At 69.0% G+C, this 54550-nt stretch carries 56 protein-coding genes (2 of these 56 cut by a window edge); 17 read left to right on the forward strand and 39 right to left on the reverse strand.

The features are described 5' to 3' along the window. The 13 genes from ACO07H_RS14815 to ACO07H_RS14875 form a co-directional block, all read right to left on the reverse strand. Positions 1–120 carry the 5' portion of an HAD-IIIC family phosphatase gene (locus ACO07H_RS14815; protein ID WP_422015423.1) on the reverse strand. It extends 1659 nt beyond the left edge of the window, so only the first 120 of its 1779 coding nucleotides appear in the window; its start codon is at positions 118–120; its stop codon lies off the left edge, out of view. Beyond that, positions 117–1313, reverse strand: a complete 1197-nt coding sequence (locus tag ACO07H_RS14820; protein ID WP_422015425.1) for an SDR family oxidoreductase — start codon at positions 1311–1313, stop codon at positions 117–119. The genes ACO07H_RS14815 and ACO07H_RS14820 overlap by 4 nt, the downstream gene beginning before the upstream one ends. A 246-nt stretch (positions 1314–1559) precedes the next feature. After that, positions 1560–2600, reverse strand: a complete 1041-nt coding sequence (locus ACO07H_RS14825; protein WP_422015427.1) for a 3-oxoacyl-ACP synthase III family protein — start codon at positions 2598–2600, stop codon at positions 1560–1562. Further along, a complete protein-coding gene (locus tag ACO07H_RS14830; RefSeq protein ID WP_422015429.1) occupies positions 2597–3283 on the reverse strand; it encodes an MBL fold metallo-hydrolase in 687 nt (228 codons plus the stop codon). Before ACO07H_RS14830 ends, ACO07H_RS14825 begins: the two co-directional genes overlap by 4 nt. A gap of 1 nt (position 3284) precedes the next feature. Further along, a complete protein-coding gene (locus tag ACO07H_RS14835; protein WP_422015431.1) occupies positions 3285–3995 on the reverse strand; it encodes an SDR family NAD(P)-dependent oxidoreductase in 711 nt (236 codons plus the stop codon). Next, entirely contained in the window at positions 3995–4294 is a 300-nt protein-coding gene (locus ACO07H_RS14840) for a hypothetical protein (protein ID WP_422015433.1), read from the reverse strand. The genes ACO07H_RS14835 and ACO07H_RS14840 overlap by 1 nt, the downstream gene beginning before the upstream one ends. A gap of 4 nt (positions 4295–4298) precedes the next feature. After that, positions 4299–4895 carry a GNAT family N-acetyltransferase gene (locus ACO07H_RS14845; RefSeq protein ID WP_422015435.1) on the reverse strand — a complete coding sequence of 199 codons (597 nt, stop codon included), beginning with the start codon at positions 4893–4895 and terminating at the stop codon, positions 4299–4301. A gap of 1 nt (position 4896) precedes the next feature. Beyond that, on the reverse strand, positions 4897–5811 hold the full coding sequence (locus tag ACO07H_RS14850) for a class I SAM-dependent methyltransferase (RefSeq protein ID WP_422015437.1): 915 nt from the start codon (positions 5809–5811) through the stop codon (positions 4897–4899). Between the two features lie 46 nt (positions 5812–5857). Next, entirely contained in the window at positions 5858–7267 is a 1410-nt protein-coding gene (locus ACO07H_RS14855; RefSeq protein ID WP_422015439.1) for a TolC family protein, read from the reverse strand. A gap of 66 nt (positions 7268–7333) precedes the next feature. After that, on the reverse strand, positions 7334–8548 hold the full coding sequence (locus ACO07H_RS14860; protein ID WP_422015441.1) for an HlyD family type I secretion periplasmic adaptor subunit: 1215 nt from the start codon (positions 8546–8548) through the stop codon (positions 7334–7336). Between the two features lie 6 nt (positions 8549–8554). Further along, positions 8555–10897 (reverse strand): type I secretion system permease/ATPase, encoded by a 2343-nt coding sequence (locus tag ACO07H_RS14865; RefSeq protein WP_422015443.1) that lies wholly within the window; start codon positions 10895–10897, stop codon positions 8555–8557. Continuing rightward, a complete protein-coding gene (locus ACO07H_RS14870; protein WP_422015445.1) occupies positions 10898–12748 on the reverse strand; it encodes an acetylglucosamine transferase in 1851 nt (616 codons plus the stop codon). A gap of 129 nt (positions 12749–12877) precedes the next feature. Then, positions 12878–13387 carry a DUF1993 domain-containing protein gene (locus tag ACO07H_RS14875; RefSeq protein WP_422015447.1) on the reverse strand — a complete coding sequence of 170 codons (510 nt, stop codon included), beginning with the start codon at positions 13385–13387 and terminating at the stop codon, positions 12878–12880. A gap of 81 nt (positions 13388–13468) precedes the next feature. Here ACO07H_RS14875 and ACO07H_RS14880 point away from each other — a divergent pair, with 81 nt between their 5' ends. Genes ACO07H_RS14880 through ACO07H_RS14890 form a run of 3 tightly spaced genes read left to right on the forward strand, consistent with a single transcriptional unit; the run spans position 13469 to position 15566 of the window. Further along, complete coding sequence (locus ACO07H_RS14880; RefSeq protein ID WP_422015449.1) at positions 13469–14476, forward strand: D-2-hydroxyacid dehydrogenase family protein; 1008 nt, start codon at positions 13469–13471, stop codon at positions 14474–14476. Then, positions 14473–15027: a chromate transporter gene (locus ACO07H_RS14885; protein ID WP_422015451.1), complete on the forward strand. Its 555-nt coding sequence runs from the start codon at positions 14473–14475 to the stop codon at positions 15025–15027. The genes ACO07H_RS14880 and ACO07H_RS14885 overlap by 4 nt, the downstream gene beginning before the upstream one ends. Beyond that, on the forward strand, positions 15024–15566 hold the full coding sequence (locus tag ACO07H_RS14890) for a chromate transporter (RefSeq protein ID WP_422015453.1): 543 nt from the start codon (positions 15024–15026) through the stop codon (positions 15564–15566). The genes ACO07H_RS14885 and ACO07H_RS14890 overlap by 4 nt, the downstream gene beginning before the upstream one ends. A 156-nt stretch (positions 15567–15722) precedes the next feature. Here ACO07H_RS14890 and upp read toward each other — a convergent pair whose 3' ends face one another. The 5 genes from upp to ACO07H_RS14915 are packed head-to-tail and all read right to left on the reverse strand — an operon-like array spanning position 15723 to position 19323. Beyond that, on the reverse strand, positions 15723–16349 hold the full coding sequence (gene upp, locus ACO07H_RS14895) for a uracil phosphoribosyltransferase (protein ID WP_422015455.1): 627 nt from the start codon (positions 16347–16349) through the stop codon (positions 15723–15725). A gap of 32 nt (positions 16350–16381) precedes the next feature. Then, positions 16382–17134: a 23S rRNA (guanosine(2251)-2'-O)-methyltransferase RlmB gene (gene rlmB / locus ACO07H_RS14900; protein WP_422015457.1), complete on the reverse strand. Its 753-nt coding sequence runs from the start codon at positions 17132–17134 to the stop codon at positions 16382–16384. A 22-nt stretch (positions 17135–17156) separates the two neighbouring features. Then, positions 17157–17945: a polysaccharide deacetylase family protein gene (locus ACO07H_RS14905; protein ID WP_422015459.1), complete on the reverse strand. Its 789-nt coding sequence runs from the start codon at positions 17943–17945 to the stop codon at positions 17157–17159. Positions 17946–17954: 9 nt separating this feature from the next. Further along, a complete protein-coding gene (locus ACO07H_RS14910) occupies positions 17955–18668 on the reverse strand; it encodes a DUF1624 domain-containing protein (RefSeq protein ID WP_422015461.1) in 714 nt (237 codons plus the stop codon). Positions 18669–18684: 16 nt separating this feature from the next. Beyond that, a complete protein-coding gene (locus ACO07H_RS14915; RefSeq protein WP_422015463.1) occupies positions 18685–19323 on the reverse strand; it encodes a hypothetical protein in 639 nt (212 codons plus the stop codon). A gap of 84 nt (positions 19324–19407) precedes the next feature. Here ACO07H_RS14915 and ACO07H_RS14920 point away from each other — a divergent pair, with 84 nt between their 5' ends. Beyond that, positions 19408–20544, forward strand: a complete 1137-nt coding sequence (locus ACO07H_RS14920; RefSeq protein WP_422015465.1) for a S1C family serine protease — start codon at positions 19408–19410, stop codon at positions 20542–20544. Between the two features lie 97 nt (positions 20545–20641). After that, on the forward strand, positions 20642–21355 hold the full coding sequence (locus ACO07H_RS14925) for a YebC/PmpR family DNA-binding transcriptional regulator (RefSeq protein WP_422015467.1): 714 nt from the start codon (positions 20642–20644) through the stop codon (positions 21353–21355). Here ACO07H_RS14925 and gcvA read toward each other — a convergent pair. After that, the gene (gene gcvA / locus ACO07H_RS14930; protein ID WP_422015469.1) at positions 21352–22281 is read right to left on the reverse strand and encodes a transcriptional regulator GcvA; all 930 of its coding nucleotides are present in this window, start codon (positions 22279–22281) and stop codon (positions 21352–21354) included. The two genes, ACO07H_RS14925 and gcvA, sit on opposite strands and share 4 nt — an antisense overlap. Before the next feature lie 138 nt (positions 22282–22419). Here gcvA and ACO07H_RS14935 point away from each other — a divergent pair, with 138 nt between their 5' ends. The 4 genes from ACO07H_RS14935 to ACO07H_RS14950 are packed head-to-tail and all read left to right on the forward strand — an operon-like array spanning position 22420 to position 25165. Then, positions 22420–22683 (forward strand): DUF2917 domain-containing protein, encoded by a 264-nt coding sequence (locus tag ACO07H_RS14935; RefSeq protein WP_422015471.1) that lies wholly within the window; start codon positions 22420–22422, stop codon positions 22681–22683. Beyond that, the gene (locus tag ACO07H_RS14940; RefSeq protein ID WP_422015473.1) at positions 22680–23243 is read left to right on the forward strand and encodes a GNAT family N-acetyltransferase; all 564 of its coding nucleotides are present in this window, start codon (positions 22680–22682) and stop codon (positions 23241–23243) included. Before ACO07H_RS14935 ends, ACO07H_RS14940 begins: the two co-directional genes overlap by 4 nt. 27 nt (positions 23244–23270) lie before the next feature. Further along, the gene (locus ACO07H_RS14945) at positions 23271–24143 is read left to right on the forward strand and encodes an alpha/beta hydrolase (protein ID WP_422015475.1); all 873 of its coding nucleotides are present in this window, start codon (positions 23271–23273) and stop codon (positions 24141–24143) included. Positions 24144–24184: 41 nt separating this feature from the next. Next, positions 24185–25165, forward strand: coding sequence for an LLM class flavin-dependent oxidoreductase (locus tag ACO07H_RS14950; protein ID WP_422018644.1), 981 nt, complete (start codon positions 24185–24187; stop codon positions 25163–25165). A gap of 85 nt (positions 25166–25250) precedes the next feature. Here ACO07H_RS14950 and ACO07H_RS14955 read toward each other — a convergent pair whose 3' ends face one another. From ACO07H_RS14955 to cyoA, 9 genes are all read right to left on the reverse strand, one after another. Next, a complete protein-coding gene (locus ACO07H_RS14955; protein ID WP_422015477.1) occupies positions 25251–25925 on the reverse strand; it encodes a hypothetical protein in 675 nt (224 codons plus the stop codon). A gap of 211 nt (positions 25926–26136) precedes the next feature. Next, positions 26137–26505 (reverse strand): DUF1428 domain-containing protein, encoded by a 369-nt coding sequence (locus tag ACO07H_RS14960; RefSeq protein WP_422015479.1) that lies wholly within the window; start codon positions 26503–26505, stop codon positions 26137–26139. A gap of 245 nt (positions 26506–26750) precedes the next feature. After that, entirely contained in the window at positions 26751–27314 is a 564-nt protein-coding gene (locus tag ACO07H_RS14965; protein WP_422015481.1) for a response regulator transcription factor, read from the reverse strand. Continuing rightward, positions 27298–28635, reverse strand: a complete 1338-nt coding sequence (locus ACO07H_RS14970; RefSeq protein WP_422015483.1) for an ATP-binding protein — start codon at positions 28633–28635, stop codon at positions 27298–27300. Before ACO07H_RS14970 ends, ACO07H_RS14965 begins: the two co-directional genes overlap by 17 nt. Continuing rightward, positions 28632–29345 (reverse strand): SURF1 family protein, encoded by a 714-nt coding sequence (locus ACO07H_RS14975; RefSeq protein WP_422015485.1) that lies wholly within the window; start codon positions 29343–29345, stop codon positions 28632–28634. The genes ACO07H_RS14970 and ACO07H_RS14975 overlap by 4 nt, the downstream gene beginning before the upstream one ends. Before the next feature lie 10 nt (positions 29346–29355). After that, positions 29356–29748 carry a cytochrome o ubiquinol oxidase subunit IV gene (cyoD, locus tag ACO07H_RS14980; RefSeq protein ID WP_422015487.1) on the reverse strand — a complete coding sequence of 131 codons (393 nt, stop codon included), beginning with the start codon at positions 29746–29748 and terminating at the stop codon, positions 29356–29358. Next, positions 29748–30371: a cytochrome o ubiquinol oxidase subunit III gene (cyoC, locus tag ACO07H_RS14985; RefSeq protein WP_422015489.1), complete on the reverse strand. Its 624-nt coding sequence runs from the start codon at positions 30369–30371 to the stop codon at positions 29748–29750. The genes cyoD and cyoC overlap by 1 nt, the downstream gene beginning before the upstream one ends. Before the next feature lie 15 nt (positions 30372–30386). Further along, positions 30387–32429: a cytochrome o ubiquinol oxidase subunit I gene (gene cyoB / locus ACO07H_RS14990; protein WP_422015491.1), complete on the reverse strand. Its 2043-nt coding sequence runs from the start codon at positions 32427–32429 to the stop codon at positions 30387–30389. Between the two features lie 9 nt (positions 32430–32438). Next, complete coding sequence (cyoA, locus tag ACO07H_RS14995; protein ID WP_422015493.1) at positions 32439–33527, reverse strand: ubiquinol oxidase subunit II; 1089 nt, start codon at positions 33525–33527, stop codon at positions 32439–32441. Positions 33528–33650: 123 nt separating this feature from the next. Here cyoA and ACO07H_RS15000 point away from each other — a divergent pair, with 123 nt between their 5' ends. After that, positions 33651–34982 carry an MFS transporter gene (locus tag ACO07H_RS15000; protein ID WP_422015495.1) on the forward strand — a complete coding sequence of 444 codons (1332 nt, stop codon included), beginning with the start codon at positions 33651–33653 and terminating at the stop codon, positions 34980–34982. A 60-nt stretch (positions 34983–35042) separates the two neighbouring features. Here the strand turns inward: ACO07H_RS15000 and purL are convergent, their stop codons facing one another. The 10 genes from purL to ACO07H_RS15050 all read right to left on the reverse strand — a co-directional run bounded on the left by purL (position 35043) and on the right by ACO07H_RS15050 (position 47295). After that, positions 35043–39020 (reverse strand): phosphoribosylformylglycinamidine synthase, encoded by a 3978-nt coding sequence (gene purL / locus ACO07H_RS15005; RefSeq protein WP_422015497.1) that lies wholly within the window; start codon positions 39018–39020, stop codon positions 35043–35045. A gap of 98 nt (positions 39021–39118) precedes the next feature. Further along, the gene (locus ACO07H_RS15010) at positions 39119–40432 is read right to left on the reverse strand and encodes a TRZ/ATZ family hydrolase (protein WP_422015499.1); all 1314 of its coding nucleotides are present in this window, start codon (positions 40430–40432) and stop codon (positions 39119–39121) included. A gap of 19 nt (positions 40433–40451) precedes the next feature. After that, positions 40452–41381 (reverse strand): ribokinase, encoded by a 930-nt coding sequence (locus ACO07H_RS15015; protein ID WP_422015501.1) that lies wholly within the window; start codon positions 41379–41381, stop codon positions 40452–40454. A gap of 79 nt (positions 41382–41460) precedes the next feature. Next, a complete protein-coding gene (gltA, locus tag ACO07H_RS15020; protein WP_422015503.1) occupies positions 41461–42771 on the reverse strand; it encodes a citrate synthase in 1311 nt (436 codons plus the stop codon). A 29-nt stretch (positions 42772–42800) separates the two neighbouring features. Next, a complete protein-coding gene (locus ACO07H_RS15025) occupies positions 42801–43076 on the reverse strand; it encodes a succinate dehydrogenase assembly factor 2 (RefSeq protein ID WP_422015505.1) in 276 nt (91 codons plus the stop codon). Positions 43077–43087: 11 nt separating this feature from the next. Next, complete coding sequence (locus ACO07H_RS15030) at positions 43088–43789, reverse strand: succinate dehydrogenase iron-sulfur subunit (protein ID WP_422015507.1); 702 nt, start codon at positions 43787–43789, stop codon at positions 43088–43090. A gap of 68 nt (positions 43790–43857) precedes the next feature. Continuing rightward, positions 43858–45651 (reverse strand): succinate dehydrogenase flavoprotein subunit, encoded by a 1794-nt coding sequence (sdhA, locus tag ACO07H_RS15035; protein ID WP_422015509.1) that lies wholly within the window; start codon positions 45649–45651, stop codon positions 43858–43860. Continuing rightward, positions 45651–46010 (reverse strand): succinate dehydrogenase, hydrophobic membrane anchor protein, encoded by a 360-nt coding sequence (sdhD, locus tag ACO07H_RS15040; RefSeq protein ID WP_422015511.1) that lies wholly within the window; start codon positions 46008–46010, stop codon positions 45651–45653. Before sdhD ends, sdhA begins: the two co-directional genes overlap by 1 nt. A gap of 34 nt (positions 46011–46044) precedes the next feature. Then, positions 46045–46473 carry a succinate dehydrogenase, cytochrome b556 subunit gene (gene sdhC / locus ACO07H_RS15045; RefSeq protein WP_422015513.1) on the reverse strand — a complete coding sequence of 143 codons (429 nt, stop codon included), beginning with the start codon at positions 46471–46473 and terminating at the stop codon, positions 46045–46047. A 93-nt stretch (positions 46474–46566) separates the two neighbouring features. After that, a complete protein-coding gene (locus ACO07H_RS15050) occupies positions 46567–47295 on the reverse strand; it encodes a GntR family transcriptional regulator (protein WP_422015515.1) in 729 nt (242 codons plus the stop codon). A 104-nt stretch (positions 47296–47399) separates the two neighbouring features. Between ACO07H_RS15050 and ACO07H_RS15055 the strand changes: the two genes are divergently transcribed. The 7 genes from ACO07H_RS15055 (at position 47400) to acnB (ending at position 54322) form a co-directional block, all read left to right on the forward strand. After that, positions 47400–48386, forward strand: a complete 987-nt coding sequence (locus ACO07H_RS15055; RefSeq protein WP_422015517.1) for a malate dehydrogenase — start codon at positions 47400–47402, stop codon at positions 48384–48386. 21 nt (positions 48387–48407) lie between these two features. Then, positions 48408–49178, forward strand: a complete 771-nt coding sequence (gene tam, locus ACO07H_RS15060) for a trans-aconitate 2-methyltransferase (RefSeq protein WP_422015519.1) — start codon at positions 48408–48410, stop codon at positions 49176–49178. Further along, a complete protein-coding gene (locus tag ACO07H_RS15065) occupies positions 49175–50185 on the forward strand; it encodes an HpcH/HpaI aldolase/citrate lyase family protein (protein WP_422015522.1) in 1011 nt (336 codons plus the stop codon). Before tam ends, ACO07H_RS15065 begins: the two co-directional genes overlap by 4 nt. 127 nt (positions 50186–50312) lie before the next feature. After that, positions 50313–50876 (forward strand): hypothetical protein, encoded by a 564-nt coding sequence (locus tag ACO07H_RS15070; protein WP_422015524.1) that lies wholly within the window; start codon positions 50313–50315, stop codon positions 50874–50876. Between the two features lie 120 nt (positions 50877–50996). Then, positions 50997–51257, forward strand: a complete 261-nt coding sequence (locus tag ACO07H_RS15075) for an AbrB/MazE/SpoVT family DNA-binding domain-containing protein (protein ID WP_422015526.1) — start codon at positions 50997–50999, stop codon at positions 51255–51257. Beyond that, positions 51254–51673, forward strand: coding sequence for a type II toxin-antitoxin system VapC family toxin (locus ACO07H_RS15080; protein ID WP_422015528.1), 420 nt, complete (start codon positions 51254–51256; stop codon positions 51671–51673). Before ACO07H_RS15075 ends, ACO07H_RS15080 begins: the two co-directional genes overlap by 4 nt. A 33-nt stretch (positions 51674–51706) precedes the next feature. Further along, positions 51707–54322 (forward strand): bifunctional aconitate hydratase 2/2-methylisocitrate dehydratase, encoded by a 2616-nt coding sequence (acnB, locus tag ACO07H_RS15085; RefSeq protein ID WP_422015530.1) that lies wholly within the window; start codon positions 51707–51709, stop codon positions 54320–54322. Positions 54323–54434: 112 nt separating this feature from the next. Here the strand turns inward: acnB and ACO07H_RS15090 are convergent, their stop codons facing one another. Next, positions 54435–54550, reverse strand: partial view of a flagellar basal body rod protein gene (locus ACO07H_RS15090; RefSeq protein ID WP_422015532.1) — the 3' portion only. It continues 157 nt past the right edge of the window; the window shows 116 of its 273 coding nt (coding positions 158–273); its start codon lies off the right edge, out of view; its stop codon occupies positions 54435–54437.

Genomic DNA, 54550 nt, shown 5'->3' on the forward strand with positions numbered 1-54550 from the left:
GCCGACCTTCAGCGTGCGGAACTCGGCCGTGCTGGCGTCCAGGCGTTTGAGCGCCTGCAGCACCTCCACCATCGGCGCATCGGCGCGGCCCAGGGTGGCGAGCGCGTCGGTGTCGCTCACCATGCCATCGAGCCCCCGCCGTTGACGCGCAGGTTCTGGCCGGTGATGTAGGCCGCCTGCGGCGACGCCAGGAAGGCCACCGCGCCGGCCGTGTCCTCGGGCTCGGCCAGGCGGCGCAGCGGCGTCTGGCGTGCGGCCATCAGTTGCTGCTTCTCGGACACGTTGGAAATGAAGGCGGTGTTGGTCATGCCCGGCGACACCAGGTTGACCGTGATGCCCTGCGGGCCCAGCTCGGCGGCCAGGTAGCGCGTCAGCGTGGACAGCGCGCCCTTGGCCAGCGCGTAGGCCGTCCAGCCGGACACCGGCACGCCGTCCCACGACTGCGAACCGATGGAGATGACGCGGCCGCCGCCGGCCGCGACCATGGCGGGCTTGCAGGCCTGGATCATCAGCAGCGCGCTCTTGAGCTGCACGTCCATCTGCTGCTGCACCTCGCTCCACGCGAGGTCGTCGACGCTGCGCGCGACGATGCGCGGCGACGCGGCGTTGACCAGCACCGTCACGCCGCCGAATCGCTTCTGCGCCTCGGCCACCAGCTTCGCGGCACCGGCCTCGTCGGACACGTCGGCCTGCACGGCCACCGCACGGCCGCCGGCCTCGGTGATGCGCGCCACCAGCGCCTGCGCCCGCTCGGCGCTGGCGTGGTAGTTGACGACGACGGCATGGCCATCGGCCGCCAGCGTCTCGCAGATGACGCGGCCGATGCCGCCAGCGCCGCCGGTGACGATGGCCACCTTCAATGCGGCCTGCGGCGCCTCGACCTTGGGCTTGGGCGGCTCCAGCAGCTTGACCTTGCCGCCGCCCGACAGCACGACCTGGCCATGCTGGTTGGTGATGCGCGTGTCCAGCTCCAGCAGGCGGTCGCGAGGGTGCTTCTTCAGCACCGTGCAGGTGACGGTGAGCGTGTCGCCCAGCCGCACCGGCAGGTTGAAGTCCATCGCCTGCGACACCCACAGCGCGCCGGGGCCGGGCAGCTTGGTGCCGATGACCGTCGAGATGAAGGACGCCCCCAGCATGCCGTGGACGACGATTTCCTTGAACGAGGTCTCGGCCGCGTAGTCGGCATCGACGTGCAGCGGGTTGTCGTCGCCCGTCAGCTCGACGAAGCGGCGGATGTCGGCCTCGGTGATGGTCTTGGTCAGCGACTCGGCATCGCCTTCCTTGACCGCGTCGAAATCGGCGAACACGCTCATCGTGCGGCTCCTAGTCCAGCGAAGCGGAGAAATCGGTGGTGCGCAGGGGGTTGGCCGGGCTGGCGGCTAGGCGCAGAGCGCAGCCAAGGCTGGACGCCTTGGCAAGCGCTGCAACGACGCAGCCGGCCCGGCCAACCCCCTGCCCGAAGGGTGAGCCCCTGGCCGACCCTCCCTTTGCGTTGCAAATGCTCGCCGGGTGTCCAACCCGGCTCCGCCTTGCGCCTTGATGGCGTATCGGCCAGGGACTCACGCACCATCGATTTCTCCGCTTCGCTGGACTAGCGTCCAGCGCCACACGCTGGCGGCAAAGTTGAAGCCGGCGCCCACACCGGCCAGCGCGACGAGGTCGCCGTTCCTGATCAGGCCCTGGCCCACCGCCTCGCTGAGCGCGATGGCCAGCGACGCCGAGCCGCTGTTGCCCACGGTCGCGACATTGGTGTAGGTCTTGTCCAGCCCCAGGCCCATCTTGCGCACGAGGTACTCGATGAGGCGCAGGTTGGCCTGGTGGAAGACCATGAAGTCCAGCGCCTTCACATCCACGCCGGACTTCTCGCAGGCGCGGCGGATGGTGGGCGGCAGGTGCGTGATGGCCTGCTTCCAGGTGGCGATGCCGTTCATCTCCATCAGGTCCACCGCGGCGTCGAAGGCGCGGCCGTTGTTGGCGTGGGCCGCACCGCCGCCGCGCAGGCGCACGGCCTCGTAGTTGGACGGGTCCGTGTGGAAGGCCGAGGCCTGGATGCCCTGCCCGGCGTCCACCGGCCCCAGCACCGCGGCACCGGCGCCGTCGCTGAGGTAGATGGCCGTGTTGGCATCGGTGCGGTCGATGTAGCGGCTGCAGAACTCCACGCCGATGACCAGCGCATAGCCCACCGTCGGGTCCACGCGCATGCGGTCCGACGCGGCGGTCAGCCCGGCGACGAAGCCCGAGCAGTTGGCCTGCAGGTCGTAGATCTGCGCGCTCCTGGCGCCGAGCTGCTGGGCGACCTTGGCCGACAGCGGCGGGAACTGGTAGTCGCCCGAGAACGTGCAGCAGATGATGAGGCCGACCTGCTCGGGCGTGACGCCAGCCATCTCCAGCGCCTGGCGCGCGGCGTTCACCGAGTAGCCCCAGGCCGTGTCGTCGGGCGCGGCGATGTAGCGGCGCTCGATGCCCGTCTTCTCGACGATCCACTCGGGCGTCACGTCGAGGTTGCGACACAGGCTCTCGTTGTCCTCGAACCGGGCCGGCAGGTGGTGGCCGACGCCGATGATGGAGACGGCAGGCAGGTGGGGATTCAGCATGGTCATGCGGGAACAGTCGCGGACATGAAGGCGCGAAGCTCTTCGTTGCCGGCGTGGATCTCGTCGATGGTGGCCGTACCGCCGTGCCCCGGCAGCACCAACGTGTCGCCCGGGATCCAGGCGAACAGGGCCTTCAGCGAGGCGCGCAGTTGGTCGTGGTCTTCGCCCGGCAGCTTGGACAGCGCCGTGCGGCGGGCATACAACGAATCGCCGGAGAACAGCAGGCCGTCGACGAGGATGCCCGCGCCGCCCGGCGTGTGGCCCGGCAGCGCGTGGAAGGTGAAATGGCGGCCAGCCAGCTCCAGGCTCGCGCCGTCGTCGGCCAGCAGCGTGAATTCCGGCAGCGTGATGCGCGCCTTGATCTTGAACGCGGCCATCAGGAAGTTGGACAGCTTGGCGGTCTTCTGGTCCTGGGCGCGCAGGTAGACCGGAACGCCGTAGCGCTGCTGCAGCCAGGCCGTGCCGCCGACATGGTCGAAGTGACCGTGCGTGCACAGCACGGCCACCGGCGTCCAGCCGCTGTCGGCGATCGCCCCTTCGACGCGCTCGCGGTCCAGCCCGGGATCGACGACGACGCAGGTGCCGGCCTGCTGCGGGTCGGCCAGCAGGTAGGTGTTCGAGTGCAGCTCGTGGTTGGTGATGCGACGCAGCGCACCACCCAGCAGGCTCTCGACCGCCGCCTTCGTCATGTCAATTCACTCCGCCCAGGAACACGGTCTGCGCGGTGACGTAGCCGCTTTGCTCGCTGGCGAAGAAGTCCACCACGTTGAAGATGTCGTCCGCCGTCGCGTAGCGCGGCAGCGGCAGTCCGGCGATGACGGCATCGACCTTGTCGCGCGGCAACTGGCCCAGCATGTCGGTCGCTATGGCGGTGATGCCCAGCGTGTTGCAGGTGATGTTCAGCGGCGCGAATTCCTTGGCCATCACGTTGGCCAGCGTCGCCACCGCCGCCTTGGTGGCGGCGTAGATGGAATCGCCGATGGGCTCCAGGCTGGCGGCCATGGAGCCGATGTTGATGATGCGGCCCCACTTGCCCTTGCGCATCAGCTTGGCCGCCTCGCGCGACACCAGGAAGGTGCCGAACAGGTTGGTCTCCAGCATGCCGCGGGCGGCGGCGGGCGGCATGATCATCGAGTACTGCGAGGTCAGCACCGCCGCGTTGTTGACGACGATGTCCACCCGGCCGAACGTCTTGCGCACCTGCTCGAAGCCGCGCGCGACCGACTCGGCGTCGCCCACGTCCACCGCGATGGCCGTGTAGCCCTCGGCCACGAGGTCGTCGTCGGCATGGCGGCTGAAGCCGATGACCCGGGCGCCTTCCTTCAGGAAATGCCCGGCCAGCAGCCGCCCCACGCCACGGCGCGCGCCGGTCACGAGGACGATCTTGCCGGCGTAGCGCATCAGGCGAGCAATTCCAGGATGTAGGTCTTCAGCGCCGTCACGTCGGTGAAGGGCACCGGGTCGCGGCTCATGGCCTTGTCGTCGGTCAGGCTGATGGGCTTGCCGAACTGGTCGGACACGGCGGTCTCCAGGTCGACGATGACGGACACCAGCGACAGCGAATCCAGCGCCGAGCCCTCGCCAAACAGGCAGGTGTCGGGGCCGATGGCGATCTGCTCGTCGGCGCCGCGCTCTTCGTTGAGCGTGCGCAGCGCCTGGTAGATCGCGTCCAGCACGGCGGCTTCTTGGGAGGCAGTCATCTCGTCAGTCCTTGGGTTTCAGCGCCGCGGCTCGGCGGCCGGCGGCAATCAGCGAATTCATGCGCGGCAGCGCCTGCGTGCGGTACTCGTCGGCCAGCATGCCCAGCCACACGGCATCCTGGAAATGGCCGTTGATGAAGTAATGGCGGCGCATGCGCCCCTCCTCCTTCATGCCCAGGAACTTCTGCCACTTGATCATCAGCACATTGTCGGCCGCCACGGTGCCGAAGATGCGCTGCAGGCCCAGCCGGTCGAACACCAGCTCGTAGACCAGCTTCATCGCCTCAACGGCGGCCGGGATGCCGCGCACCGCGGCCTCGTCGCCGATGAGGAAGCGCCCCGGCTCGCAGTGGCTGTGCTCCGTGTCGATGCCGGTGACCGACACCATGCCCACCTCGCGGCCGTCCTTGAGCCGGATGACGAAGTTGTACTCGGCCTCGGGCCGCCGGGCGATCCACGCCGCCTGCTGCTCGACGGTGGCCGCACCGCGGTTCAGGTTGGCAGCGCGCTGGCTCTGGCGCCAGCCGAAGGTCAACGCGGCATGAGCCGGCGTCAGCGGCACCAGATCGACGAACTCGCCGGTCAGCGTCAGCGCGGGCATGTCAGCGCTTGACCGTCAGCACCATCGCCAGCGCGCCGGGCACGGGCAGCCCCGGCTTGGCCGGCGCGTAGGCGTTGGCGAAGAAGCTGTGCTCCAGGTGCAGGCCGGCGGCCTCGACCTGGGCCACGACCTCCTCCGGCTTGCCGTAGAGGTAGATGTGGTCGGCATGCGCGGCGTTCAGCGCTGCAGTGACGAACAGGCGGCCGCCCGGCGCCGTGAGCTTCTTCAGGCCGACGAGGAAGGCGACCGGGTCTTCCAGGTGCTCCAGCACCTCCACGCAGACGACGGCGCGGTACTGCTGCGGGCTGCCTTCTTCCAGGATGTCCTGGCGGCGCAGCGTGTAGCGCGGGCCGAAACCGAAGCTGCCGACGTGGGCGCCGGTGAACTCCAGCGACAGCGGGCTGATGTCCAGCCCCGTGCCGCGCAGGTGGGGCAGCGCCTGCAGCGCCAGGCGCGAGTAGATGCCGGTGCCCACGCCCACCTCGGCGAACTCCTCCACGCCCTGGCGCTGCAGCCACGGCAGAAAGAAGCCCTTGAAGTATTCGATCTGCTGGTAGTGGTGCGTCCACAGGTAGTGGGACAGCAGCAGGCCGGGCAGGTACTGGCGACGCATGTAGTCGTCGTTGTAGTAGACCTCGGCGGCGGCTTCGGCGTAGGTCTTGGCCGGGTAGCTCAGTTCCTGCTCGAAGCGCTTCTGGCGCCGCATCGAGTCCATCACGAAGGCGGCATAGCCCTTCACCGCATCCTGCAGCGCGGCGTCGTCACCGTAGAAGTTGGCGAGCATGGCCGAGAAATCGGCGGCCCACACCGGTCCGAACTCGGCCTCGGCGCGACGGACGCTGTCGCGCGCGAAACGCGCCGAGCTCTCCATCATCGTCAGGAGCTTGGCAATCGGCGCCGGGGCTGTCGGGAACATTCGTGTCCTTTGCAGGGGGTGACCGGGTGCGAAGTATCGGGCCGGCTCAGCGCAGCGGCGTGATGACGCCGCGGCCCATGGACCACATCATCGCGACGACCTGCTGCGCGTCGAACAGCGCGTTCACGTGGGCGATGCGCATCGAGTAGTAGTCGCTCTCCGCGCCCATCACGTCGAACAGCGAACGGCGGCCGAGCTGCTGCCACTGCTGCAGCGTCGACGCGCGCACGCGGTCGCTGTTGCGCAGGATCTCGACGACGCGCCGTGCGCGGTCCAGCGATGAGTTGGCCGTTTCGTACATCTCCAGCAGCCGGTAGCGCTTGGCGTCGATGGTCTCGTCGCGTTGCAGTGCCGCGGCCTGCGAGCGGCGCGCCGCCGCGGTCAGCGAGGCGTCGGCGCCAGGCTGGTACAGCGGGATGTTGATGGCCACGCCGCCGATCCACTCCGTCGCCTTGCCCGTGCCGATGGTGGACGCGCCGTTCATCAGCAGGCTCACCGACGGCTTCTGGCCCGCCAGCACCGACTCCGCGTAGCTGCGCTGCGCCTTGGCCTGCGCCGTGGCCTGCGACACGTCGGCGGCCAGCAGGATGTCGGTCTGCATCTGCTCCAGCTCCGGCACCTGGGCCAGCACGGCGCTCATGCCGGCGCTGGGCGGCAGCGTGTCGCCCACCAGGCGGCGCAGGCGCACCTCGGTCTGGCGCAGCGCGCTCAGCGTCTGCTCGTAGGCCAGGTCGGCCTGCTGCAGGCTCTTCTGCGCCTGCACCAGCTCGCTGGAACGGCCGCGGTCGGACTTGGTGATGATCTCCAGCGCATCGACCAGGCAGGCCATCTTGCGCACGTACTGGGTGTAGACCTGGGCCTGCAGCACGTAGCGGCTGCGGTCCAGCGCCAGCGACACGGTCTGCAGCGCGAGCTGCTCCTCGGCGCTGCTCTGGCCGAACTTGGCGGCATCGGCCAGCTGGCTGCGCCATTCGGTCAGCTTGGTGATGCGGCCGGCGTCGTAGATCGGCGCGGTGACGTTGAGGCTGGCGCGGCCCTGCATGCCACGCGGCTGGTCGACGCCGGCCACGATGCTGCCGGCATAGCCGGCCGTCGTGGACAGCGACACCTGCGGCAGCCGCGAGGCCTGTGTCTCCTCCAGGTCGGCCTGTGCCGCCTGGGCCAACAGCCGGGCCACGCCGATGGGGCGGCTGCGCTGCAGTGCCATCTGCACCAGCTCCTGCAGCTGCGCGCGGGGATCGGCGCTGCTGCTCTCGATCATGCTGGCGTCGCGGCCCGTGCGCGACGGGCCGGCGTCTTCCTCCTGGCAGCGGCCCTGCGAGGGCGGCGGCTCGGCGACCGGCACGGCGGGGGCCACGGCCTTGGACGGGCGCGCCTGCGCCGGCGCGGCGGGACCCGGAAGCACCAGGGTGGCCGCGAGGCCGCAGATGAGGAGATGGCGGAACGGGTACGGCATGGCCCCGTCACTAGACCATCCCACCCCGGCCGGCAAAGGCCGGAAAAGCGGTGTGCCGGGACGGTATTAGCGTTCGCGCAGCGCTTCGCGTGACTTCATCATCGGCCGCAGCAGGTAGCTCAGCACCGAGCGGTCGCCGGTGCGGATCTCGACGGTGGCCTGCATGCCGGGGATCACCGGCAGCGGCTTGCCCTTGAAGCTCGTGTTGTTGCGGTCGGCCGAGACGACAGCGCGGTAATACGTGCTGTCGTTGTTCTTCTCGTTCTCGCCCATCGCGTCGGGGCTGATGTATTCGATCTTGCCCTCCAGGCCGCCATGCACGTTGAAGTCGTAGCCGGTCAGCTTGATCTCGGCCGTCTGGCCGACGCGGATGAAGCCGATGTCCTTCGGCTTGATCCGCGCCTCCACCAGCACGCGCGGGCCGATGGGCGAGATCTCCATGATGGGCGCACCCGTCGTGATGACGCCGCCCACGGTGTTGACGCGGATGTTCTTGACGACGCCGTGCACGGGCGACTTCAGCACCGTGCGCTGCATCGCGTCCTGGCGCACCACCATCTGCTCGTCGAGCTGGGCCATCTCGGTCTGGATGCGCACCAGCTCGCTGCTGGCCTCCTGGCGAAAGCGGCTGACGCGCTCCGTGCGCTGCTGCTGCAGCTCGTTGACCTGGCGGTTCAGCCGCATGACCTCGACATCGGACATCAGGCCCTTGGCCGCCATGTCCTGGGCGATGCGCTGCTCGCGCGCCAGCAGGCCGGCGCTGCGGCCGATGGCGCTGACGGCCTCGTCGAGCAGGCGGCGGCGCGCCTCGAAGGACTCGGTCTCGGCCTCGGCGATGCGTGGCACGGCCAGGACCTCGGGCGGGAACTTCAGCGCCCGGCCGTTGGCCTCGGCCTGCAGCCGGGCCACCTGGGCCTTCAGCGCCAGGCGCTTGGCCTGGCCCTCGTTCTGCGAGGCCTCGACACGGGTGGGGTCGAGCTGCGCCAGGTCCTGGCCGACCTGCACCTCCTGGCCTTCGTGCACATGCAGCTCGCGCAGGATGCCGCTGTCCAGGCTGGCGATCACCTGCTCGCGGCCATCGGGCACGACGCGCCCGTCGCTGCGCGTGACCTCATCGACATGCGCCAGCGACGACCAGGCGATGGCGGCCACGACGGCGGCCAGCAGCAGGTACAGCACCCACGTCGCCCGCGGCAGCGGCTCGTCCAGCTTGGCGCTGTCCAGGCCGGTGACGAACAGGCTCTCCTGCCGGCTCAGCGCCATCTTGTCGTTGCTGGCCATGGCGGCTTACACGGAAGCGGAACGCTGCACCGGCTGGGCCGACGGGTGCATGTGCAGGTTGCCGTTGCCCTCGGCGGCGGCCGCAGCGGCGGCAGCCTGCGGGTGCGCGGGGCGCACGCCCGACAAGGCGGCCAGCACCTGGTCGCGCGGGCCGTCCAGCACCATGCGGCCGCTGTCGACGACGATGATGCGCGACACGAGTTCCAGCACGGCCGGCCGGTGCGTGACGACGACCAGCGTGCAGCTGCCCGCCGCGTCGCGCAGCTGGCGCAGGAAGGCGGTCTCGCTCTGCGCGTCCATGGAGCTGGTCGGCTCGTCCATCAGCAGGATCTGCGGCTTGGTGACCAGGCTGCGCGCCAGCGCGACGAGCTGGCGCTGGCCGCCGGACAGCAGCGCGCCCATCTCACCCACCGGCAGGTCCCAGCCCTGCGGGTGGCCGGCGATGACGCGGTCCAGGCCGGTCAGCCGGGCGACCTCGACGAGCCGTGCCGCATCGATGTGCGCACGGCCCATCAGCACGTTGTCGCGCAGCGTGCCGTGGAACAGCCGCGGCTCCTGCGACACGAAGCCGATGTGGGCGCGGAACTCCGCCGGGTCGAGCTGGCGCAGGTCGATGCCGTCGACATCCACCATGCCTTCGCTCGGGAGGTACAGGCCTGCCAGCAGTCGCAGGATGGTCGACTTGCCGCTGCCGATGCGGCCCAGGATGGCGACACGCTCGCCCGGCTCCAGCTTCAGGCTGACGTTCTTCAGCACCTTGGGCGCGGCGGCGTCGCCAACGCCGGGGTAGCTGAAGCCCACGTCGTGCAGGCCCAGGCGGCCGCTGAACTGGTTCAGCGGCACGTAGTTGCGGCTGCTGTCGCGCTCGGTCGGCGCCTGCATCATGCGGTCCAGCGACAGCATGGCGGCGCGCGCGCCCTGGTAGCGCGTGGCCAGGCTGACGAGGCTGCCCAGCGGCATCAGCGCGCGGCTGGCGAACATGACGGAGCCGATCAGCGCGCCGGCCGTGATGAGGCCATCCTGGATCAGGTAGACGCCCCACACCAGCATGACGAGGTTGATGCTCTGCTGCATCGTCATCGAGATGTTGGAACTCCAGCTCGACATGTTGCGGGCCTTCAGCGCCGACTCGGCGGCGATGGCCGTGCTGGTCTCGTAGCGGCGCAGGAAGCGGCCTTCGGCGCCCGAGGTCTTCAGGTCTTCCAGGCCCTCGATGGCCTCGACCAGCGTGCCCTGCAGGTCGGCCATCTCGGTCATGTTGGTGCGCATGGCGCGGCGCAGATAGCCCTGGATGGCATACGTCATCACCAGGATGAACGGGATGGCGATGACCAGCACCCAGCCCAGCGGCCCGCCGATGATGAAGGTCATGCCGACGAACAGCAGCACGAAGGGCAGGTCCGTCAGCACCGACATGGTGGCCGACGCGAAGAACTCGCGCACGATCTCGATCTGCGCCAGGTGGTGGGCATAGGAGCCGGCCGATCCCGGCTTGTGCTCCATGCGCACGCCCAGCGTCTGGCGGAACAGCTTGGCGCCGATGATCATGTCGGCCTTGCGGCCAGCCAGGTCGATCAGGTGGGCACGCAGCTGGCGCGAGAACAGGTCGAACAGCAGCGCGATGCCGGCGCCGATGGCCAGCGCCCACAGCGTGACCAGCGCCTGGTGCGGGATGACCTTGTCGTAGATGACCGATGTGACCACGCCGGACACCAGCATCAGCACGTTGCTGAGCAGCGCCGCGATCATGGCCGAGCGGTAGTAGGGCACGAAGCGCTTGAGCGTGCCCCACAGCCAATGCTCGCCGGGCGGGCGCAGGATCTGCCCGTCCGCCGGGTTGCGGGTGTGCGCCTGGGACTGCTGCAGCGGCGACACGGCCAGCATGAAGCCGCTGTACTCGGGCTCCAGCTCGGCCGCCGCCGCCGGCACGGCCGCCGCCTCGGGGCCGGGGAAGACGACCTCGTAGCGCCCGTCACCCAGGCGGCGCACCAGCACGCAGGCGTCGCCGCCATGCAGCAGCAGCACCGCCGGCAGCAGCAGGTCGTTGATGTCGTCGATGGACTTGCGCAGCAGGCCGGCGTTGTAGCCCGCCTCGCGCATGATGCGGATGGCACCGTCCGGCGCCAGCGGCCCTTCGACCGGCGCGCCCGCGCGCAGCGACTCGGGCGAGCGCGGCTTGCCGTGGTGGCGCGTCAGCCAGGCCAGCGCCTGCAGCAGCGGGTCGCCCACCGGCTGGCTGGTGAGGTTCTCCAACGGGTCTGGCGCGGGCGGCGGCTCGCCGTTCGCGGCCAGGCGCAACCCCGGCGCCTGCGGCTGGCCGTCGAAGAAGGGGTCGTGCTGACGCGGCATTTAGGCCTTCTGCCTCGCATCGAGCGCCAACCGCTCGAATGCATGCTCTATATCGCGCACCGTGGCCGGGATGTCAAACAGCGGCGAGCTGTGTCCGTGCTCGGCCAGGTAGCGCTTGTAGGACGCGGCCCGGGCCGGCTGGTTGCCGATCTGCACCGCACGCTGCTCGTACTCCTCGAGGGTCGTCGTGATGAGGTCGGGCAGGCCAACCGCCGTCAGCAGGCTGCCGGCCATGCGGGAGATGTAGGTGCGGCCCGCGCGCGTCAGGATGGGCGTGCCCATCCACAGGCAGTCGCTGGCGGTCGTGCCGGCGTTGTAGGGGAAGGTGTCCAGGAACAGGTCGGCCAGCTGGAAGCGGGCCAGGTAGTCCGCCGGCTGGGCACGCGGCGCGAAGACCAGGCGCTCGGCGCTGATGCCCTCTTCCGCGGCCACGCGGGTCAGGTTGGCCTGCGCGAACGGGTTGTCCGCCAGCAGCCACAGCACGCTGCCAGGCACTTGGCGAAGGATGCGCATCCAGCAGCGCCAGACGGCCTCGCTCATCTTGTGATTGTTGTTGAACGCGCAGAAGACGAAACCGCCCTCCGGCAGGCCGGCCTCGGTGCGCGTGGGTGCCGCGTTGGCGGCCCGGCGGCGGTCGCTGACCTGGTAGCTGTTGGGCAGGTAGATGGGCTTTTCGGTGTGGTACGGCAGCACGTCGGGCGTCATCACGAAACGGTCCGCGATGATCCAGTCCACGCCCGGCAGCGCCGACGTGGCGGGCAGCCCCAGGTAGCTGACCTGCACCGGCGCCGGGCGCCGGGCCAGGATGCCGGGGCGCGCACCGCTGGTGAGGCCTTGCAGGTCCACCAGCACGTCGATGCCGGCCGCGGCGATCAGCTCGGCGGCCTGGGCGTCCGGCACGCCGGCCAGCGGCGTGAAGTGGTCCATCGCGGCCTTGATGCGCGCGCGCAGCGGCGTGCCGTCCTCGCGGCTCCAGCAGAAGGCGTGGACCTCGAACTTCTCCCGGTCGTGCAGTTCGTACAGCTCGGCCGTCAGCAGGCCCACGGCGTGCATGCACAGGTCGCCGGACAGGTAGCCGATCTTGATCTTGCCGTCGCGCACGCGGCCCCGGTGCAGCGGCGCCGCCGTGACCTTGGGCACCTTCTCGTGCACGAAGCGCTGCGCGGTCAGCAACTGCAGCGCGGGGTCGTCGCTCTCGTCCAGCATGCCCAGCAGCGATGTGCTCATCAGCAAGTGGTTGTGCGTGACGTCGGCAAAGGTCTCGTACACCGGCCAGGCGCACTGCTTCTGGCGGATGTGCACATAGTGCTGGGCGACATCGCTCTGGCGCGGGCTCAGCGCCAGCGAGCGGCGCATCAGTGCCTCCGACTCGTCGTAGCGCTTGAGCGACTCCAGCAGCCGCGCCGCGTTGTTGAGGGCGTGCAGCCGCAGGCTGAGCGGATCGGCGCCGAGGCTGGCGGGCGCTTCGTCCTCATAGACGGCGCGCCAGTGCTCCAGCGCCTCGCCAACACGCCCCTGGTGCTCGACCTGGTGCCCCAGGTTCAGCCGCGCTTGCGCGAAGTTGGGCGCCAGCGCCAGCGCCAGGCGGTAGGCCGTTTCGGCTTCAGCGTGACGGGTCAGGTCGCCCAGGATGGCGCCCCAGTTGAAGCAGGCCACGTGCCGAAACGGCGACGGCGTGGCGGCCACCCAGTTCTGGTACAGCAGCGCGGCGGCGGTCGCCACACCGGCCTGCTGAAGGCGCCCTGCGGCGTCCAGCAGCTCCGGCAGCGCCATCTGGCCGCTGCGCGCCGACGCAAGCCACTGCTCGACCTGGGCAAGGCCTTGGGACTGGGCAGGGGTGGGTGTGGACATGTCCATACGGCGTACGGCGGCAGAAAGCGGATCGTCGGCCGATTTTCAGGCCATGCCCACCCGGGAGGCCGGCCGAAAAGACTGCAGTTTGCGCAGCATTTCCCGACCGGGGGGCTTCAGCCGGCGCGTTCAGCCGCCCAGATAGTCGCTTTTGCCCAGCGGCACGCCCGCATGGCGCAGCAGCGCATAGGTCGTCGCGGCGTGGAAATAGAAGTTCGGCGTCGCGAAATGGCTGAGGTAGGTCAGGCCGTCGAAAGCCAGCGGATCGCCCGAGCGGCGCGGGATGCTGATCGCACGGCCCTCGCTGCCCTCGAACGCGGCGGCCGGGACGGACAGCACGTAGTCGCGCGTCTTCCTGATGCGCTCGGCCAGGTCGTCCAGCGTCGCCTCGTTGTCCTCGTACTTCGGGATCTCCTGGCCCGCCAGGCGCGCCACGCAACCCTTGGCGGCATCGCTGGCGATCTGGATCTGCTTCGGGAAGGGCAGCATGTCGGGCGCCAGCCGCAGCGTCAGGTAGACGTCGGGCGAGAACTTCTTCGCCTCGGCGTGGGCCTTGGCGGCGTCAATCCAGTTCAGCATGTTGCCCAGCATCCTGGCAAACACAGGGGCGCTGGCCGCGTGCATTGAAATCGTCGTCATCGGGTGGTCTCCTTGAGGGAAACCGATGGTAGCGATCCCGGCCGTCGCGCCACGGCGACCGGGGCACAATCCCCTCCGCCTATGAACGTGATCATTCTGGACGACTACCAAGATGCCGTGCGCAAACTGCGCTGTGCGTCCAAGCTGGAGCCGCTGAACGCCAAGGTGTTCACCAACACGGTCAAGGGCATCGGCCAGCTGTCGGTGCGGCTGCGCGACGCCGAGGTGCTGGTGCTGATCCGCGAACGCACCGCCTTCCCGCGGCAACTGCTCGAAAAGCTGCCCAAGCTCAAGCTCATCTCGCAGACCGGGCGCGTCGGCAGCCACATCGACGTCGAGGCCTGCACGCGGCTGGGCATTGCGGTGGCGGAGGGCGTGGGCAGCCCGGTCGCGCCGGCCGAGCTGACCTGGGCGCTCATCATGGCCTCGATGCGCCGTCTGCCGCAGTACATCGGCAACCTCAAGCATGGTGCCTGGCAGCAGGCCGGGCTGAAGGCCGCGTCCATGCCGGCCAACTTCGGTGTCGGCATGACGCTGCGCGGCAAGACGCTGGGCATCTGGGGCTACGGCAAGATCGGCCAGCTCGTGGCCGGCTACGGCCACGCCTTCGGCATGCAGGTCACGGTGTGGGGCAGCGAGGCCTCGCGGCTGCGGGCCGAGGCCGATGGCTACCAGGCCTCGCCCAGCCGCGAGCGCTTCTTTGCCGAGGCGGACGTGCTGTCGGTGCACCTGCGCCTGTGCGACGCCACGCGCGGCATGGTCACGCCGGACGACCTGGCCCGCATGAAGCCCACCGCGCTGTTCGTCAACACGTCGCGCGCGGAACTGGTGGCCGAAGGCGCGCTGGTGTCGGCCCTGAACCGCGGCCGCCCCGGCATGGCGGCCATCGACGTGTTCGAGAGCGAGCCCATCCTGCAGGGCCACCCGCTGCTGCGGCTGGAGAACGCGGTGTGCACGCCGCACATCGGCTACGTGGAGCAGGACAGCTACGAAATCTACTTCGACGCCGCCTTCGACAACGTGCTGAACTTCATCCAGTCGCAGCCGACCCACATCGTCAACCCCGAGGCCTTGAAGGTCCTGCGTTGAGCCGGCCGGCCTCGCTCAGCCAGCTCTTCCTCGCGTTCTCGCGGCTGGCGCTGCAGGGCTTCGGCGGCGTGCTGGCCGTCGCGCAGCGCGAGCTGGTCGAGCGGCTGGGCTGGATGACCAAGGAAGAATTCGTCGAGACGCTGGCCATCGCGCAGGTGCTGCCCGGGCCCAACATCGTCAACCTGTCGATGATGATCGGCGACCGCTTCTTCGGCCTGCGCGGCGCGGTCGTGGCGCTGACAGGCATGCTGGGCGTGCCGTCCATCGTCGTGCTGGGCCTGGCGGCGGCCTACGGGCAGTTGTCAGCCCATCCCATCGTCGTCAACGCGCTGCGCGGCATGGGCGCGGTGGCGGCCGGCCTCATCCTGGCCACCGGCATCAAGCTGCTGCCGGCGTTGAAGTCCAGCCCGCTGGGCCGGCCGCTGGCGCTGGGCCTGGCGCTGCTCGCTTTCGTGGCCATCGGGCTGCTGCGCTGGCCGCTGGTCCACGTGCTGGCCGTGCTGGGCGGCGGCGGCATGGCCGTCGCGTGGTGGAGGCTCAGGCGGCCATGACACCCCCGGTCGACCTGCTGAGCCTGTTCCTGCACTTCCTGACGCTGTCGCTGCTGGCCATCGGCGGCGGCATCACGACGGTGCCGGAGATGCACCGCTACCTGGTCGACCAGACCGGCTGGCTGACGGACACGGCCTTCACCTCGTCCATCGCGCTCGCCCAGGCCGCGCCAGGCCCCAACATCCTGTTCGTCGCGGTGCTGGGCTACAACATCGCCGGACTGCCCGGCGCGGCGGCGTCCATGGCCGGCATGATGCTGCCGTCCTCGGTGCTGACGCTGACCGCCACGCGCTGGGCGCGCAAGAACCGCGAGCACGTCAACCTGCGCGCCTTCTCGGCGGGCATGACGCCGCTGACGCTGGGCCTCGTCATCGCCACGGGCTGGCTGCTCGCCCTGCCCTTCCTGAAGGCCGAGGACCACCGCTGGGGCACCGTGGCGCTGATGGCCGTGACCGTGCTGCTGGTGCTGAAGACCCGCCTGGGCCTCGTGTGGATGGTCTTGGCGGGCGGCGTGCTGGGGGCAATCGGCATCGTCTGACCCGACGCATGGGATTTGCGGGCCGAGCGCCGGGCCGCTCCCAATCCGGCCCGCCTGGAGCGATGTGCTTGCGGTTCCATGCCGCAAGCATCACCGCCCCCTCGGGTGGCCGACCAGCTTCGCCCGCGTCCAGCGCGGCGAAGCTGGCCGGGGGCCTCAATTCGTGCCGAAGATCTTGTCCCCCGCGTCGCCCAGGCCCGGGATGATGTAGCCGATGTCGTTCAGGTGGCTGTCGATGGCCGCCGTCCAGCAGCGCACATCGGGGTGGGCCGTCTCCAGGGCCTTCACGCCTTCGGGCGCGGCCACCAGCACCAGCGCGCGCACGTCCTTGCAGCCGCGAGCCTTCAGCAGGTCGACGGTGGCGATCATGCTGCCGGCCGTGGCCAGCATCGGGTCGATGATGAGCGCGGTGCGTGCTTCGAGGTTGCCGACGAACTTGTCGAAGTAGTTCACCGGTTTCAGCGTCTCATGGTCACGCGCCAGGCCCACGACGGACACCTTGGCGTTGGGCAGGATGTCCAGCACGCCGTCCAGCATGCCCAGGCCCGCGCGCAGGATGGGCACCACGGTGACCTTCTTGCCGGCGATCTGGTCCACCTCGGCGGGGCCGCTCCAGCACTCGATGGTCACCTTCTCGGTCACGAAGTCGGCCGTCGCCTCGTAGGCCAGCAGGCGGGCGATCTCACCAGTCAGCTCGCGGAACTTCTTCGTCGAGATCTCGGCCTCGCGCATCAGGCCGATCTTGTGTTTGACGAGGGGGTGCTTGACTTCGATGACGGGCATGGCGGCCTTCCTGTTTTTCTGGGTAGTCAGAATTATCGACTGCCGGCCTTGGCGCGCTGGCGCAGCACCTCGTACAGGCACACGCCCGAGGCCACCGACACGTTCAGGCTCTCCACCGCACCGGCCATCGGGATGCGCACCAGTTCATCGCAGGTCTTGGCCGTCAATTGCCGCATGCCCTCGCCCTCGGCGCCCAGCACGAAGGCGATGGGGCGGGTCAGGTCCAGGTCGTAGATGGAGCGCTCGGCCTGGTCGGACGTGCCGACCACCCAGATGTCGCGCTCCTTCAGCTCGTTCAGCGTGCGCGCCAGGTTGGTGACCATCAGGTAGGGCACGGTCTCGGCGGCGCCGCTGGCCACCTTGGCCACCGTGGCGTTCAGGCCCACGGCGCGGTCCTTGGGGGCGACGACGGCATGCGCGCCGGCGCCATCGGCCACGCGCAGGCAGGCGCCGAGGTTGTGCGGGTCGGTCACACCGTCCAGCACCAGCACCATGGGCGGGCCCTCGACGGCGTCGAGCACGTCGTCCAGCGAGTGCAGCTGAGCGATGGCGGCCACGCGGGCGACGACGCCTTGGTGGCGAGGGCTGCCGGCAATCTGGCTCAGCCGCTCGTCAGTGCTTTCCACCACCTTGGCGCCGGCTTCCTTGGCACGCTCGACGAAGGCACGCATGCGCTGGTCGCGCCGGGCGGGGTCGACATGCACTTCGGCGACGGAGGCCGGATGGGTCTTGAGGCGGACGGTGACGGCGTGAAAGCCGAACAGGACGGGCTTGGGCGAACTCATGGCCGCATTGTCGTCGGGCCGGTCAGCGTGCGCCCTGCTTCTGCCTCACGTAGGCCATCACATGGACGAAGCTGTCGGTCCAGAAACGGTCCTTGTGCTGGGCGAGGTGGTCCAGCAGCGCGTCGTGAGCAGACCGGCTCACATCCAGGTATTCGCCGCCGACACCGTGGAAGACGATGGCCACCAGGGCATGCGCCGCCGCAGCCTGTTCGACCAGCGCAATCAGTTGCTCGCCGCTCCAGCCCTCCACCGAGTAGACCGGCACGTTGTACGGGTCCACCGTGGCCGGGTCGGCCAGCAGCGCCGAGGCCGCGCGGAAGGCGACGAAGTGCTCGCGCAGCGGGCCGAGGTAGTCCTGCCCGCTGGCCAGGCGGTCCAGGCAGGGCAGCGTGTAGGTGCGGCACGTCTGGCCGTCCAACGCCTGCAGCCAGGTGTTGGCGACGATGACCTGCTCCTGCACCTGCGCCGGCTGCGTGGTCTCCAGGTCGCGGTGCGGCTGCACCCAGTCGCGGCCCGGCGGCTTGCTGGAGCAGGCATGGAACAGGCTGTGGTTGCCCAGCTCATGCCCGGCCACGGCGGCGGCGCGCCAGTCGTTCTGGCGGCGCGGCAGCGTCGGGCTGTTGATAGGCACATAGAAGCTGGCCTTCAGCCCGCGCTGGTTCAGCGCCGGCACGACGTGGTCCAGATGGCTGTCCAGCCCGTCGTCATAGCCCAGGCTGACGGCCGCCTGCTGGCCTTGCGGCCACGCGAAGGGCGCGGCCTGAGCCGCCACCGCGGCCAGGAGTCCGAGAACGACAAGCAGGCTTCGCATCACAGCTCTTCAACGCAGCAGTTGTACGGCCATCAGCGCGCAGATGAGCACGGGCTGGTGGACCATGTAGAAACTCAGCGACCAGCGCCCCAGCACCGCGAGCGGCCGCGGCGCGCCACCCGCCCACAGGCGCGGCCAGCCACGGGTGACGACGAAGCCCAGCAGCATGACGCCCAGCCACGGCAGCACCGGCACGTAGTCTTCCGTGACCGGCTTGTGCGTGACCAGGCCGACCCAGTTCGTCCAGCGTGTGTCGAAGAACGGTGACGGCACCAACCGCGGCGCAGCGATGGCCAGCACCGCCAGCGCCAGCAACGCGAGGCTGGGCAGCCGCGCCAGGCCCAGCCGCAGCAGCAACAGCATCACGGCGATGCCGTGCAGCACGCCGAAGCTGATCCAGCTGTCGGGGAACATGACCCACGAGCCCAGCGACACCGCCAGCGCGCAGGTGGCCACCTGGCCCCAGCGCTGCCAGAACCGGCCGGCGCCCAGCCCTGCCAGCACGGCGAACGCCTGCCCGCCGCCGGCGCAGAACAGGAACAGGCTGACGATGGCCGTGCGCTGCCACGTCCACACCGGATCACGGTAGAAATCCTGCCGTATCCAGCCGAAGTGGTTCAGGTCGAAGCTGAAGTGGAATGCCGCCATCCAGACGATGGCCAGGCCGCGCAAGGCGTCGAGGCGCTCGGAGCGGGGGGTGGTGTCGGCGACGGCCGTGGGCATGAAGCGCGTGGAGAAATCAGGAGTTCGGCGTGAGCGCCGGATTCTGGCCTCTCTGCGGGTTCTGCAGGTTCTGCTGCTGGCGTTGCCGCTGGCGCTCTTCGGCCAGGCGGCGGCGGGCGATGCGGTCGCCCTCGTCGGGGTCGGCGGCGCTGTGCATGGCCTCGGCGCGCTCGCGCGCGTTGCGCCGCTCGCGGTCGCTGATGCGGGACTGCGCCGCCTGCGCCTGGCGGCTGACGGCCCAGTCCGCGTCGTCGTAGCGCCCCTGGCCCTTGCGGCACTGCCAGGCGCGGCGCACCTCGTCCTGCAGGAACTGCCGCTCCGCGTCCCCCAGCGTGGTGGAGCCGGCGCTGGTTTCCATGCCGCGGATCTCGCTGTCGCCGGGGCAGGTGTTGGCGGCCCGCTGCCCCGGCGGCGGCGGCGGCGCGACCGCCGGTGCCGAGGGCGTGGCGACGGCCGCACGCGCCACCCCGGGCTTCATGCCATCGGCCACGTTGGGCTGCAGGCTGCGCTCGGTCAGCGGCTTGCCGCTGTCCTGGCAGGGCCTGTCGCTGTAGCGCACCTGGCCCGCCACCTCGCATTTCCAGACCGGCTGCGCGCAGGCGCCCCACGCCGCCAGGCCCAAGCCCAGCCCCACCATCCAACCCATCCGCTTCATCGCTGCAACCTTCCCTGCATGGACAGCCCGGCTCAACGCTGCGGCGGCCCGCCACGCCGACACGCGCGGCGCACTGCCACCAAAATGGGCGACAACGTCTTCCGCCTCACCGCCACCGACATGTCCAAGCGCCTGCTGATCCCCATCTTCGCCGCATCGCTCGTTGCCATCACCGCCGCCACCAGCGGACAGGCCCAACCCCAGCCGCGCGGCCCGGCCCAGCCCCGCACCGTCACCCCGCGCGCCGCGCTGGGCGCCGAGGAGCTGAACAACATCGGCGTCTTCAAGCGCGTGTCGCCGTCGGTCGTGCACATCACCACGCTGGCCGTGCAGCGCGACTTCTTCTCGCTGCGCACCAGCGAGCAGCCCAGCGGCACGGGCACCGGCTTCGTCTGGGACGAGGCCGGCCACATCGTCACCAACTTCCACGTCATCCAGGGCGGCGACCGTGCCACCGTCACGCTGGCCGACCAGAGCAGCTACCCGGCCCGGCTGGTGGGCGCCTTCCCCGACCGCGACCTCGCCGTGCTGCGCATCGAGGCGCCGCGCGACAAGCTGCCGGCCATCTCAATCGGCGCCAGCCGCGACCTGCAGGTGGGCCAGAAGGTCTACGCCATCGGCAACCCCTTCGGCCTGGACCAGACGCTGACCACCGGCATAGTCTCCGCGCTGAACCGCGAGATCGAGTCCGTCACGCGGCGCACCATCAAGGGCGCGATCCAGACCGACGCAGCCATCAACCCGGGCAACTCGGGCGGGCCGCTGCTGGACTCGGCGGGGCGGCTGATCGGCGTCAACACCGCCATCTACAGCCCGAGCGGGGCGAGCGCGGGGATCGGGTTTGCGATTCCCGTCGACGAGGTGAACCGCATCGTGCCGAGGTTGATTCGCGATGGGCGCTTCATCCGCCCGGCGCTCGGCGTCACGTCAGGCCCGCCGCAACTGACGCAGGCGCTGGGTGCGCCCAAGGGTGTGCTGCTGGTCAACGTGGCGCCCAACAGCCCGGCGGCGGCGGCCGGCTTGCAGCCCTATGGCCGCGACCGGTCGGGGCGCATCGTGCAGGGGGATGTCATCACGGCGGTCGATGGACAGGCGGTGTCGGACCTGGACGACTTGCTGTCGTTGATCGAGGCGCGGCAGATCGGGGAGAAGGTGACGCTGGCGGTTTGGCGCGGCGGGCAGACGCGGAAGGTCACGGCCACGTTGGGCAGCTCGGACTGAAGCGGGAGCTCGGCGGCCCACGCCAGCTCTTACAGTAACGCCCATTGGCATGCGCCGCACAGCGGCAGGCTCAATCAACATCGACAGGACACAGCCCATGGGCGCGCAATGGAAAGCCAAACACAAAGACATCGCCGCCAATGCCAAGGGCCGGCTGTTCGGCAAGCTGGCCAAGGACATCATGATCGCGGCGCGCAGCGGCGCTGACCCCAAGGACAACGCCCGGCTGCGGCTGGTGGTGGAGCAGGCGCGCAAGGTGTCCATGCCCAAGGAGACGCTGGACCGCGCCATCAAGAAGGGCGCCGGTCTGACCGGCGAGATCATCCATTTCGAACACGCCATCTACGAAGGCTTCGCGCCGCACCGCGTGCCGGTGATGGTGGAGGTGCTGACCGACAACGTGAACCGCGCCGCGTCGGACATGCGCGTGTTGTTCCGCAAGGGGCAGCTCGGCGGTGCCGGCTCCGTGGGCTGGGACTTCGAGCATCTCGGCATGGTCGAGGCCGAGCCCGCCGCGCCCGGCGCCGACGCCGACACGGCGGCCATCGAGGCCGGCGCGCAGGACCTGCTGCCGGCGGACGAGGACGGCGTCACCGTTTTCCTGACCGACCCGGCCGACCTCGACCTGGTCAGCCGTGCGCTACCCGGCCAGGGCTTCACGGTGCTGAGCGCCAAGCTCGGCTACCGCCCCAAGAACCCCATCGCCCCGGAGAGCCTGACGGCCGAGCAATTGGACGAGGTGGAGAGCTTCCTGGCCGCGCTGGACGACAACGACGACGTGCAGCACGTGTACGCCGGGCTGGCGGGTTAAGGGCCGGTGGCTGGCGCCGCGCACTGCGCCAACAGCCACTGCTCGAACGCCTTCACCGCCGGCCGCGCCTTGGCTGCCGGGTCGACGATGAGCCGGTAGGCCCGCGCCGACGCGATGCCGGCGTCGAAGGGCGTGACGAGCTGGCCGCTGGCGAGCAGGCCGTCCACCAGCGGCCGCCGGCCCAGGGCCACGCCCTGCCCTGCCACGGCAGCGGCAATTGCTTCCGAATAGCTGGAAAAACTCAGCCGCGCCGCCGGCCGCAGGTCGGTCAGCCCCCATGCGTTCAGCCAGGGCTCCCATTCGGCCGGCATGCCGGCGCTGTCGCCGTCCATCGCCAGGTGCAGCAGCGTGTGCCGCGCCAGGTCGGCCGGCTCGCGCAGCGGCAGGTTCAGCTCGCCCACCAGCCGCGGGCTGCAGACGGGCAGCATGGACTCGGCGAACAGTTGCCGGCCCTGGGCCGCGCCGATGGGGCTGTAGCGGATGGCGAGATCGAACCCCTCGCTGGCCAGATTGCGGTTGCCCAGGCCCGCGTCCAGCCGCACGTCGATGCCGGGGTGGGCGCGCGTGAAGGCCGTCAGCCTCGGGATCAGCCACAGCGACGCGAAACCGGGCGTCGTCGTCAGCGCCAGCACCTGCCGCTGGTGCGGCTCGCGCACGGTGCGCACGGCCACGCGCAGCGTGTTCAGCGCCGTCGCGCAGGCGGCGTGCAGGCGCTGGCCGTCCTCGGTCAGCGCCAGCGCGCGGTGGCGGCGCTCGAACAGCGCCACACCCAGGTCGTCCTCCAGCGCGCGCATCTGCCGGCTCATGGCGGACTGCGTGACGAAGCGCTCCTCGGCCGCCGCCGTGAAGCTCAGGTGCCGCGCCGCCGCCTCGAAAGCGGCGAGCAACTGCAGCGGCGGGAGGTGGTCCAGGGGTTTGGTTGGCATGCGTTGGCGGAATGCGAAGCCTTCCGAATCATCGTTTGTCGGCCTGGCGTGCGGCGCTCACTATCCGCGCCAGACGGCCCCGGCGCAAGCATGTCAACCCGGCATGCATCCGCAGCCCGGCCGCCCGAGGAGCACCGCATGCCGACCGACACCGCCACCACTGCCCGCACCCGGCTGCTGCTGCAGCGCGGCCAGATCTCCCGCCTGCCCGAGGCCCGCGCCACCCACCTGTGCAGCGCAGCCGGCACGCTGTGGATCACCATCGACCACGACAGCCGCGACATCGTGCTGGAGCCGGGCCAGTGCTACACCGTGCAGAGCCACGAGGCCGTCACGGTCAGCGCGCTGAGCGGCCCGGCCGTGCTGGACCTGCGGCCGGCGGCCGCCGGGGCGCTGGCATGAACACGCGGGTCGAGCGGCCAGCGCTGCCCGCCGGGCCGGCCGTGGACGCATGGCCCGTCTGGCCCTTGCCGGGCGACCGCGCCGTGCGGCTGCGGCCGGTTGCCGCGGCCGATGCGGGCGCCGAGCAGGCATTCTTCCGCGGCCTGTCGCTGGGCTCGCGCCACCAGCGCTTCCACATCGGCTTGCGCGAGCTGAGCCCGTCCCTGCTGAAACTGCTGACGGACATGGACCAACGCTCGCACCTCGCCTGGGTCGCGGAGTCGCTGGCGCCGGGCATGCCGGTCGTGGCGGATGCGCGCTACGTGCACGACGCCAGCTCGCCCGGCAGCGCCGAGTTCGCTCTCGCCGTGGCCGACGACTGGCATGGGCTTGGCCTGGGTCGCCGGCTGATGGCGCATCTGGCGGCGCATGCCCGGCAGCGTGGCTTGCACGCGCTGCACGGTGACGTGCTGGCCGACAACCGCCGCATGCTGGCGCTGCTGCGCGACCGGGGCGCCCGCCTGCTGCCGCACCCGGACGGCGCACAACTCGTGCGCGCGGTGCTCGACCTCGCCGCCTGACGCTCCGGCAGCGGCGATCATGCCGCCATGCGCCGCCGCCTCACCGCCAGCCTGCTGCTGTTGATCGCCGCCCTGCTCGGCTTGAGCCTGGTCGCTGGCGAGCTGCTGACGCGCCCCGCGCGCGCGGCCATCGGCCCGCCACCCGACGGGCTGGCCGCGGAACAGGTGCGCATCCCCTATGGCGACGGCCAGCAGGTCGGCGGCTGGTTCGTGCCCGGCCGCGCCGGCGAAGGCGCCGTGCTGCTGCTGCACGGCGTACGCGGCAACCGGCTGCAGATGCTGGACCGCGCCCGCTGGCTGCAGCGCGAGGGCATTGCCAGTCTGCTGATCGACCTGCCGGCGCATGGCGAGAGCAGCGGCGAGCGCATCACCTTCGGCCACGGCGAGGCGCCGGGCGTGGACGCCGCGCTGGCCTGGCTGCGCGCGCGGGCTCCGGGCGAGCGGGTCGCCGCCATCGGCGTGTCGCTGGGCGGCGCGTCGCTGCTGTTCGCCCAGCGCCGGCCGGCGCTGGATGCGCTGGTGCTGGAGTCGGTCTACCCCACCATCGACGACGCCGTGCAGGACCGGCTGGCCATGCGGTTGGGACCCACGGCCAGCCGGCTGGTCGCGCCGCTGCTGCTGATGCAACTGCCGCTACGGCTGGACCTGAGCGCGGCGCAGCTGCGGCCCGTTGCGGCGATCGGGTCAGTGGGTGCGCCGCTGCTGGTCGCGTCCGGCACCGAGGACCAGCACACGCGCTGGAGGGAGACCGAACGCCTGTTCGCCGCCGCGCCGGGCCCCAAGTCGCTCTGGCCCGTCGAGGGCGCGACCCACGTGGACCTGCACGACTTCGATGCTGCAGCCTACGAGGCGCGGCTGCTGCCCTGGCTGCAATCCCATCTGCGCAAGGCCCCGCGCTGACGAGGCCAAGCCCGCGGCGGCAAGATGGCGGCATGTCTGCCCTGCCCCCGCTCTCCATCCTCGACCTGGCGCCCGTCGTCGAGGGCGCCACCACGCGCGATGCGCTGCTCAACAGCCTGGACCTCGTCCGCCTGGCCGATGAACTCGGCTACACGCGCTACTGGGTGGCCGAACACCACAACATGGAAGGCGTGGCCAGTTCGGCCACGGCCGTGCTGATCGGCCAGCTCGCGGCCACGTCCCGCCGCATCCGCGTGGGCTCCGGCGGCATCATGCTGCCCAACCATGCGCCGCTGACCATCGCCGAGCAGTTCGGCACGCTGGCCGAGCTGTTCCCCGGCCGCATCGACCTGGGCCTGGGCCGCGCGCCGGGCACGGACCGGCCGACGATGCGCGCGCTGCGCCGCAGCCTGGAAAGCACCGGCGAGGACGCCTTCCCGAACGACGTGCTGGAGCTGCAGGGCTATCTCGCACCGGCAAGCGCAGACGCCGTCGTGCGCGCGGTGCCCGGCCAGGGCACGGAGGTGCCGATCTGGCTGCTGGGCTCCAGCCTCTACGGCGCGCAGTTGGCGGCCTACCTCGGCCTGCCGTTCGCGTTCGCGTCGCACTTTGCGCCCGACCTGCTGATGCAGGCGCTGCAGATCTACCGCGCCACCTACAAGCCCAGCGCGCGCCACCCCAGGCCGCATGCGATGGTGGGGCTGAACGTGGTCGTCGCGCCGACCGACGAGGAAGCGCGTGTGCTGTTCACGTCGTCGCAGCAGCGTTTCCTGGGCATGGTGCGCGGCCAGCGTGGCAAGCTGCCGCCGCCGGTGGCGAGCATGGAGGCGCTGTGGACGCCGGCCGAGGCGCTGCAGGTGCAGCGCATGCTCAGCGAATCCATCGTGGGCTCGCCCGAGACCGTGCGCGCCGGCCTGGCAGCCACCTGGGCACGCACGCAGGCCGATGAATTCATCGTCGCCTGCGCGGTGCATGACCATGGTCTGAGGCGGCGGTCCTATGAGTTGCTGGCCGGCATTTGAGCGGACCGCTTCTGCGCGCCGCGACAGACGCATGTCGACCCAGGAGCGGTGCCCAGCTTCGGAACACACGAGCACGTGTCGACGGTCACTGCCCCTTGCGCAAAAGAAGCCAGCGACCGGCCAGAGCCGCCCAGACCGGATACGTCGAGCAACCCATCAATGTGCCGACGGCAAGCGCGAGGTGGACGATCTCGTTCGCCCTCTGCGTCCCGGGCGGGGTCGGATCATCATCCGAGATCGGACCGTGAAAGATCGCGGCATCGACGAACAGCGCGTAGCCGATGGGAAAGAGGCTGATCAGCAGGAGACCGGCGCCTGCCACGACACCCAGTCTGCGCAACCCTGTCGGTAGGCCGTTGGCAGCCTGCCGGCCTACGACGATGAGCCATGCTCCAACCGCACCTTGGGGGATCATGTAGAGCGCGTCCGCGACGACTTTGGCGAAGCTCAGCGACATCAGGACAACGACCAGGGTGAGAAAGGCAACCGCCGCGACGGCGATCATCCGGTTCGATCCGAGCGAATGCCGGCGAGCGATGGCGTCGAGCGCAACGGCGAACGGAATCAGGCAGAGCGATTGCAAGATGACCCCGGCGTCATGGCTCCTGAGCAGGAGATGAGCGACCCGCGGGTCTGCAGGTCTCATCACCAGGAACACGATCAGGCATGCGAACGCCATGATTCCGAAGGCGCCACTGAGGAGCGCCAGCCGACCTGCAAGTTGATCTCCGGATAGGGGCGTTGCGGTGGACGATTGCATGGTCATTGGGGATCAATGTGTGCACCGCGAGCCTACGCGAAAGCCATCGTCGCGACCGACATCTCCTGGCCGCGAGGGTGAAGCCAGGCAGTGTCCCGGGAGCGGGCGTCGCGCGCGATGTCCCGGAACACTCTGCCTGAGGGCCCGCTGCTGCGTCAGACGCCCGCCGTGACGAGGTGGCAGGTCTCCAGGCGCGGCGTCGCCCTGCCGCTCAGGCCTTCACTTCGACCACCTGTTCGAAGCCACCGAAGATCATGCGTTTGCCGTCGAAGGGCATGGGCGGATTGCCGGGCGTGGACGGATCCATGCGCGGGTCTTCCATCATTTTCTTCATGCCTGCGTCGCGCGTGGCCTTGTCCGGCCATTCGACCCACGAGAACGCCACCGTCTCCTCCGCCGTGGCCTGGACTGCACGGCGGAAGTCGGTGACCTTGCCGTCGGGGACGTCGTTGCCCCAAGCTTCGATCACACGGATTGCACCCAGCTCGATGAACATCGCGTCGAAATGGCGCGCGTGTTCAATGAACTTCTGCTTGTTGGCGGTGGGGACCGCGATCACAAAACCATCGATGTATGACATGTCTTCACTCCTGTTGAGTTGACCGGCCAGCGCGCACACCTGCGAGCACCGGGCATGCATCGACGAACGACGCCCGGTCAAATCGACACGCGTGCGTCGCAGGATGACATGTGCAACCCCGGCACTGCCTGCAACGGTGCCCGCGCCTGGCCGCAAGCATGCACCGCAAAGCCGGCCGTGAAACGCCCCCCCAGTGGATTCGTCCGTGTGGCCGATGACTCGGGCGCCAACCCGGGTCACGGCGTTCACTTGATGCGCTGCTTCTCCAGCTTGCGCGCCAGCGTGCGCCGGTGCATGCCCAGGCGCCGGGCGGTCTCGCTGATGTTGAAGTCGGTCTCGGCCAGCACCTCGTGGATGCGCTCCCATTCCAGCGTCTTGATGGACGCCGTCTGGCGCTCGGTCAGTTCCACGTCGGCGTCGCCCTGCTTGCGGGCGAATGCCGCTTCGATGTCGTCGGTGTTGGCCGGCTTGGCGAGGTAGTGGCAGGCCCCCAGCTTGATGGCCTCCACGGCGGTGGCGATGCTGGCGTAGCCGGTCAGCACGACGATCAGCACCTCCGGGTCCCAGCCGTGCAGGCATTGCACGCAGGCCAGGCCCGAAGAGCCGCCGGCGAGCTTGAGGTCCACGACGGCGTGGCCCAGTTCCTCGTCCTCGGGCAGCGCCTCCAGCAGCGTCTTCATGTCGTCCAGGCCGGTGGCGCGCACGACGCGCCAGCCGCGGCGCTCGAAGGAGCGGCTCAACGTGCGCGCGAAGCTGTCGTCGTCCTCGACGATGAGCAGCAGGCGGTCGTCTTCAGTCACGGCGGGCATCGGGGGCCGATTCTCGGGGCTGCAGCGAAGACAGCGGCAGCGTGAGGGTGACGGCTGCGCCGCCATCCTCCCGGTTGCGCGCCTCCAGCCGGCCGCCCAGCGTGCGCGCCACGTTGACCGACAGGAACAGCCCCATGCCGCGGCCGGGCTGGCCCTTGCTGCTCTGGTAGGGCTCGCCGAAGTGCCTAAGGCGCTCGGCATCGAAACCCGGGCCCTCGTCGAGCACGCTCAGGCTCAGCGTGTCGCCGCCCGGGCAGCTGGCGATGAGGGCGAGCGGCCGGCCGGGCGCGGCCTCGGCGGCGTTGTCCAGCAGGTTGGCGATGACCTGCTGCAGCGCGCTGTCCGCGATGATGCCGGCGTCGGGCAGGCGATCGCAGCGCACTGCCAGCCCGGCGTGCGGGTGGGCGGCACGCCAGCCGTCGGCCAGGCCGTCGATGAAGGCCTGCAGCGTGGTCAGCCGCGGGGCCTCGCCACGCATCTCGCCGGCCGACATCAGGATGCCGGTGACGATGGCCTTGCAGCGCAGGATCTGGCGCTGCATCTCCTCGATCTCCTCGCGCAGCTCGGGTTCGGCGGCGAACGGCGCCATGTGCGCCCAGTCACCCAGGATGACGCTGAGCGTGGCCAGCGGCGTGCCCAGCTCATGCGCAGCGCCGCTGGCCAGCAGCCCCATGCGCACGATGTGCACCTCTTCCGCCGCGCGTTGCTGCGCCTGCGCCAGCGCGGCGTCACGCTGGCGCAGGTTGCGGTTGATGCGCACGATGAACACGCTGAGCAGCCCCACGTTCAGCAGGAAACACAGCAGCACACCGCCCAGGTAATTGGTCGACAGCAGCGTGGGTGACTGCGGGTCCAGCAGCAGCGGGCGGTGCCACTGCATCAGCATGACGAAGCCGACCACCGCGCTCAGCACCACGGCCCACAGGTAGGCCGGCCGCAGCAGCACGGAGGCCACGGCCACCTGCAGCAGGTAGAGGTAGATGAAGGGGTTGTCGCTGCCACCGGCCAGGTAGAGCTGCCCCGTCAGCACAGCCACGTCCACGAGCAGCCCGACGCACAGCTCCAGCTGCGACACCGGCCGCGCCAGGCGGTTGCGCCACAGGCTGAACAGGTTGAACACGACGAGCACACCCAGCAGCGTCAGCATCTCCGCCCACGGCAGCGTGATGCCCAGCACGGCGTGCACCACCAGCACGGTCGCGAGTTGCCCGCCCACGGCCAGCCAGCGAAGCTCGATGAGCTGGCGCAGGTTGGCCCGGCCGGCACGCTGCTCAGGCGCGGCGACGACGGGTTCGGCGGTGGGCGCGGGGAGGAGGTTCAAGGCGTGACGCGCCGGCGCTCTTCGCGGACCAGGTAGCCCGCCGCTGCGGCGGCCATCACCGCGAGCGCCAGCCAGGTGGCGGCGTAGACGGCGTGGTTGTTGGCGAAGTGCAGCACGGTCAGGCCCGGTCGCGGATAGCGGCGCGGCTTCGCGGGGTCGGCGGACTCGTCGACGAAGAACGGGGCGACCGGGCCGGTGAGCGCGAGCTGGGCGGCAATGCCGGCCACATCGCGCGAATACCAGCGGCCTTCACCCGGCACGTTCTGCCGCAGCGGGCCGCCGCCGGTCTCGGTCAGGCGCAGCAGGCCGACCAGCTCGACCAGGCCCGTGGGCGCCGCGTGCCGTTCGGGCGCGCGCTGCTCGGGCGGCACGAAACCGCGGTTGACCAGGATGGCACTGCCGTCGTCCAGCCGCAGCGGCGCCAGCACCCAGTGGCCGCCGCCCAGCTCGGTCGTGGCCTGCACGAGCGCTTCGCGCGGCTCGAACCGGCCCTTCAGGCGCACGCGGCGGTATTCGTCGGCCTTGCCAACGGCTGCCCACGCGGCAGGCAACGGCAGTGGCACGGGATCGGCCCGGACCTGGGCATCGATGCGGGCCATGAGGTCCTGCTTCCAGCCCAGGCGCTGAACCTGCCAGGCGGCCAGCGCGAGGAAACCCAGGCTGGCGAGCGCCGCGGTGACGATCAGCGCAACGCGCGCAGCCCGGTTCATGCGATGCCCGTCAGGGCATGTTCCTCATCGCAGCCGGGTCCGGGGTCGGCATCATGTTGGTGTTCATGTGATACATGACCCAGACCGAACCGGCCAGCATGATGACGACCAGGGCCGCCGTGAACACCAGGGCCAGCAGCGACCAGCCCTGCTCGACCTTGGCGTTCATGTGCAGGAAATAGACCATGTGCACCACCATCTGCACGGCCGCGAAGCCGAGGATGACGAAGCCGGTCATCTTGGGGCTGGGCAGCACCTTGGCCATGACCAGCCAGAACGGGATGGCCGTCAGGATGACCGACAGAATGAAGCCCGTGGCGTAGCCCTTGTAGCTGACGTGGAAGTCCGCTTCGCCGTCAAGGTGGTCGTCACCGTGGTGACCGTGATCGTGGTTGGCCGCCATCACAGCACTCCCATCAGGTAGACGAAGGTGAAGACGCCGATCCAGACGACGTCCAGGAAGTGCCAGAACATCGACAGGCACATCAGGCGGCGCCGGTTGGCGGGCGTGAGGCCCAGCTTCTGCACCTGGAACATGAGCGTGACCAGCCAGATGCAGCCGAAGGTGACGTGCAGGCCGTGCGTGCCGACCAGCGTGAAGAAGCTGGACAGGAAGGCGCTGCGGCCGGGGCCGGCGCCCTCGTGGATGAGGTGGTGGAACTCGTACAGCTCGATGCCGAGGAACCCCAGGCCCAACAGGCCCGTGATGGCCAGCCAGGCCAGCACCTGACCCTTCTTGCGGGCCTGCATCGCGATCATCGCGAAGCCGTAGGTGATGGACGAGAACAGCAGCAGCGCGGTATTGGCGGCCACCAGCGGCAGGTCGAACAGGTCGGCGCCCGACGGGCCGGCCGCGTAGGAGCGGCCCAGCACGGCGTAGACGGCGAAAAGCACCGCGAAGATGAGGCAATCGCTCATCAGGTACAGCCAGAAGCCCAGCATGGTGCTGTTGGGCGGGTGGTGCTCGCCGCTGTGGTCGTAATAGACCGGCGTGCCGTTCAAGTGCGTGGCCACGGTTGCAGTCATGTCAGGGTCTTCCGGTCAGGCGGCGGCGCCGGCAGCAGCGGCCGCGGCCAGGGCACGGGTGCGCTCGTCCTCGCTGCGGGTCACGGCGTCGGCCGCGATGTGGTAGTCGCGGTCGTAGTTGAAGGTATGCACGATGGCGGCGATGACGGTGGCCGCCAGGCCCAGCGCCGCCAGGATGTACATGTGCCAGATCAGCGCGAAGCCCATGGCCGTGGCCAGCATGGCGATGACGAAGCCGGCACCGGTGTTCTTGGGCATGTGGATGGCCACGAAGCCCTTGACCGGACGCTCGGCGCCGCGCTGCTTCATGTCGTACCAGGCATCCATCTCGTGGGCGACGGGCGTGAAGGCGAAGTTGTAGTCGGGCGGCGGCGAGGACGTGGACCACTCCAGCGTGCGCCCGCCCCAGATGTCACCGGTGGTGTCGCGCAGGGCCTTGCGGCGCTTGATGCTGACGGCGATCTGGACCAGGAAGGCCGCGATGCCCAGCGCCACGACGCCCGCACCGATGGCGGCGATGACGAACCAGATCTGCAGCGACGGGTCGTCGAAGTGGCTGACGCGGCGCGTGACGCCCATCAGGCCCAGCACGTACAGCGGCGCGAAGGCCAGCCAGAAGCCGACGAACCAGCACCAGAACGACACCTTGCCCCAGAAGGCATCCAGCCGGAAGCCGAAGGCCTTGGGGAACCAGTAGTTGATGCCGGCGAACGCGCCGAACACCACGCCGCCGATGATGACGTTGTGGAAGTGGGCGATGAGGAACAGGCTGTTGTGCAGCACGAAGTCCGCCGCCGGCACGGCCAGCAGCACGCCGGTCATGCCGCCGATGGTGAAGGTGACCATGAAGCCCATGGTCCACAGCATCGGCACCTCGAACTTGATGCGGCCGCGGTACATCGTGAACAGCCAGTTGAAGATCTTCGCACCCGTCGGGATCGAGATGATCATCGTCGTGATGCCGAAGAAGCTGTTCACGCTGGCGCCCGAGCCCATCGTGAAGAAGTGGTGCAGCCACACCAGGTAGGACAGGATGGTGATGACGACCGTGGCGTAGACCATGGACGCATAGCCGAACAGCTTCTTGCGGCTGAAGGTGGACACCACCTCCGAGAAGATGCCGAACACCGGCAGCACCAGGATGTAGACCTCGGGGTGGCCCCAGATCCAGATCAGGTTCACGTAGAGCATGGCGTTGCCGCCCAGGTCGTTCGTGAAGAAGTTGGTGCCGAGATACCGGTCGGCCGTCAACAGCGCGAGCGTGGCGGCCAGCACGGGGAAGGTCGCGACGATGAGCACGTTGGTGCACAGCGACGTCCACGTGAAGACGGGCATCTTCATCATCGTCATGCCGGGCGCCCGCATCTTGATGATGGTGGCGATCAGGTTGATGCCCGACAACGTCGTGCCCACCCCCGCGATCTGCAGCGCCCAGAGGTAGTAGTCCACCCCCACGTCGGGGCTCGCCAGGATGCCCGACAGCGGCGGGTAGGCCAGCCAGCCGGTCTTGGCGAACTCGCCGATGAACAGCGAGATCATCACCAGGATGGCGCCGCCGGCGGTCATCCAGAAGCTGAAGTTGTTCAGGAACGGGAAGGCCACGTCACGCGCGCCGATCTGCAGCGGCACGACGTAGTTCATGAACCCGGTCACGAAGGGCATCGCGACGAAGAAGATCATGATGACGCCGTGCGCCGTGAACACCTGGTCGTAGTGGTGCGGCGGCAGGAAGCCGGCGTTGTCGGCGAAAGACATGGCCTGGTGGGCCCGCATCATCAGCGCGTCCGCGAAGCCGCGCAGCAGCATCACGACGCCCAGGATGATGTACATGATGCCGATCTTCTTGTGGTCGATGCTGGTGACCCAGTCGCGCCACAGGTGGCCCCAGAGGCGGAACTTGGTGACCAGCGCGAACATCAGCAGGCCGCCCAGGGCGACCGCCGCGAAGGTGGCGACGAGGATGGGCTCGTGCAGGGGCAGCGAGTCCCAGCCCAGCCGGCCGAGGATGGGATGGAGCTGATCGGCAGCCTGGTGCTGCGCAACAACGGGATTGGACATCGGTCGGGCTCAGTTCTTCGGCGCGGTGGCCGATGCGTCAGCGGTCTCGAGGGGCAGGCCCAGCGGATTGGTCGGCGTGCACAGCGCGGCGACGACGATGCGCTCGCGCCGGTTGCCATCCACGTCGCGCCAGCCGCTGCGCATCGTGCTGGCGAGGCCGCCCTTGCCGGCACCGCCGGCGGCGTCGATGGCCATCATCTGGCTGGCGCACATCTTCTTGCCGTCGACGCAGCGGTCGATGATGGCGCTCCACAGGCCGTCCTCCACGCTGGCGAAGCGGCGGATGGGTTCCTTGGTGCTGGGCTGTTCGAGCTGCAGGTAGGCGGCGCGGGTCAGTTCGGCGCCACCGGCCTTGTTGGTCTGGACCCAGCGCGCGAACTCCTCGTCCGTCAGGCCGTGGAACTTGAAGCGCATGTCGGAGAAGCCGGCGCCGCTGTACTGCGCCGAGATGCCGTCGTACACGCCCGGCTTGTTGATGACCGCATGCAGTTGCGTTTGCATGCCCGGCATCGCGTAGATCATGCCGGCCAGCGCCGGCACGTAGAACGTGTTCATCACCGACGTGGACGTGAAGCGGAAGTGGATGGGGCGGTCCACCGGCGCCGCCATCTCGTTGACGAGGGCGATGCCCTGCTCCGGGTAGATGAACAGCCACTTCCAGTCCATGGCCACCACATGCACCTCCAGCGGCCTCACGTCGGCGGCCAGCGGCTTGTCCTCGGCGATGCGGTCCAGCGGGCGGAACGGGTCCAACTTGTGGGTGCTGATCCAGGTGATCGCGCCCAGCGCGATGATGATCAGCAGCGGCGCTCCCCAGATGACCAGTTCCAGCCGGGTGGAATGGTCCCAGTCAGGCGCATAAGTGGCCCCGCTGTTGGACTGGCGGTAACGGTATGCAAAGAACAGCGTCAGCACGATCACCGGCACGATGATCAGCAGCATGAGCAGCGTGGAGGTGACGATCAGGTTGGCCTGCTGCTTGGCGATGTCACCATGCGGCTTCATCACGAGCAGGTTGCAACCGCTCAGTGCGATGCTGGCCGCCAGGGCAGTGCCCCAGGTCAAGACGCGAGACGGGAGTGATAGGGTGTGGTACATCCGGAGTAACGCGCGCGAGGGTTAACGATCTTGCACGAGCTGCTGAAATGTAAGTTGATTGACCCAAATCAACGATTGGACATTTTGTCCTAGCAAGTACGGAGACAGACGGCGATGGCCAGCATGAGCAGTACCTTGAATCCCCCCGAAACCAGCCAGGGCCGACCCGGCGCGAGGACCGACGAAGAACTGGCCCCCGGTGACATCGCCGTCGGCGTGATCATCGGCCGGGCGTCCGAATACTTCGACTTTTTCGTGTTCGGCATCGCCTCGGTGCTGGTGTTCCCGCACATCTTCTTCCCATTTGCAGACGCTGTCACGGGCACGCTGTACGCCTTCCTGGTGTTCGCGCTGGCCTTCGTCGTGCGCCCGGTCGGCACGCTGATCGGCATGTCCATCCAGCGCCACTTCGGCCGCTCGGCCAAGCTGACTGTCGCCCTCTTCCTGCTGGGCTGCTCCACGGTCGGCATGGGGCTGCTGCCCAACTATGCGGATGCGGGCATCACCGCCATCGTGCTGCTGGCGCTGTGCCGCATCGGCCAAGGCCTGGCGCTGGGCGGCTCGTGGGACGGCCTGCCCTCGCTGCTGGCGCTGAACGCACCGCCGCACCGCCGCGGCTGGTACGCGATGCTGGGCCAGCTCGGCGCACCGCTGGGCTTCTTCGTCGCGTCAGGCGTGTTCCTGTACGTCTTCACCAGCCTGGACAGCAAGGACTTTCTCTCCTGGGGCTGGCGCTTCCCGTTCTTCACCGCCTTCGCGATCAACGTCGTGGCCCTGTTCGCGCGGCTGCGCCTGGTCGTCACGCACGAGTACGAGAAGCGCATGGAGGAGCATGAGCTGGACCCGGCCTACCTGCGCGAGCTGCTGCCGGCGCAAGGCCACCACATCGTCATCGGCGCCTTCACCGCGCTGGCCAGCTACGCCCTCTTCCACCTCGTGACGGTGTTCCCGCTGTCCTGGGTGGCGCTGTACGGCGAGAACGGCGGTGTGGCGGACTTCATGAAGATGGAGCTGCTCGGCGCTGCGTTCGCCGCGGCCGCGATGCCGATGTCGGGCCTGATCGCCGACAGCGTCGGCCGCCGCAGCTTCCTGGGCACGCTGGCCGTGGCCATCGGCATCTTCGCGCTGTTCACGCCGCTGATGCTGGGCGGCGGCAAGCCGGGCCTCGCGGCCTTCATCCTGATCGGCTTCGTGCTGCTGGGGCTGTCCTACGGCCAGTCGGCGGGCTCGGTGACGTCCAACTTCCTGCCGCACTTCCGCTACACCGGCGCGGCGTTGTCGGCCGACATGGCCTGGCTGCTGGGCGCCGCGTTCGCGCCGGTGGTGGCGCTGTTCCTGTCGTCGCGCTTCGGCCTGGTGTCGGTGAGCCTGTACCTGCTGTCCGGCGTGGTCTGCACGCTGCTGGCGCTGCGGGTGAACAAGCGGCTGCAGTCGGCCGCGGTGGTGCAGGACTGACCGGCCCCACCCCATGCAAAAGGCGGGCCCGAGGCCCGCCTTTTTCGTTCAGCGCCGGGTTCAGCCCAGCGTCTTGCGCGCGTTCTGGAACATGCGCAGCCACGGGCTGTGCAATGAGCGGTCGCCCGAGGTCCAGCTCATCTGCACGTTGCGGAACACGCGCTCCGGGTGCGGCATCAACGCCGTGAAGCGGCCATCCGGCGTCGTCACCGAGGTCAGGCCGCCGGGGCTGCCGTTGGGGTTGAACGGGTAGGCCTCGGTCGGCTGGCCGTGGTGGTCCACGAAACGCATGGCAGGGATGACCTTGGCCGCATCGCCCTGGCGCGCGAAGTTGGCAAACCCCTCGCCGTGCGCGACCGCGATGGGCAGCCGGCTGCCCGCCATGCCCTTGAAAAACACGCTGGGTGAATCGAGCACCTCGACCAGCGACAACCGCGCCTCGAACTGCTCGCTCTGGTTGCGCGTGAAGCGTGGCCAGGCGTCGGCGCCCGGAATGATGGGCGCCAGCGCCGCCAGCATCTGGCAGCCGTTGCAGACACCCAGCGCCAGCGTGTCCGGCCGTGCAAAGAAGGCGCGGAACTGTCCGGCCAGCACGGGGTTGAACATGATGCTGCGCGCCCAGCCTTCACCCGCCCCCAGCGTGTCGCCATAGCTGAAGCCGCCGCAGGCGACAAACGCCGCAAAGCCGTCCAGCTTGACCGCGCCGGACTGCAGGTCGCTCATATGCACGTCGAAGCTGTCGAAGCCGCCCAGCGCCATCGCGTAGGCCATCTCGATGTGCGAGTTGACGCCCTGCTCACGCAGGATGGCCACCTTGGGTTTCGCGCCGGTAGCGACGAAGGGTGCCTCGGGTGCGAAGGTGAGGTGCACATGCAGCCCCGGGTCGTTGGCCTGGCCAGCCGCCGCATGCTCGGCGTCGGCACAGGCCGGGTTGTCGCGCAACTGGGCGATGCGCCATGACACCTCGTCCCAGGCCTGCTGCAGTGCCGTCAGGTCGACGCCGAACACCTTCTTCGCATCGCGCCAGACCTCGACCTGGCGCGTCTTGTTCGGCTTGGCGACAACGTGCGAGTGCCTGGACAGGCCGTGCGCGCGCAGCACCTGCATCACGGCGTCGCGGTCCGCGGCGCGCACCTGGATCAGCGCGCCAAGCTCTTCGTTGAACAGCGCCTTCAGCGTCAATTCCTCGCGACGGGCGCCGACTTGCGACGCCCAGTTCTTGGAATCGCCCATGTCAGCGCGACTGTCGCTGATGCCGTCGCCTTCGGTGACCAGCAGGTCCACGTTCAGGCTCAGGCCGGTCTGGCCGGCAAAGGCCATCTCGCAGGCCGCTGCCCACAGGCCGCCGTCCGACCGGTCGTGGTAGGCCAGCAGCCGGCCAGCGGCGCGCAGTTCGTTGATGGCGTTGACCAGCGAGACCAGCAGCTGCGGGTCATCCAGGTCCGGTACATCGCTGCCGAACTGGTTCAGTGTCTGCGCCAGGATGGAGCCCGCCATGCGGTGTCGGCCCCGACCGAGGTCGATGAGGATCAGCGCCGAGTCTTCGCGCTGCCATTCGGGCGTCAGCGTGCCGCGCACGTCGGCGATGCTGGCGAAGGCGGTGACGATCAGCGACACCGGCGCGGTGACCTGGTTGGCGTCCCACTTGGTCCGCATCGACAAGGAGTCCTTGCCGACCGGGACGGAGATGCCCAGCGCCGGACACAGCTCCATGCCGACGGCCTTGACGGTGTCGAACAGCGCCGCGTCTTCGCCCGGCTCGCCGCAGGCGGCCATCCAGTTGGCGCTGAGCTTCACGCGCGGCAGCTCGATGGGCGCGGCCAGCAGGTTGGTGATGGCCTCGGCCACGGCCATGCGGCCCGAGGCCGGGGCGTTCACGGACGCCAGCGGCGTGCGCTCGCCCATGCTCATGGCCTCGCCGGCAAAGCCGTTGAAGTCGGCCAGCGTGACGGCGCAGTCGGCCACCGGCACCTGCCAGGGGCCGACCATCTGGTCGCGGTGGTTCAGTCCGCCCACGGTGCGGTCGCCGATGGTGACGAGGAAGCGCTTGGCTGCAACGGTCGGGTGGCGCAGCACGTCGAAGGCGGCCTGCTCCAGCTTGACGCCCGACAGGTCCAGCGCGCCGCCGTCGCGCGCCACGCGGGTCACGTCACGCTGCATCTTGGGCGGCTTGCCAAGCAGCACGTCCATCGGCATGTCGATGGGGTGGTCGCTGGTGTGGCCGATAACTTCGGTGTCGCCGTCCACCAGCTTCAGGTCGCGCTCCTCGGTGACGACGCCGACGACCGCGAACGGGCAGCGCTCACGCGCGCACATCGCGGCGAAGCGCTCCAGGCTCTCGGGCGCGATGGCCAGCACGTAGCGCTCCTGGCTCTCGTTGCACCAGATTTCCTTGGGCGCCAGGCCGGACTCTTCCAGCGGCACCTTGCGCAGGTCGAAGCGCGCACCGCGGCCGGCGTCGTTGACCAGTTCGGGGAAGGCATTCGAGATGCCGCCCGCACCCACGTCGTGGATGGCCAGCACCGGGTTCTCCTGCCCCAGCCCCCAGCAGTGGTTGATGACCTCCTGCGCGCGCCGCTCGATCTCTGGATTGCCGCGCTGCACCGAGTCGAAGTCCAGGTCCGCCGTGTTCGTGCCCGCCGCCATCGAGCTGGCCGCGCTGCCGCCCATGCCGATGCGCATGCCCGGGCCGCCCAGCTGGATCAGCAGGCTGCCCGCGGGGAACTCGATCTTCTGGGTCAGGTCGGACCGGATCTGCCCCAAGCCGCCCGCGATCATGATGGGCTTGTGATAGCCGCGGCGCACGCCGTCCACGGTCTGCTCGAAGACGCGGAAATAGCCGGCCAGGTTGGGCCGCCCGAACTCGTTGTTGAACGCCGCGCCGCCCAGCGGGCCTTCGATCATGATCTGCAGCGCCGACGCGATGTGCGCGGGCTTGCCCACCGGATCGCGCTCCCAAGGCTCGGCCAGGCCCGGCAAATGCAGGTTGGAGACCGAGAAGCCCGTCAGGCCAGCCTTGGGCTTCGATCCCCGCCCCGTCGCACCTTCGTCACGAATTTCGCCGCCCGCACCGGTGGACGCGCCCGGGAACGGCGAGATGGCCGTCGGGTGGTTGTGCGTCTCCACCTTCATCAGCACCTGCGCCTGCTCGGCGCGGGCCGTGTAGGCAGAACCTGGCGCGTCGGCCGCCATCCAGCGCTGGATGGCATGGCCTTCCATCACCGCGGCGTTGTCCGAGTACGCGATGACCGTGTGCTGCGGGTTCAGCTTCTCGGTGTTGCGGATCATGCCGAACAGGGACAGCGGCTGCGCCTGGCCATCCACCGTGAAGCTCGCGTTGAAGATCTTGTGCCGGCAGTGCTCGCTGTTGGCCTGCGCGAACATCATCAGCTCGACATCGCTGGGGTTGCGACCGAGCTTCTTGAAATTGGCGTCGAGGTAGTCGATCTCGTCGGCAGACAGCGCCAGGCCGAACTGGACGTTGGCCTTCTCCAGCGCGGCGCGGCCGGCGCCCAGCACGTCGACATGCGCCAGCGGCTCGGCCGTGCGCTCGTCGAACAGGTGGGCCGTGTCGTCGCGGCTGAAGCAGACCGACTCGGTCATGCGGTCGTGCAGCAGTTCGGCGCAGGCCTGCAATTCCGCCTCACTCAGGTGTTTGGTGCCGCCAAGCAGGCCGGACTTCAGTACGACGCGGTACTCGACGACGCGCTCGACACGCTTGAGCGACAGGCCGCAGTTGCGCGCAATGTCGGTCGCCTTGGACGCCCATGGGCTGACGGTGCCGAAGCGCGGCGCGACGACGACCAGGTCGCCCGTCGCGGCCGTGTCTGCCGGTTCGCCGTAGGTCAGCAAGGCCTCGAAGCGCTCACGCGCGGCGCCGGCCATCGCCTCGTCGGTCCAGACCCAGTGCACCGCCCGGGCGCTGACACCGCTGATGCGCTCGTTGACCTGTTGCAGCCGCGCCAGCAAGGCCTGGGCGCGGAACGTGGACAAGGCGTTGCCGCCCTCGAAACATTGCAGGTGCAGGGTGCGGGTCATGGGCGTCGGGAGGCTGTTGCCGCAGGCCTGCGGCAAGGGAAAACCAGCATTCTAGGAGGGCAATGCGGCCCTCCCGACTTTGACCATTCAGGAAGTTTTCAGGCGCCGGACTTCATGCGCTCGACCACCTCGCGCACCTCGCCCAGCAGCGCCGGCACGTCGATGGTGGTCGGCTCGCGCTCGCGCAGCACCTGGCGGCCGCCCACCCAGACGTTGCTGACCTGCTCTCGACCCGCCACGTAGACCAGCTGCGCGGCGGCGTTGTAGACCGGCTGGCACTCGACGCTGTCCAGCGACACGGCCACGCAGTCGGCCAGCTTACCCACTTCCAGCGAGCCCAGGTCGTCGGCGCGGCCCATGGCCTTGGCGGCGCGCAGGGTCGCCATCTCCAGCGCCGTGCGTGCCGAGGCCACGGTCGGGTCGCCGGTGATGCCCTTGGCCAGCAGCGCAGCCGAGCGGATCTCGCCGAACATGTCCAGCCGGTTGTTGGACGCCGCGCCGTCGGTGCCAAGGATGGTGTTGACGCCGGCCGCTTCCAGCGCCTTGAGCGGCATCACGCCGGAGGCGAGCTTGAGGTTGGAGTTGGGGTTGTGCACCAGGTGCACGCCCTTGGCCGCCATCAGCTCGATCTCGGCATCGCTGAGGTGCACCATGTGCACGGCGATCATGCGCTCGTTGAACAGGCCCAGCTTGTCCAGCCGCGCGATCGGTCGCACGCCGTGCGCCTTGAGGCCGTCCTCGACCTCGCCGGACGTCTCGTGGATGTGGCAGTGCATCTGGATGTCGAGCTTCTCGGCCAGGTCGCGCAGCTTGACGAAGGTCTCGTCGGACACGGTGTACGGCGCGTGCGGCGCGCTGGTCCAGTCGAGCAGCTTCTCGCCCTTGTACTGCTCGTAGGCCGCGATGCCCTTGGCGATGTAGTCGTCCGGGCCGGACGCATAGCCCGTCGGGAAGTCGATGACGTTCATCGACACGGCGGCGCGCACGCCCGAGTCCACGGCGGCACGGGCCATCGCGGTCGGGAAGAAGTACATGTCGTTGATGTAGGTCGTGCCGCTGCGCAGGCCTTCGGCGGCGGCGAGCCTGGAGCCCAGGTAGGTCCAGGCCTCGCTGACCCATTTCTTCTCCAGCGGCCAGATGTGGTTCTGCAGCCAGTCCATCAGCGGCACATCGTCGGCGACGCCGCGCAGCAGCGTCATGGCCGAATGCGCGTGGCCGTTGATGAGGCCGGGGATGAGGACTTGCTCGGGCAGCTCGACGCGCTCGGCTTGCGGGTACTGCGCCAGCAGCGTCTCGCGCGGGCCGATGGCGGCGATGCGCTCGCCGTCGATCAGCAGGGCGTGGTGTTCCAGCGTGTCTTCGCCGGGCTTCATCGTCAGCAGCCAGCGGGGCAGCAGCAGGGTCTGGGTCATCTCTTGTTCTCCGTACAGATCAGGTTCTGAGCAGTTGCTCGACTTCATCGCGGCGCGGCATCGCGTCCTGCACGCCGGGGCGCGACACGGCCAGCGACGCCGCGGCCTGCGCAAACGCCAATGCCTGCTCGACGGGCTGGCCCTCGGCCAGCGCCGTGACGAGGGCGCCGACCAGCGTGTCGCCCGCACCCACCGTGTCCACGGCCGTCACGGGCCGCGCCGGCACGCGGCGGCAGCCCTGGTCGTCGACCCAGCACAGGCCGTCTGCGCCCAGCGAGATCAGCACGGCCGACGGCCCCTTGGCGCGCAGCGCACGGGCCAGCACCTCGTGGGAGACCTCTTCGTGTGGCTGACCGACGGCCTGCAGCACGAGGGCGCGGGCTTCGAGTTCGTTGACGACCAGCAGGTCCACCAGCGGCAGCAGCGTCTCGCCGCCAGCGCGAAACGGGGCCGCATTCAGCACCGTCCGCACGCCGGCCGCGCGGGCACGCTCGAAGGCGCGCGCGATGCTCTCCAGCGGCAGCTCCTGCTGCGCGACCAGCCAGCGCAGGCCGGTCATGTCCAGCGCCTCCACCTGCGCCAGCGGCAGCGTGCCGTTGGAGCCGGCGACGGTGACGATCTGGTTCTCGGCATCGGCCGCGCCGACGACGATCAAGGCGACGCCGGGCACCTCGTCGGCGGGCTGGGCGATGGCACGCGTGTCCACCCCCTCACCGGCCAGTTGCCGCACCATCGCCGCGCCGTCCTCCCGCAGGCCCACGCGCGCGGCCAGCGCCACGCGGGCGCCCAGGCGGGCTGCCGCGACGGCCTGGTTGGCACCCTTGCCGCCCAGGCACGAGCCGAACCGTTGGCCGCGCAGTGTCTCGCCGGGCAGCGGCAGGCGCGGCGCATGCACGATGAGGTCACGGTTGACGCTGCCGAGGACGAGGATCTCAGGGGCGGTGGTCATGGACAGTGGCCGTCTCCAAATGAAAGAACCCCTCGGGGGGCCGAGGGGTTCGCGGTGAGGTGCGTGGCGCCCTCACGCATCAGCGCTGGCCGATGGGCTTGACGTCGCGCGGCGTGGCGCCGACGAAGAGCTGGCGCGGGCGGCCGATCTTGTACTCGGGGTCGCTGATCATCTCATTGAGCTGGGCGATCCAGCCGACCGTGCGGGCCAGCGCGAAGATGGCCGTGAACAGCGGCACCGGGATGCCGATGGCGCGCTGCACGATGCCCGAGTAGAAGTCGACGTTCGGGTAGAGCTTGCGGGCGACGAAGTACTCGTCCTCAAGCGCGATCTTTTCCAGCTTCATCGCCAGCTCGAACAGCGGGTCGTTCTGCAGGCCCAGCTCGTTCAGCACTTCGTGGCAGGTCTCGCGCATCAGCTTGGCGCGCGGGTCGTAGTTCTTGTAGACGCGGTGGCCGAAGCCCATCAGCTTGACGCCGGAGTTCTTGTCCTTGACCTTGCTGACGAACTCGCCGATGCGGGCCACGCCGCCCTGCTTCTGGATGTCGCCCAGCATGTTCAGCGCCGCCTCGTTGGCGCCGCCGTGCGCGGGGCCCCACAGACAGGCCACGCCCGCCGCGATGGCCGCGAACGGGTTGGTACCCGACGAGCCGCACAGGCGCACCGTCGAGGTCGACGCGTTCTGCTCGTGGTCGGCGTGCAGCGTGAAGATGCGGTCCATCGCGCGCACCAGCACGTCGTTGGGCTTGTACTCCTCGCAAGGCGTGGCGAACATCATGCGCATGAAGTTGCCGGCGTAGCTGAGGTCGTTCTTCGGGTAGATGTAGGGCTGGCCGATGGTGTACTTGTAGGCCATGGCCACGAGCGTGGGCATCTTGGCGATCAGGCGGATCGCCGCGATCTCGCGGTGCTCGGGGTTATTGATGTCGGTGCTGTCGTGATAGAAGGCCGACATCGCACCCACCAGGCCCGTCATGACGGCCATCGGGTGGGCGTCACGGCGGAAGCCGCGCAGGAAGAACTGCATCTGCTCGTTCACCATCGTGTGATGGGTGACCTTGTCCTCGAACTCGGCCTTCTGGCTTTCGTTCGGCAACTCTCCGTACAGCAGCAGGTAGCAGGTCTCGAGGTAGTCGCAGTTCACCGCGAGCTGGTCGATGGGGTAGCCGCGGTACAGCAGCTCGCCCTTGTCGCCGTCGATGTAGGTGATGGTGGAGTTGCACGACGCCGTCGACAGGAAGCCGGGGTCGTAGGTGAACTTGCCGGTCTGACCGTAGAGCTTGCGGATGTCGATGACATCCGGGCCGATCGTGCCCTTGTACAGGGGCAGGTCCATCGAGGGGCTGCCGTCAGAGAACGACAGGGTGGCTTTCACGTCGGACGGGGTCATGGTTCAGTCCTTAAAGTTTTTCAAAAGCATCAGGTGCGCAGGTCGGCGAGAACCTCGCGCACGGCAGCGGTGTCGATTTCACCACTGGGTTCCTTGCGGCGCAGTAACAGGTCGAGAAGGTCGTTGTCGGCCAGGTCCATCAGCATCGTCAGGCCCTCGGCTTGCGTCACGCTGATGCCCGACGCGGCCGTGCGCGTAAAGAATCGTTCGATGAAGAGGTCGTTCTCCAGCAGGCCCCTGCGGCAACGCCAGCGCAGCTTGGACAGCGCGCGTTCGTCGATCAGGGCCGTGGCGATCTCGGTCATCGTCGTCAGGCTCAGACCGCGCGGCGGACCATCAGTTCCTTGATCTTGCCGATGGCCTTCGTGGGGTTCAGGCCCTTGGGGCAGACGTCCACGCAGTTCATGATGGTGTGGCAACGGAACAGGCGGTACGGGTCTTCCAGGTTGTCCAGGCGCTCGGCCGTGGCTTCGTCGCGGCTGTCGGCGATGAAGCGGTAGGCCTGCAGCAGGCCGGCCGGGCCGACGAACTTATCCGGGTTCCACCAGAAGCTCGGGCAGCTCGTGGAGCAGCTCGCGCACAGGATGCACTCGTACAGGCCGTTGAGCTCGTCGCGCTCCTCGGGCGACTGCAGCCGCTCGGTCTCGGGCGGGATGTTGTCGTTGACGAGATAGGGCTTGATCGAGTGGTACTGCTTGAAGAACTGCGTCATGTCGACGATGAGGTCGCGCACGACGGGCAGGCCCGGCAGGGGCTTGAGCACGATGGTGCCCGGCAGCGTGCGCATGTTCGTCAGGCACGCCAGGCCGTTCTTGCCGTTGATGTTCATCGCGTCCGAACCGCACACGCCTTCGCGGCAGGAGCGCCGGAACGACAGGCTGGGGTCGACCGCCTTGAGCTTGTTCAGGGCGTCCAGCAGCATGCGCTCGGTGCCGTCCAGCTCGACCTCAAGGGTCTGCATGTAGGGCTTGGCATCCTTGTCCGGGTCGTAGCGGTAAATCTGGAAGGTGCGCTTCATAGATCAGTTCCTAGTCAGTTGGGGACAGAGCGACTCGCTTCGCGAGGGCGGTCTGTCCCGCAAGGTCATCAGAATGTGCGGACCTTCGGAGGAATCGAGTCCACGGTCAGCGGCTTGAGGTTGACCGGCTTGTAGTCCAGCCGGTTGCCCTCGGAGTACCACAGCGTGTGCTTCATCCACTGCTCGTCGTTGCGGCCGTTGGGGTGGGCCGGTGTGTCGCCGTAGTCGTTCACGGTGTGGGCGCCGCGGCTCTCGGTGCGGGCCGCTGCCGACACGATGGTGGCCTGCGCCGCCTCGATCAGGTTCTCAACTTCCAGCGCCTCGATGCGCGCCGTGTTGAAGACCTTGGACTTGTCCTTCAGCGTGATGTTCTTGACCCGCTCGGCAATCGCGGCGATCTGGGTCACGCCTTCGTTCAGCATGGCCTGGGTGCGGAACACGCCGGCATGCTGCTGCATCGCGGCGCGCAGGTCGTTGGCCACGTCCTGGGCGTACTCGCCGCTGGTGCTGTTGTCCAGGCGCGCCAGGCGCGCCAGCGAGCGGTCCGCCGCGTCGGCGGGCAGCGCCTTGTGCGCCTGCTTGCCCAGGTCGGCCGCCACCAGGTGGTTGCCGGCCGCGCGGCCGAACACCAGCAGGTCCAGCAGCGAGTTGGTGCCCAGGCGGTTGGCGCCGTGCACGCTGACGCAGGCGCATTCGCCCACGGCGTACAGGCCCTTGACGATCTCGTTGGGCTTGCCATCCTTGGGCACCACCACCTGGCCGTGGATGTTGGTGGGGATGCCACCCATCTGGTAGTGGATGGTCGGCACCACGGGAATCGGTTCCTTCGTGATGTCGACGTTGGCGAAGTTGTGGCCGATCTCCAGCACCGAGGGCAGGCGCTTGGCGATGGTGTCCGCACCCAGGTGGGTCATGTCGAGGTTGATGTAGTCCTTGTTCGGACCGCAGCCGCGACCTTCCTTGATCTCCTGGTCCATGCAGCGCGACACGAAGTCGCGCGGTGCCAGGTCCTTCAGCGTGGGCGCATAGCGCTCCATGAAGCGCTCGCCATCGGCGTTGCGCAGGATGGCGCCTTCGCCACGGCAGCCTTCGGTCAGCAGCACGCCGGCGTTGTGCACGCCGGTCGGGTGGAACTGCCAGAACTCCATGTCTTCCAGCGGGATGCCGGCGCGCGCCGCCATGCCCAGGCCGTCGCCGGTGTTGATGAAGGCATTGGTGGAGGCCGCGAAGATGCGCCCGGCGCCGCCGGTGGCCAGCAGCACCGTCTTGCCCTGCAGGATGTGAACCTCGCCGGTCTCCATCTCCAACGCCGTCACGCCGACCACGTCGCCCTCGGCATCACGGATCAGGTCCAGCGCCATCCATTCGACGAAGAACTGCGTGCGTGCCTTGACGTTCTGCTGGTACAGCGTGTGCAGCATCGCGTGGCCGGTGCGGTCGGCCGCGGCGCAGGCGCGCTGCACGGGCTTCTCGCCGTAGTTGGCGGTGTGGCCGCCGAAGGGGCGCTGGTAGATGGTGCCATCGGCATTGCGGTCGAACGGCATGCCGAAATGCTCAAGCTCGTAGACGACCTTGGGCGCCTCGCGGCACATGAACTCGATGGCGTCCTGGTCGCCCAGCCAGTCCGAACCCTTGACGGTGTCGAAGAAGTGGTAGTGCCAGTTGTCCTCGCTCATGTTGCCCAGCGACGCACCGATGCCGCCCTGGGCGGCGACGGTGTGCGAGCGGGTCGGGAAGACCTTGGACAGCACGGCCACGTTCAGGCCGGCCAGCGCCAGCTGCAGCGAAGCGCGCATGCCGGAGCCACCAGCCCCGACGATGACCACGTCGAACTTGCGGGTCGAAATCTTTGCCGTCGTCATCACAGTCTCCACAGCACCTGGATCGCCCAGCCGGCACAGCCAAGCAACCACACGATCGAAAACACTTGCAGGGCCAGTCGCAGGCCGACCGGCTTCACGTAGTCCATCCAGATGTCACGCACGCCGACCCAGGCGTGATACGCCAGCGCCAGGATGGTCACGAAGGTCAGGACCTTCATCCACTGCTGGGAGAAGATCGCCGCCCAGCGGTCGTAACCCAGTTCACCGGGCATCAGCACCTGCACGAGCAGGACCACGGTGAACAAGGCCATCAGCACGGCCGTGATGCGCTGCGCGAGCCAGTCGCGCAGGCCGTAATGCGCGCCCACGACGATGCGCTTGGAGCCGAAAGTGCTCATTCTTGTTGTCCCTCGGTTGGGGTTCAGCGGGGTTTCAGTAGAGGCCGAACAGCTTCGCGCCCAGCGCCAGCGTCAGCAGCGTGCTGAGGACCAGCGTGACGAGGGCCGAGCTGTGGCCCTGCGCCTTGCTGACGCTGTGCGTCGCGTCCATCCACAGGTGGCGCACGCCGGCGATGAAGTGGAACAGGTAGCCCCAGATCAGCCCCAGCGTCACGAGCTTCACGAACCAGCCCGGAATGCCCGCCACGCCCGCCACGAACACGTTGGTGAACGCGCCGAAGGTGATTTCCGAGCTGAGGCTGTTGTCCAGCATCCAGACCACGAAGGGCAGCAGCAGGAACATCAGCAGACCGCTGATGCGATGCAGGATGGAGACGATGCCGGCTGGCGGAAGGCGGTAGCTGACGATCTGGGTGACGTGGATGTTGCGGTATTGCGGTCTTGCCTTGGCGCTGTCCGTCATGATCGAGCCTGGGTAATCAATGTGAAACCGAAAGATTCTAGGGCCAAGCGTTAACCCGGGTGGCCGACTTGCTGCACTGCGCCATCGTCAGCTTCAGTTCAAGTCATTGCGGTAGTGATCCGCTTCGGTGCGGTACAGACCCCGGCGCAATTCGACCGGCCGGTCGCCATAGGTGTAGGCCACGCGCTCCACACTGAGCAGCGGCACGCCGGCCGGTACGTGCAGCAGTGCGGCCGCATCGGCACTGGCCGCAACGGCGCGCAGCTTTTCCTCGGCCTTCACCATGTGCACGCCGAACCGGGCTTCGAAGAGCGCGTACAGCGTGCCCGGATAGGCGTCGATCACCTCACCCGTCAGCCCTTCGAAATGGCGTTCCGGCAGCCACAGGTCGTCCAGCACCACCGCCTGACCGCGGCGCAACAGCAGCCGCCGGACCTCGACGACGGGCGCCGAGGTGCGCAATTGCAGCGCCCGCGCCGTCTCCGCGTTGGCACGCGCGCGGCGGCAATGCACCAGCTCGCGGGTGAAACCGGCCGTTCCGTCATCCGCCACCAGCCGCAGGAAGCGGTAGGCGTCACGCGGCGCCGTGTGCGTCGCGACGAACGTGCCACGCCCCTGGCGGCGTTCCACCACGTGCTCGGCCGTCAATTCGTCCAGCGCGCGCCGCACGGTGCCCGGACTGGCCCGGAAGCGCTCGGCCAGCGACGCTTCGCTGGGCAGCGCGTCGCCGGGCCGCCACTCGCCGGCCGCGAGTGCGGCAACGATCAACTGCCGGATCTGGGCATACAGCGGCGCGGACGGCCTGGGCTTGATTGGGGGCATGGGCGCATTGCAGCACAGGGTATGCCCGTACACTGCTGCGCCTTCAGGCGAAGCGCGCGGCGCCGCCTCGACATGAGCTTCATCAACTGTCCTCGGAGATCTCCATGAGCAAGACACCCGTTCGCGTCGCCGTCACCGGCGCAGCTGGCCAGATCGGCTACGCCCTGCTGTTCCGCATCGCCTCCGGCGAGATGCTGGGCAAGGACCAGCCCGTCATCCTGCAACTGCTGGAAATCCCCGACGAGAAGGCCCAGAACGCGCTGAAGGGCGTGATCATGGAACTCGAGGACTGCGCCTTCCCGCTGCTGGCCGGCATCGAGGCCCACAGCGACCCGATGACCGCCTTCAAGGACACCGACTACGCGCTGCTCGTCGGCTCGCGTCCGCGTGGCCCCGGCATGGAACGCGCCGAGCTGCTGTCGATCAACGGCGCCATCTTCACGACGCAGGGCAAGGCGCTCAACGCCGTGGCCTCGCGCAACGTCAAGGTGCTGGTGGTGGGCAACCCGGCCAACACCAACGCCTACATCGCGATGAAGTCGGCGCCCGACCTGCCGGCCAAGAACTTCACCGCCATGCTGCGCCTGGACCACAACCGCGCCGCGTCGCAACTGGCCGCCAAGACGGGCAAGCCCGTGGCCTCCATCGAGAAGCTGGCCGTGTGGGGCAACCATTCGCCGACGATGTACGCCGACTACCGCAACGCCACCATCGCCGGCCAGTCGGTGAAGGCGCTGATCAACGACGAGCAGTGGAACCGTGAAGTGTTCCTGCCCACCGTCGGCAAGCGCGGCGCCGCCATCATTGCCGCCCGCGGCCTGTCGTCGGCGGCCTCGGCGGCGAACGCCGCCATCGACCACATGCGCGACTGGGCCCTGGGCACCAACGGCAAGTGGGTCACGATGGGCATCCCGTCGGGCGGCGAATACGGCATTCCCAAGGAAGTCATGTTCGGCTACCCCGTCACCTGTGAAGGCGGCGAGTACAAGATCGTCGAGGGCATCGCCATCGACGAGTTCTCGCAGGAGTGCATCAACAAGACGCTGAAGGAACTGACGGACGAGCAGGACGGCGTCAAGCACCTGCTGTAAACCCGCCACCCCGGAGCGCGCGTGAAGGACTGGAACCCGGACCTCTACCGCCGCTTCGAGGACGAGCGCACCCGCCCTGCGCGCGACCTGCTGGCGCGGGTGCCGCTCACATCCCCGCGGCGGATCGTCGACCTCGGGTGCGGCCCGGGCAACTCGACCGAGCTGCTGGTCGAGCGCTTCCCCGACGCCGCGGTCCTCGGCATCGACAACTCCGCCGCCATGCTGGACAGCGCCCGCGAGCGCCTGCCCGGCTGCCGCTTCGAGCGGGCCGACATCGGCGACTGGGCGCCCGACGGCGCCTTCGACCTGATCTACGCGAACGCGTCGCTGCAATGGGTGGGCGACCATGAGCGCCTGCTGCCGCGCCTGCTGGGCCACCTGGCCCCGGGCGGCGTGCTGGCCGTGCAGATGCCGGACAACCGCGACGAGCCCACGCACCGCGCGATGCGCGAGCTGGCGGCACAGTTGCCCTACGCCGCGCTGATCGGCGACGCGAGCCGGCTGCGCACCGACCTGCTGGGGCTGCACGGCTACTACGACCTGCTCGCGCCGCTCGGCGAACTGGACCTCTGGCGCACCGCCTACCAGCACCCGATGGCATCGCCCGCCCGCATCGTCGAGTGGGTGCGCGGCACCGGCCTCAAGCCCTTCGTCGACCCGCTGCCCGAGGCCGAGCGCGCGCAGTTCCTGGTGGCCTACGAGCAGCGCATCGCCGACAGTTACCCGCCGCGCGCGGATGGCCAGTTGCTGCTGGCGTTCCCGCGCCTCTTTTTCGTCGCACGCCGTCCATGATTCCTGACGCCCCCGTCCATCCTCGCGACGCCCTGTTCGAGGACAGCACGACCGCCCCGCGCCTGCTGCCCGTTGTCGACCACTACTGCGGCGTCGAGGCGCGCATGCGCAAGAGCCTGGCGCTGCAGGCCGAACTGGGCCCGGTGTTCGACATCACGCTGGACGCCGAGGACGGCGCACCCGTGGGCGGCGAGGCCGAGCACGCGCTGCTGATCGCGGAGCTGGCGACCAGCGCCGCCAACCGCTTCGGCCGCGTCGGCGCGCGCGTGCACCCCTGGGGCCACGCTGCGTTCGACGCCGACGTGGACACGCTCGTCGGCCGCGCCGGCGCACACCTGGCCTACCTGATGCTTCCCAAGCCAGAGAGCGCCGACGACGTGGACCGCGCCGTCGCCGCCATCGACGCGGCCTGCGCCCGCCACGGCGCGCCCAAGCTGCCGCTGCAGGTGCTCATCGAGACGCACGGCGCCTTGCGCGACGTGTTCCGCATTGCCGCGCACCCGCGCATCGAATCGCTGTCGTTCGGGCTGATGGACTTCGTCTCCGCGCACGGCGGCGCGATCCCGAAGACGGCGATGGAGCTGCCGGGGCAGTTCGAGCATCCGCTGGTCGTGCGCGCCAAGCTGGAGATCGCCGCGGCGGCGCACGCGTTCGGCAAGGTGCCTTCGCACTGCGTCGTGACCGAGTTCCGCGACCGCGAGCGGCTGACGTCGGCCGCCACGCGCGCTGCGCGCGAGTTCGGCTACACGCGCATGTGGAGCATCCATCCGGACCAGATCCGCCCCATCGTCGAGGCCTTCGCGCCGGCCGCCGACGAGATCGCCGAAGCCGCCGAACTGCTGCTGGCGGCGCAACGCCAGCAGTGGGCGCCGGTCTCGTTCCGTGACCGATTGCACGACCGTGCCAGCTACCGCTATTTCTGGACCGTGCTGGAGCGTGCCGAGCGCACCGGCCGCGCGCTGCCGGCCGAGGCGCGCCGGGCGTTTTTCCCAGCAGCCATCGGGTAAAGCACGGGCCTGAGCACCCACGACCACCCCCGAAAATCGCTCACATCTACTCACCGCGGCCCTGCCGCTTCGCGGCCATCATGCGCGGCCGTTTTTCCACCCCTCCCCCTTTTCCCCTCCCCCTCAGATGCTGTTTCCCCCGCTCCGCAGCAGCGCCGCTGCCCTGATCCTCTGCGCCGCCCTGCCCGCCCTGGCCCAGAACGCACCGGCCAAGCCCAATGCCAAGCCGGCCACCAAGGCTGCCGCGGCCAAGCCAGCCAAGGCCGCCCCCGCCAAGAAGGCGCCGCCGCCGCCCGAACCCGTGCTGGCCGATGCCGACGAAGCGCAGCTCGCCGCCGCCGAGCGCGCCTACCTCGGCGACTACGTCTGCGAGTTCAAGGAAACCGTGCACATCGAGAAGCACCCCAAGACGGCGGGCTACATCGACATCCGCTGGCAGAAGTACCGCTTCACGATGAAGCCGGTGCTGTCGTCCACCGGCGCGCTGCGCCTGGAGGATGTGACGGGCCGCACGCTGATGATCCAGATCGCCAACAAGTCCATGCTGCTGGACACCAAGATCGGGCAGCGCATCCTGGACGACTGCGTCCACCCGGAGCAGGCCCGGCTGATGGTCGAGGCGCGCGCCGCCGCGGCGTCCGACCCCGAGGCCGCCAAGGCCAACTCCATTGGCATCACGCCGGGCAAATGACACGCCAGCGGCACGGTTCACGGCTTGAAACCACCCACGCCGGTATGTAAAATGAATGCATACTTTCTGATGCATACCTGAGTGGCTGCACCCCGCGGCGGCTCAGCTGCTGGAGGCGCCATGGAAGCCACTGTTGCCGAACGCGGGCAGATCACGCTGCCCAAAGCCGTCAGGGACGCCCTCGGCCTGACCAAGGGCACCACCCTCAAGGTCGAGCTGGACGGTGGCCGCATCATCCTGCGCAAGGATGTCGGCGACGCGCTGTCCAAGATGCGCGGCCGCATCAAGCTGCCGGCCGGCACGACCACCGACGACGTGATGCGCGAGCTGCGTGGCCGGGCGCCCGGCGATCCCTACCCCGCGCCGGACGACCACGAGTGATCGCTGTCGACACCTCCATCCTCGTCGACTACATCGGCGACGGCCCATCCGCAGACGAGGCCGAGCAATTGCTGCGCAGCGCGCTGTCCAATGGCCCGGTGGTGGCCTGCGAGGTGGTCGTCAGCGAGGTGGTGGCGGGCCTGGGCCACAGCGATATCGTGCTGGAAACGCTCGAAGCCATCGGCATCGGCTTCTCGCCGCTCGAACTGCGCTCGGCGCTGCGCGCCGGCGAGATGCAGCGCCGCTACCGCCAACGCCTGCCGGCGGCATCCAAGCCGCAGGACACCAAACGCACCGTCCCCGACTTCCTCATCGGCGCGCATGCCCTGCTGCAATGCCAGGGCCTGATCACCCGCGACGCCGGTTTCTTCCGCGACTACTTCAAGGGCTTGCGCGTCATCGCGCCCAAGTCCTGACTTCTTCCGCCCCCCCGTTTCAGGAGTTTTCTCATGCTCACCGCCTATCGCCAACACGTCGCCGAACGCGCCGCCCTCGGCATCCCGCCCCTGGCCCTGGATGCCAGGCAGGTCGCCGACCTGATCGAGCTGATCAAGTCCCCACCCGCCGGTGAAGACACCTTCCTGCTGGACCTGCTGACCCACCGCGTGCCCCCGGGCGTGGACGACGCGGCCAAGGTCAAGGCGTCCTTCCTGGCCGCCGTCGCCCACGGCGACCTGAAGGTCGGGCTGATCTCCAAGGCCAAGGCGACCGAGCTGCTGGGCACCATGGTGGGCGGCTACAACGTGCACCCGCTGATCGAGCTGCTGGACGACGCCGAGGTGGCCGAAGTCGCTGCCGCAGGCCTGAAGAAGACGCTGCTGATGTTCGACTACTTCAACGACGTGGCCGACAAGGCCAAGGCGGGCAACGCATACGCCAAGGCCGTCATGCAGAGCTGGGCCGACGCCGAGTGGTTCACGTCGCGCCCCGAGGTCGAGAAGAAGATCACCGTCACCGTCTTCAAGGTGCCTGGCGAGACCAACACCGACGACCTGTCGCCCGCGCCTGACGCGTGGAGCCGTCCGGACATCCCGCTGCACTACCTGGCGATGCTGAAGAACACCCGCGGTGACTTTGGAGCTCCAGGCGGTGCCGCCTTCAAGCCCGAGGAAGACGGCAAGCGCGGTCCGATGCAGTTCATCGAGGACCTGAAGAAGAAGGGCCACCTGGTCGCCTACGTGGGCGACGTGGTGGGCACCGGCTCCTCGCGCAAGTCCGCGACCAACAGCGTCATCTGGGCCACCGGCCAGGACATCCCCTTCGTGCCGAACAAGCGCTTCGGCGGCGTCACGCTGGGCGGCAAGATCGCGCCGATCTTCTTCAACACGCAGGAAGACTCGGGCTCGCTGCCCATCGAGGTGGACGTGTCCAGGCTGGAGATGGGCGACGTCATCGACGTGCTGCCGTACGAAGGCAAGCTGGTGAAGGGCACCGAGACCGTCGCCGAGTTCAAGCTCAAGAGCGATGTGCTGTTCGACGAAGTACGCGCTGGCGGCCGCATCAACCTGATCATTGGCCGCTCGCTGACCGCCAAGGCGCGCGAGTTCCTGGGCCTGCCCGCCTCCACGCTGTTCCGCCTGCCTTCCGCGCCCGCCGAAACCAAGGCCGGCTTCACGCTGGCGCAGAAGATGGTCGGCCGCGCCGTGGGCCTTCCGGAAGGCCAAGGCGTGCGCCCGGGCACCTACTGCGAACCCAAGATGACGACCGTCGGCTCGCAGGACACCACCGGCCCCATGACCCGCGACGAGCTGAAAGACCTGGCCTGCCTGGGCTTCTCGGCCGACCTGGTCATGCAGTCCTTCTGCCACACGGCGGCCTATCCCAAGCCCGTGGACGTGAAGACCCACCGCGAGCTCCCCGCCTTCATCAGCAACCGGGGTGGTGTGTCGCTGCGCCCGGGCGACGGCGTCATCCACAGCTGGCTGAACCGCCTGCTGCTGCCCGACACGGTCGGCACCGGTGGCGATTCGCACACCCGGTTCCCGATCGGCATCTCGTTCCCGGCCGGCTCCGGCCTCGTCGCCTTCGGTGCCGCCACCGGCGTGATGCCGCTGGACATGCCCGAATCCGTGCTGGTGCGCTTCAAGGGCGAGATGCAGCCAGGCGTGACGCTGCGCGACCTCGTGCATGCCATCCCGCTGTACGCCATCAAGGCCGGCCTGCTGACCGTCGCCAAGGCCGGCAAGAAGAACGCCTTCTCGGGTCGCATCCTGGAAATCGAAGGCCTGCCGGACCTCAAGGTCGAGCAAGCCTTTGAACTCTCCGACGCCTCCGCCGAGCGCTCGGCCGCCGGCTGCACGATCAAGCTCAACCCCGAGCCGATCAAGGAGTACCTCACCAGCAACGTCGTGCTGATGAAGAACATGATCGCCGACGGCTACGCCGACGCGAAGACGCTGCAGCGCCGCATCGAGAAGGTCGAGGCTTGGCTGGCCAACCCCGAGCTGCTGGAAGCCGACAAAGACGCCGAGTACGCCCACGTCATCGAGATCGACCTGGCCGACATCAAGGAACCCATCCTGTGCTGCCCGAACGACCCGGACGACGCCAAGTTCCTGTCCGAAGTCGCCGGCACCCAGATCGATGAAGCCTTCATCGGCTCGTGCATGACCAACATCGGCCACTTCCGCGCCGCGGCTAAGCTGCTGGGCGGCCAGCGCGACATCCCGGTCAAGCTGTGGGTGGCCCCGCCCACCAAGATGGACCAGAGCGAGCTGATCAAGGAAGGCCACTACGCCGCCTTCGGCACGGCCGGCGCGCGCACCGAGATGCCGGGCTGCAGCCTGTGCATGGGCAACCAGGCCCAGGTGCGCGAAGGCGCGACCGTCGTGTCCACGTCGACCCGCAACTTCCCGAACCGCCTGGGCAAGAACACCAACGTGTTCCTGGCCTCGGCCGAACTGGCGGCGATCGCGTCCAAGCTGGGCCACATCCCGACGGTGCAGGAGTACCACGAGGCGATGGGCATCGTGAACAAGGACGGCGCGTCGATCTACAAGTACCTGAACTTCGACCAGATCGAGGAGTACGCCGAGACGGCCAAGGCCGTTGCCCCGGCCTGCTGAGCCTGACCCGGCGTCAACGCCGCAAGCCCGCCGTGCGCCAAGCCGGCGGGCTTTTTCGTGGCCCAATGACAAAGCGGCCCGACGGGCCGCTTGACTGAGGAGGGCGGGCCGCTCAGGCCTTGATGTCGAGCAGCGCGCCCGTCGTGTTGATCTGCGTCTGCAGCACCTTCAGGTTGGCGACGAAGGCATAGGCCGCCGACTGCTGCTCCACGACCTCATTGGCCGGGT

It is taken from the genome of Roseateles sp. (genome assembly GCF_965229315.1).
Taxonomy (GTDB): Bacteria; Pseudomonadota; Gammaproteobacteria; order Burkholderiales; family Burkholderiaceae_C; genus Pelomonas.

Bases quoted from the DNA above. Each gene is read 5' to 3' on its own strand.
- upp (WP_422015455.1), bottom strand. From the start codon at position 16,349: ATGCCCGTCATCGAAGTCAAGCACCCCCTCGTCAAACACAAGATCGGC.
- cyoA (WP_422015493.1), bottom strand. From the start codon at position 33,527: ATGTACCACACCCTATCACTCCCGTCTCGCGTCTTGACCTGGGGCACT.
- sdhA (WP_422015509.1), bottom strand. From the start codon at position 45,651: ATGACGACGGCAAAGATTTCGACCCGCAAGTTCGACGTGGTCATCGTC.
- ACO07H_RS14880 (WP_422015449.1), top strand. From the start codon at position 13,469: ATGAACGTGATCATTCTGGACGACTACCAAGATGCCGTGCGCAAACTG.
- ACO07H_RS14840 (WP_422015433.1), bottom strand. From the start codon at position 4,294: ATGACTGCCTCCCAAGAAGCCGCCGTGCTGGACGCGATCTACCAGGCG.
- sdhD (WP_422015511.1), bottom strand. From the start codon at position 46,010: ATGAGCACTTTCGGCTCCAAGCGCATCGTCGTGGGCGCGCATTACGGC.
- ACO07H_RS14935 (WP_422015471.1), top strand. From the start codon at position 22,420: ATGCCGACCGACACCGCCACCACTGCCCGCACCCGGCTGCTGCTGCAG.
- ACO07H_RS15025 (WP_422015505.1), bottom strand. From the start codon at position 43,076: ATGACCGAGATCGCCACGGCCCTGATCGACGAACGCGCGCTGTCCAAG.
- ACO07H_RS14975 (WP_422015485.1), bottom strand. From the start codon at position 29,345: ATGAACCGGGCTGCGCGCGTTGCGCTGATCGTCACCGCGGCGCTCGCC.
- ACO07H_RS14860 (WP_422015441.1), bottom strand. From the start codon at position 8,548: ATGGCCAGCAACGACAAGATGGCGCTGAGCCGGCAGGAGAGCCTGTTC.
- ACO07H_RS14820 (WP_422015425.1), bottom strand. From the start codon at position 1,313: ATGAGCGTGTTCGCCGATTTCGACGCGGTCAAGGAAGGCGATGCCGAG.
- ACO07H_RS14925 (WP_422015467.1), top strand. From the start codon at position 20,642: ATGGGCGCGCAATGGAAAGCCAAACACAAAGACATCGCCGCCAATGCC.
- cyoB (WP_422015491.1), bottom strand. From the start codon at position 32,429: ATGTCCAATCCCGTTGTTGCGCAGCACCAGGCTGCCGATCAGCTCCAT.
- ACO07H_RS14945 (WP_422015475.1), top strand. From the start codon at position 23,271: ATGCGCCGCCGCCTCACCGCCAGCCTGCTGCTGTTGATCGCCGCCCTG.
- ACO07H_RS15010 (WP_422015499.1), bottom strand. From the start codon at position 40,432: ATGACCCAGACCCTGCTGCTGCCCCGCTGGCTGCTGACGATGAAGCCC.
- ACO07H_RS14960 (WP_422015479.1), bottom strand. From the start codon at position 26,505: ATGTCATACATCGATGGTTTTGTGATCGCGGTCCCCACCGCCAACAAG.
- ACO07H_RS14835 (WP_422015431.1), bottom strand. From the start codon at position 3,995: ATGCGCTACGCCGGCAAGATCGTCCTCGTGACCGGCGCGCGCCGTGGC.
- ACO07H_RS14865 (WP_422015443.1), bottom strand. From the start codon at position 10,897: ATGCCGCGTCAGCACGACCCCTTCTTCGACGGCCAGCCGCAGGCGCCG.
- ACO07H_RS14955 (WP_422015477.1), bottom strand. From the start codon at position 25,925: ATGCAATCGTCCACCGCAACGCCCCTATCCGGAGATCAACTTGCAGGT.
- ACO07H_RS14965 (WP_422015481.1), bottom strand. From the start codon at position 27,314: ATGCCCGCCGTGACTGAAGACGACCGCCTGCTGCTCATCGTCGAGGAC.
- ACO07H_RS14875 (WP_422015447.1), bottom strand. From the start codon at position 13,387: ATGACGACGATTTCAATGCACGCGGCCAGCGCCCCTGTGTTTGCCAGG.
- cyoC (WP_422015489.1), bottom strand. From the start codon at position 30,371: ATGACTGCAACCGTGGCCACGCACTTGAACGGCACGCCGGTCTATTAC.
- rlmB (WP_422015457.1), bottom strand. From the start codon at position 17,134: ATGAGTTCGCCCAAGCCCGTCCTGTTCGGCTTTCACGCCGTCACCGTC.
- acnB (WP_422015530.1), top strand. From the start codon at position 51,707: ATGCTCACCGCCTATCGCCAACACGTCGCCGAACGCGCCGCCCTCGGC.
- purL (WP_422015497.1), bottom strand. From the start codon at position 39,020: ATGACCCGCACCCTGCACCTGCAATGTTTCGAGGGCGGCAACGCCTTG.
- ACO07H_RS14920 (WP_422015465.1), top strand. From the start codon at position 19,408: ATGGGCGACAACGTCTTCCGCCTCACCGCCACCGACATGTCCAAGCGC.
- gcvA (WP_422015469.1), bottom strand. From the start codon at position 22,281: ATGCCAACCAAACCCCTGGACCACCTCCCGCCGCTGCAGTTGCTCGCC.
- ACO07H_RS15070 (WP_422015524.1), top strand. From the start codon at position 50,313: ATGCTGTTTCCCCCGCTCCGCAGCAGCGCCGCTGCCCTGATCCTCTGC.
- ACO07H_RS15000 (WP_422015495.1), top strand. From the start codon at position 33,651: ATGAGCAGTACCTTGAATCCCCCCGAAACCAGCCAGGGCCGACCCGGC.
- ACO07H_RS15030 (WP_422015507.1), bottom strand. From the start codon at position 43,789: ATGAAGCGCACCTTCCAGATTTACCGCTACGACCCGGACAAGGATGCC.
- ACO07H_RS14890 (WP_422015453.1), top strand. From the start codon at position 15,024: ATGACACCCCCGGTCGACCTGCTGAGCCTGTTCCTGCACTTCCTGACG.
- sdhC (WP_422015513.1), bottom strand. From the start codon at position 46,473: ATGACGGACAGCGCCAAGGCAAGACCGCAATACCGCAACATCCACGTC.
- ACO07H_RS15075 (WP_422015526.1), top strand. From the start codon at position 50,997: ATGGAAGCCACTGTTGCCGAACGCGGGCAGATCACGCTGCCCAAAGCC.
- ACO07H_RS14870 (WP_422015445.1), bottom strand. From the start codon at position 12,748: ATGTCCACACCCACCCCTGCCCAGTCCCAAGGCCTTGCCCAGGTCGAG.
- ACO07H_RS14825 (WP_422015427.1), bottom strand. From the start codon at position 2,600: ATGACCATGCTGAATCCCCACCTGCCTGCCGTCTCCATCATCGGCGTC.
- ACO07H_RS15050 (WP_422015515.1), bottom strand. From the start codon at position 47,295: ATGCCCCCAATCAAGCCCAGGCCGTCCGCGCCGCTGTATGCCCAGATC.
- ACO07H_RS14850 (WP_422015437.1), bottom strand. From the start codon at position 5,811: ATGTTCCCGACAGCCCCGGCGCCGATTGCCAAGCTCCTGACGATGATG.
- ACO07H_RS14940 (WP_422015473.1), top strand. From the start codon at position 22,680: ATGAACACGCGGGTCGAGCGGCCAGCGCTGCCCGCCGGGCCGGCCGTG.
- ACO07H_RS14830 (WP_422015429.1), bottom strand. From the start codon at position 3,283: ATGACGAAGGCGGCGGTCGAGAGCCTGCTGGGTGGTGCGCTGCGTCGC.
- ACO07H_RS14915 (WP_422015463.1), bottom strand. From the start codon at position 19,323: ATGAAGCGGATGGGTTGGATGGTGGGGCTGGGCTTGGGCCTGGCGGCG.
- ACO07H_RS14905 (WP_422015459.1), bottom strand. From the start codon at position 17,945: ATGCGAAGCCTGCTTGTCGTTCTCGGACTCCTGGCCGCGGTGGCGGCT.
- ACO07H_RS14855 (WP_422015439.1), bottom strand. From the start codon at position 7,267: ATGCCGTACCCGTTCCGCCATCTCCTCATCTGCGGCCTCGCGGCCACC.
- ACO07H_RS15015 (WP_422015501.1), bottom strand. From the start codon at position 41,381: ATGACCACCGCCCCTGAGATCCTCGTCCTCGGCAGCGTCAACCGTGAC.
- ACO07H_RS15055 (WP_422015517.1), top strand. From the start codon at position 47,400: ATGAGCAAGACACCCGTTCGCGTCGCCGTCACCGGCGCAGCTGGCCAG.
- gltA (WP_422015503.1), bottom strand. From the start codon at position 42,771: ATGACCCCGTCCGACGTGAAAGCCACCCTGTCGTTCTCTGACGGCAGC.
- cyoD (WP_422015487.1), bottom strand. From the start codon at position 29,748: ATGGCGGCCAACCACGATCACGGTCACCACGGTGACGACCACCTTGAC.
- ACO07H_RS14845 (WP_422015435.1), bottom strand. From the start codon at position 4,895: ATGCCCGCGCTGACGCTGACCGGCGAGTTCGTCGATCTGGTGCCGCTG.
- ACO07H_RS15065 (WP_422015522.1), top strand. From the start codon at position 49,175: ATGATTCCTGACGCCCCCGTCCATCCTCGCGACGCCCTGTTCGAGGAC.
- ACO07H_RS14910 (WP_422015461.1), bottom strand. From the start codon at position 18,668: ATGCCCACGGCCGTCGCCGACACCACCCCCCGCTCCGAGCGCCTCGAC.